Annotated in this window: 47 protein-coding genes, 3 pseudogenes and 1 riboswitch (2 of these 51 cut by a window edge); of the genes and pseudogenes, 24 read left to right on the top strand and 26 right to left on the bottom strand. The window is 69.2% G+C overall.

What is annotated here, in order from left to right; all coding sequences use genetic code 11:
• The 5 genes from ABZT18_RS00235 to ABZT18_RS00255 all read right to left on the bottom strand — a co-directional run.
• Positions 1-380, bottom strand: the 5' end (the start) of a protein-coding gene (locus ABZT18_RS00235; protein WP_354993538.1) for a radical SAM protein. The gene continues 1,753 nt to the left of window position 1, outside the view; the window shows 380 of its 2,133 coding nt (coding positions 1-380); it begins with the start codon at positions 378-380; its stop codon lies beyond the left edge, outside the window.
• Between the two features lie 10 nt (positions 381-390).
• Positions 391-1,788, bottom strand: coding sequence for a TfuA-like protein (locus ABZT18_RS00240; protein WP_354993537.1), 1,398 nt, complete (start codon positions 1,786-1,788; stop codon positions 391-393).
• Positions 1,781-2,947 (bottom strand): YcaO-like family protein, encoded by a 1,167-nt coding sequence (locus tag ABZT18_RS00245; protein ID WP_354993536.1) that lies wholly within the window; start codon positions 2,945-2,947, stop codon positions 1,781-1,783. The genes ABZT18_RS00240 and ABZT18_RS00245 overlap by 8 nt, the downstream gene beginning before the upstream one ends.
• Positions 2,948-2,974: 27 nt before the next feature.
• The gene (locus tag ABZT18_RS00250; RefSeq protein WP_354993535.1) at positions 2,975-3,349 is read right to left on the bottom strand and encodes a hypothetical protein; all 375 of its coding nucleotides are present in this window, start codon (positions 3,347-3,349) and stop codon (positions 2,975-2,977) included.
• Positions 3,350-3,497: 148 nt separating this feature from the next.
• Positions 3,498-3,860, bottom strand: coding sequence for a hypothetical protein (locus ABZT18_RS00255; RefSeq protein WP_354993534.1), 363 nt, complete (start codon positions 3,858-3,860; stop codon positions 3,498-3,500).
• Between the two features lie 355 nt (positions 3,861-4,215).
• On the opposite strand from ABZT18_RS00255, the gene ABZT18_RS00260 reads away from it, so the two are divergent.
• Positions 4,216-4,962 carry a MerR family transcriptional regulator gene (locus tag ABZT18_RS00260; protein ID WP_354993533.1) on the top strand — a complete coding sequence of 249 codons (747 nt, stop codon included), beginning with the start codon at positions 4,216-4,218 and terminating at the stop codon, positions 4,960-4,962.
• 8 nt (positions 4,963-4,970) lie between these two features.
• On the opposite strand, the gene ABZT18_RS00265 is transcribed toward ABZT18_RS00260, so the two are convergent.
• The 7 genes from ABZT18_RS00265 to ABZT18_RS00295 all read right to left on the bottom strand — a co-directional run bounded on the left by ABZT18_RS00265 (position 4,971) and on the right by ABZT18_RS00295 (position 19,033).
• Positions 4,971-8,003 carry an ATP-binding cassette domain-containing protein gene (locus ABZT18_RS00265; protein WP_354993532.1) on the bottom strand — a complete coding sequence of 1,011 codons (3,033 nt, stop codon included), beginning with the start codon at positions 8,001-8,003 and terminating at the stop codon, positions 4,971-4,973.
• Between the two features lie 24 nt (positions 8,004-8,027).
• On the bottom strand, positions 8,028-10,211 hold the full coding sequence (locus tag ABZT18_RS00270) for an NHLP family bacteriocin export ABC transporter peptidase/permease/ATPase subunit (protein WP_354993531.1): 2,184 nt from the start codon (positions 10,209-10,211) through the stop codon (positions 8,028-8,030).
• Entirely contained in the window at positions 10,208-11,017 is an 810-nt protein-coding gene (locus ABZT18_RS00275) for a hypothetical protein (RefSeq protein ID WP_354993530.1), read from the bottom strand. The genes ABZT18_RS00270 and ABZT18_RS00275 overlap by 4 nt, the downstream gene beginning before the upstream one ends.
• Positions 11,014-12,477 (bottom strand): SagB family peptide dehydrogenase, encoded by a 1,464-nt coding sequence (locus ABZT18_RS00280; protein ID WP_354993529.1) that lies wholly within the window; start codon positions 12,475-12,477, stop codon positions 11,014-11,016. Before ABZT18_RS00280 ends, ABZT18_RS00275 begins: the two co-directional genes overlap by 4 nt.
• Before the next feature lie 81 nt (positions 12,478-12,558).
• A complete protein-coding gene (locus ABZT18_RS00285; protein WP_354993528.1) occupies positions 12,559-14,835 on the bottom strand; it encodes a TOMM precursor leader peptide-binding protein in 2,277 nt (758 codons plus the stop codon).
• Positions 14,836-14,985: 150 nt separating this feature from the next.
• Positions 14,986-16,011: a hypothetical protein gene (locus tag ABZT18_RS00290; RefSeq protein WP_354993527.1), complete on the bottom strand. Its 1,026-nt coding sequence runs from the start codon at positions 16,009-16,011 to the stop codon at positions 14,986-14,988.
• A gap of 151 nt (positions 16,012-16,162) precedes the next feature.
• Positions 16,163-19,033: an AAA family ATPase gene (locus tag ABZT18_RS00295; RefSeq protein WP_354993526.1), complete on the bottom strand. Its 2,871-nt coding sequence runs from the start codon at positions 19,031-19,033 to the stop codon at positions 16,163-16,165.
• 599 nt (positions 19,034-19,632) lie between these two features.
• On the opposite strand from ABZT18_RS00295, the gene ABZT18_RS00300 reads away from it, so the two are divergent.
• The 3 genes from ABZT18_RS00300 to ABZT18_RS00310 all read left to right on the top strand — a co-directional run bounded on the left by ABZT18_RS00300 (position 19,633) and on the right by ABZT18_RS00310 (position 22,782).
• Positions 19,633-20,307: a cytidylate kinase family protein gene (locus ABZT18_RS00300; protein WP_354993611.1), complete on the top strand. Its 675-nt coding sequence runs from the start codon at positions 19,633-19,635 to the stop codon at positions 20,305-20,307.
• 54 nt (positions 20,308-20,361) lie between these two features.
• Positions 20,362-20,859, top strand: coding sequence for a polyketide cyclase (locus ABZT18_RS00305; RefSeq protein ID WP_354993525.1), 498 nt, complete (start codon positions 20,362-20,364; stop codon positions 20,857-20,859).
• A 75-nt stretch (positions 20,860-20,934) separates the two neighbouring features.
• Positions 20,935-22,782 (top strand): glycoside hydrolase family 15 protein, encoded by a 1,848-nt coding sequence (locus tag ABZT18_RS00310; protein WP_354993524.1) that lies wholly within the window; start codon positions 20,935-20,937, stop codon positions 22,780-22,782.
• Between the two features lie 86 nt (positions 22,783-22,868).
• Here the strand turns inward: ABZT18_RS00310 and ABZT18_RS00315 are convergent, their stop codons facing one another.
• The 4 genes from ABZT18_RS00315 to ABZT18_RS00330 form a co-directional block, all read right to left on the bottom strand.
• Positions 22,869-24,527 carry a thiamine pyrophosphate-binding protein gene (locus ABZT18_RS00315; RefSeq protein ID WP_355250032.1) on the bottom strand — a complete coding sequence of 553 codons (1,659 nt, stop codon included), beginning with the start codon at positions 24,525-24,527 and terminating at the stop codon, positions 22,869-22,871.
• Between the two features lie 13 nt (positions 24,528-24,540).
• A complete protein-coding gene (locus tag ABZT18_RS00320) occupies positions 24,541-25,302 on the bottom strand; it encodes a cyclase family protein (protein WP_355250035.1) in 762 nt (253 codons plus the stop codon).
• Positions 25,303-25,536: 234 nt separating this feature from the next.
• On the bottom strand, positions 25,537-26,823 hold the full coding sequence (locus ABZT18_RS00325) for a glycoside hydrolase family 16 protein (protein WP_354993521.1): 1,287 nt from the start codon (positions 26,821-26,823) through the stop codon (positions 25,537-25,539).
• A 63-nt stretch (positions 26,824-26,886) separates the two neighbouring features.
• Entirely contained in the window at positions 26,887-28,011 is a 1,125-nt protein-coding gene (locus ABZT18_RS00330) for an ROK family transcriptional regulator (protein ID WP_355250038.1), read from the bottom strand.
• An 87-nt stretch (positions 28,012-28,098) separates the two neighbouring features.
• On the opposite strand from ABZT18_RS00330, the gene ABZT18_RS00335 reads away from it, so the two are divergent.
• Genes ABZT18_RS00335 through ABZT18_RS00350 form a run of 4 tightly spaced genes read left to right on the top strand, consistent with a single transcriptional unit; the run spans position 28,099 to position 32,425 of the window.
• On the top strand, positions 28,099-29,415 hold the full coding sequence (locus ABZT18_RS00335) for an extracellular solute-binding protein (protein ID WP_354993519.1): 1,317 nt from the start codon (positions 28,099-28,101) through the stop codon (positions 29,413-29,415).
• On the top strand, positions 29,408-30,349 hold the full coding sequence (locus ABZT18_RS00340; protein WP_354993518.1) for a sugar ABC transporter permease: 942 nt from the start codon (positions 29,408-29,410) through the stop codon (positions 30,347-30,349). The genes ABZT18_RS00335 and ABZT18_RS00340 overlap by 8 nt, the downstream gene beginning before the upstream one ends.
• On the top strand, positions 30,346-31,152 hold the full coding sequence (locus ABZT18_RS00345; RefSeq protein ID WP_354993517.1) for a carbohydrate ABC transporter permease: 807 nt from the start codon (positions 30,346-30,348) through the stop codon (positions 31,150-31,152). Before ABZT18_RS00340 ends, ABZT18_RS00345 begins: the two co-directional genes overlap by 4 nt.
• A complete protein-coding gene (locus tag ABZT18_RS00350; protein WP_355250040.1) occupies positions 31,055-32,425 on the top strand; it encodes a Gfo/Idh/MocA family oxidoreductase in 1,371 nt (456 codons plus the stop codon). Before ABZT18_RS00345 ends, ABZT18_RS00350 begins: the two co-directional genes overlap by 98 nt.
• A 198-nt stretch (positions 32,426-32,623) precedes the next feature.
• Here ABZT18_RS00350 and ABZT18_RS00355 read toward each other — a convergent pair whose 3' ends face one another.
• The gene (locus ABZT18_RS00355) at positions 32,624-32,797 is read right to left on the bottom strand and encodes a hypothetical protein (protein WP_354993515.1); all 174 of its coding nucleotides are present in this window, start codon (positions 32,795-32,797) and stop codon (positions 32,624-32,626) included.
• Positions 32,798-32,919: 122 nt separating this feature from the next.
• Entirely contained in the window at positions 32,920-33,420 is a 501-nt protein-coding gene (locus ABZT18_RS00360; protein ID WP_354993514.1) for a hypothetical protein, read from the bottom strand.
• A gap of 362 nt (positions 33,421-33,782) precedes the next feature.
• Here ABZT18_RS00360 and ABZT18_RS00365 point away from each other — a divergent pair, with 362 nt between their 5' ends.
• The 3 genes from ABZT18_RS00365 to ABZT18_RS00375 all read left to right on the top strand — a co-directional run bounded on the left by ABZT18_RS00365 (position 33,783) and on the right by ABZT18_RS00375 (position 37,420).
• Positions 33,783-35,048 (top strand): PHB depolymerase family esterase, encoded by a 1,266-nt coding sequence (locus ABZT18_RS00365; RefSeq protein WP_354993513.1) that lies wholly within the window; start codon positions 33,783-33,785, stop codon positions 35,046-35,048.
• Positions 35,049-35,089: 41 nt separating this feature from the next.
• Positions 35,090-35,290, top strand: a riboswitch (cobalamin riboswitch).
• Between the two features lie 29 nt (positions 35,291-35,319).
• Positions 35,320-35,949 (top strand): 5,6-dimethylbenzimidazole synthase, encoded by a 630-nt coding sequence (bluB, locus tag ABZT18_RS00370; protein WP_354993512.1) that lies wholly within the window; start codon positions 35,320-35,322, stop codon positions 35,947-35,949.
• 130 nt (positions 35,950-36,079) lie between these two features.
• A complete protein-coding gene (locus ABZT18_RS00375; protein ID WP_354993511.1) occupies positions 36,080-37,420 on the top strand; it encodes a glycosyl hydrolase family 18 protein in 1,341 nt (446 codons plus the stop codon).
• 170 nt (positions 37,421-37,590) lie between these two features.
• On the opposite strand, the gene ABZT18_RS00380 is transcribed toward ABZT18_RS00375, so the two are convergent.
• A complete protein-coding gene (locus ABZT18_RS00380) occupies positions 37,591-38,973 on the bottom strand; it encodes an FAD-binding oxidoreductase (RefSeq protein WP_354993510.1) in 1,383 nt (460 codons plus the stop codon).
• 276 nt (positions 38,974-39,249) lie between these two features.
• The gene (locus tag ABZT18_RS00385; protein WP_354993509.1) at positions 39,250-39,477 is read right to left on the bottom strand and encodes a hypothetical protein; all 228 of its coding nucleotides are present in this window, start codon (positions 39,475-39,477) and stop codon (positions 39,250-39,252) included.
• Between ABZT18_RS00385 and ABZT18_RS00390 the strand changes: the two genes are divergently transcribed.
• The 5 genes from ABZT18_RS00390 (at position 39,470) to ABZT18_RS00410 (ending at position 44,959) form a co-directional block, all read left to right on the top strand.
• Positions 39,470-39,895, top strand: a complete 426-nt coding sequence (locus ABZT18_RS00390; protein ID WP_354993508.1) for a nuclear transport factor 2 family protein — start codon at positions 39,470-39,472, stop codon at positions 39,893-39,895. The genes ABZT18_RS00385 and ABZT18_RS00390 overlap by 8 nt on opposite strands.
• Positions 39,892-42,150, top strand: coding sequence for an ATP-binding protein (locus ABZT18_RS00395; protein WP_354993507.1), 2,259 nt, complete (start codon positions 39,892-39,894; stop codon positions 42,148-42,150). Before ABZT18_RS00390 ends, ABZT18_RS00395 begins: the two co-directional genes overlap by 4 nt.
• Positions 42,151-42,188: 38 nt before the next feature.
• The gene (locus ABZT18_RS00400; RefSeq protein WP_354993506.1) at positions 42,189-42,614 is read left to right on the top strand and encodes an OsmC family protein; all 426 of its coding nucleotides are present in this window, start codon (positions 42,189-42,191) and stop codon (positions 42,612-42,614) included.
• A 95-nt stretch (positions 42,615-42,709) separates the two neighbouring features.
• Positions 42,710-44,329, top strand: a complete 1,620-nt coding sequence (locus tag ABZT18_RS00405) for an HD domain-containing phosphohydrolase (protein ID WP_355250043.1) — start codon at positions 42,710-42,712, stop codon at positions 44,327-44,329.
• A 135-nt stretch (positions 44,330-44,464) separates the two neighbouring features.
• Entirely contained in the window at positions 44,465-44,959 is a 495-nt protein-coding gene (locus ABZT18_RS00410; RefSeq protein WP_355250046.1) for a hypothetical protein, read from the top strand.
• 43 nt (positions 44,960-45,002) lie between these two features.
• Here ABZT18_RS00410 and ABZT18_RS00415 read toward each other — a convergent pair whose 3' ends face one another.
• Positions 45,003-45,611: a DinB family protein gene (locus ABZT18_RS00415; RefSeq protein WP_354993503.1), complete on the bottom strand. Its 609-nt coding sequence runs from the start codon at positions 45,609-45,611 to the stop codon at positions 45,003-45,005.
• Between the two features lie 60 nt (positions 45,612-45,671).
• On the opposite strand from ABZT18_RS00415, the pseudogene ABZT18_RS00420 reads away from it, so the two are divergent.
• Positions 45,672-45,881: pseudogene (locus ABZT18_RS00420) on the top strand (tyrosine-type recombinase/integrase); the annotation flags it as partial.
• Positions 45,882-46,115: 234 nt separating this feature from the next.
• On the opposite strand, the gene ABZT18_RS00425 reads toward ABZT18_RS00420, so the two are convergent.
• Both ABZT18_RS00425 and ABZT18_RS00430 read right to left on the bottom strand, forming a co-directional pair.
• Entirely contained in the window at positions 46,116-46,289 is a 174-nt protein-coding gene (locus ABZT18_RS00425; protein WP_181518580.1) for a hypothetical protein, read from the bottom strand.
• On the bottom strand, positions 46,286-46,504 hold the full coding sequence (locus tag ABZT18_RS00430) for a flavin reductase (protein WP_354993502.1): 219 nt from the start codon (positions 46,502-46,504) through the stop codon (positions 46,286-46,288). The genes ABZT18_RS00425 and ABZT18_RS00430 overlap by 4 nt, the downstream gene beginning before the upstream one ends.
• Before the next feature lie 442 nt (positions 46,505-46,946).
• Here ABZT18_RS00430 and ABZT18_RS00435 point away from each other — a divergent pair, with 442 nt between their 5' ends.
• On the top strand, positions 46,947-47,162 hold the full coding sequence (locus tag ABZT18_RS00435; RefSeq protein ID WP_233578732.1) for a GntR family transcriptional regulator: 216 nt from the start codon (positions 46,947-46,949) through the stop codon (positions 47,160-47,162).
• Between the two features lie 1,849 nt (positions 47,163-49,011).
• On the opposite strand, the gene ABZT18_RS00440 is transcribed toward ABZT18_RS00435, so the two are convergent.
• Positions 49,012-49,542 (bottom strand): hypothetical protein, encoded by a 531-nt coding sequence (locus tag ABZT18_RS00440; RefSeq protein ID WP_354993501.1) that lies wholly within the window; start codon positions 49,540-49,542, stop codon positions 49,012-49,014.
• Positions 49,543-50,216: 674 nt separating this feature from the next.
• Here ABZT18_RS00440 and ABZT18_RS00445 point away from each other — a divergent pair.
• The 4 genes and pseudogenes from ABZT18_RS00445 to ABZT18_RS00460 all read left to right on the top strand — a co-directional run bounded on the left by ABZT18_RS00445 (position 50,217) and on the right by ABZT18_RS00460 (position 52,695).
• Positions 50,217-50,552 (top strand): leucine zipper domain-containing protein, encoded by a 336-nt coding sequence (locus ABZT18_RS00445; protein ID WP_355250049.1) that lies wholly within the window; start codon positions 50,217-50,219, stop codon positions 50,550-50,552.
• Positions 50,536-51,282: pseudogene (locus tag ABZT18_RS00450) on the top strand (replication initiator); the annotation flags it as partial. The gene ABZT18_RS00445 and the pseudogene ABZT18_RS00450, both read left to right, overlap by 17 nt.
• On the top strand, positions 51,279-51,476 hold the full coding sequence (locus tag ABZT18_RS00455; RefSeq protein WP_272616589.1) for an excisionase family DNA-binding protein: 198 nt from the start codon (positions 51,279-51,281) through the stop codon (positions 51,474-51,476). The pseudogene ABZT18_RS00450 and the gene ABZT18_RS00455, both read left to right, overlap by 4 nt.
• Positions 51,476-52,695, top strand: a pseudogene (locus ABZT18_RS00460) (site-specific integrase). Before ABZT18_RS00455 ends, ABZT18_RS00460 begins: the two are co-directional and overlap by 1 nt.
• A 931-nt stretch (positions 52,696-53,626) precedes the next feature.
• On the opposite strand, the gene ABZT18_RS00465 reads toward ABZT18_RS00460, so the two are convergent.
• Positions 53,627-54,988, bottom strand: coding sequence for a hypothetical protein (locus ABZT18_RS00465; RefSeq protein ID WP_355250052.1), 1,362 nt, complete (start codon positions 54,986-54,988; stop codon positions 53,627-53,629).
• Between the two features lie 139 nt (positions 54,989-55,127).
• Entirely contained in the window at positions 55,128-55,475 is a 348-nt protein-coding gene (locus ABZT18_RS00470; protein ID WP_355250055.1) for a GntR family transcriptional regulator, read from the bottom strand.
• A gap of 551 nt (positions 55,476-56,026) precedes the next feature.
• Here ABZT18_RS00470 and ABZT18_RS00475 point away from each other — a divergent pair.
• Positions 56,027-56,260 carry a hypothetical protein gene (locus ABZT18_RS00475; RefSeq protein ID WP_355250058.1) on the top strand — a complete coding sequence of 78 codons (234 nt, stop codon included), beginning with the start codon at positions 56,027-56,029 and terminating at the stop codon, positions 56,258-56,260.
• A gap of 59 nt (positions 56,261-56,319) precedes the next feature.
• Positions 56,320-57,671, top strand: partial view of a replication initiator gene (locus ABZT18_RS00480; RefSeq protein WP_355250061.1) — the 5' portion only. 82 nt of this gene lie beyond the right edge of the window; only the first 1,352 of its 1,434 coding nucleotides appear in the window; the start codon lies at positions 56,320-56,322; its stop codon lies beyond the right edge, outside the window.

A 57,671-nucleotide genomic window follows, 5' to 3' on the forward strand; every position in this document is an offset into this window, starting at 1 on the left:
TCCATCCAGGAAATCACGCCCTCGACGGCGTCCTGGTAGTGCCGGTAGTCGTAGAACAGGGTCGGATCCTGCAGCACCCCGATCGACCGTCGCAGCCGCTCCGGATCGGGGTCGGGCAGGCCGAGCTGATTCGCCCGGGCCATCAGCGCGTCCGGACCGCTGAGGTCGTCGATCGAGAGCCGGGACAACTCCCGCCGCAGCCAGTCGTACGCCGACGGCGTGTACGAGTGGTGGAACGCCTCGATGTTGGCGTCGATGATCTCCGCCGGCCGGTGCCCCTGCGCCCGGGCGTACGAATCGAGGTAGTTCAGGGAGTGGTATCCCGAGGTGGGATCGGTCAGCGGGGGGTAGATCAGTGCCGCCTTCACCGTGCCGCTCATCGACTCCTCCTCAGCCGACCCGGGCCGCTGAATCGGCCAGGGTGTCCTCCTGCGCGCGCTCGGCCACCGCCGGCAGTCGCGGGGCGCCGAACGCCTTGACGTACGCCACCAACGGTTCGGCGGCGTATCGGAACGCCGCCAGGTCGACGAAGCCCCGGTCCCACGCCGCCGCTTCCAGCCCGTCGGGGGCACAGCCCCACAGCCTCGCGAAGCACTGGTCGACGACCTCGGTGCGGAAGTGCAGCCGACCACCCGGGCGGCGGTGACCCGTCGTACGCGGGACGAGCGTCTCGTTCAGCGACGCCGCGGTCGCCGCGACCTGCCGCGCCGCGGCGAGCAACGCGGGGGTACGCAGCGGCGCCGCGACCATCCACAGCGCCAGGCTGCGGTACGGCGTGGTGCCGAACGCCCGCACCAACACCCGCAGCACCGCCTCGCGATCGCCGAGGCCCCGTTCCCGGTCGGCCAGCCAGTCCGACCTGCTCGGCAGCGCAGCGGTCAGCCCCCGCAGGCGGGCCGCCTCGCGGGCACGCTCCTCGACCATCGGGTCGTCGATGTCGACCTCGGCCAGCCCGGCCAGCACCCCCCGCCGGTGCCAGGTCGGCGTCTCGGGGTGCAGCAGCATCAGCACCGCGGCGGCCTCCCGGTCGCTGGCCCAGTGCCCGCCGACCGATTCCCCGGCGAACCGCGATCGCCAGCTGTCGAGGAAGCGGGTGTGCAGGTTGTCGATCGGCTGGTCGCCGGCGTGCGCCGGGCACAGCTCGGGCGCGTTGTCCGCCGCCATCGACAGCAGCATCCGTGCGTCGGTGCCCTTGGCGTCGCAGGGGTCCCGCCGGTGCCAGGTCAGAAACCGGTCCACCACGGCCGCCGCCTCGGGTGGCGCGCTGCGCTCCAGCGCGCGGTACGACCGCCGCCGGAAGGGCAGGTCCCGGCCGATGTCCAGCAGCAGCACGGCCTCGGCGTCGCTGAGCACGCCGGCCGCGACGGCACGGCGCAGCGCGACCCGGATGTTCACCAGCGGGACGCTCAACGCGCGGTGGCCGTCCTCGGCGGGCCCGTGCACGACCGCCACCTCGTCGTCGCCCGTGACGACGCCGTCGCGGTAGAGCTGGAACACCTCGCCCACGCCACGCATGCCGAACGGCCACAACTCGGCCGCGCGCAGGGCGCCCATGCTGGCGGCGCCGGCCACGGTCACTCCACGGTCGAGCAGGTAGAGGATCTCCCGGTGGCGGACCGGCGGGTGTTGCAGAAAGAATCCGTCGATGACGAGGACCCGGTCACCGGGGGCGACGTCCAGGCGGAGCAGGTCGCCGTGCGCGACGGGCGGCAGCACCACCGCGTCGGGCAGCAGCCGACCGACCTCGTCGACCGGCAGGCTCGGACCGATGAAGACGACGTCAGTCACGTGGCACTCCCGGTCGGGTACTCAGGGCCCGCTCGTCGAACATTCGCAGGCCGGGGGCGAACACCTTGCTCACCGGGATGCCGATGTCGTCGTGCGTCAGGTCGACGCTGAACGGCTCGACGCCGGTGACCCGCTGCACCCGCGACGCCAGCTCGCGCAGCACCTGGGTCACGTCCCCCACAGGCGGGGTGTCCCGGCGGACCGGCCGGACGGGTCGGTCGACGGTGGGGGGCGGCACCGGCGGTGCGCCGACGTCGTGGTACGCGGTGGCGTCGATGTCGTCCCGGGCTCCGGAGACCATGACCAGCCGCGATTGCGCCGCCTCCGCCATGGCCCGACCGACGGCGATCTCCGGGTCCACATGGCAGCCGAAGCCGCCGAAGGTGACCGGCAGGTCCGGGGACCAGATCGAGGCGGCGTAGCAGGGTACGTCGACAGCGTTGGTGATGTCGCAGATCTCCACCCAGCAGCCGGCCCGCAGCAGCGCCTCGTGCACCGTGCGGGTCATCGCGTTGGTGGCGGTGCCCGGGTCGGCATAGGTGCGCTCGGCCAACGGGGAGGTGCAGTACGGGGCGATGCAGTCGCGTTCGATGACCTCCAGCAGGGCGTGCAGGCTGGCCTCGGCGAAGGTGTTCCCGGTGGCCAGCCCGTTGCTGCTGGGGGTGAACAGGGCGCGGTCCCAGCCACGCCGGATGGTGAAGTCGAGTTCGATGGTGGCGCGGGGCACCAGGCAACGCACACCGGTGACCAGCCCACGGCCGGCCACCCAGTCGAGCTCGACGGCAGGGGTCAGGGGCGAGCGTTCCGCCAGGTGCAGCCACCGGACGTCGTACGGCAGGTCGAGCGCCTCGGCCGGGGACCGGACGACGGTCCCCGGCCGGAGGTTCTCCGCATGCCAGGACTCGATGCTCTCCATTACCGCGCTGACCCGGGCCTGCGTCGCCGTGGCGCCGGTGCCGACGCTCACCGCCATGGTGGCTCCGACCGGCCGGTAGGCGACGTGCACCGGTAGGCCGATCTCGTCGAGGCGGGTGATGTCGGCGACCCGGGTGATCCGGAAACGGTCGAGCATGCCACCGATCCGTTCCCAGGTCTGCTCCACGGTGGCCGTCCGGTAGGTGCCGGCTCGGAACGCGATGGTCTCGGTCGTGTCAGTCATCGAGGCTCCCGGCGGGGGGTGGGAAACTCAGAGGATGAGGACGGCGATGATGTTGACGTTGTTGTCGGCCACCGGGGCCACGCCACCGGCGACCGTCTCCAACTCGGCCTCGGTCAGCTCGTTGAGGTCGACCAGCGGCACCTCGGGCACGTGCAGCACGTGCAGGCCGGGCGTGCCGGACCAGTCGGCGACGACCTGATCCTTGGTGTAGAGCGTGGCGGGCTGGGCGCGGTCGACCTCGACCCTGGCGCCGGGGGCGACCGGCAGGCCGGCCGCCGTCGCGTAGCCGGTCGGATCGGCGAGGAGGCGCTGGAGTTCCTCGTCGCTGCGCCACACTGCGGTGACCAGTTCCGAGTACTTGGTCACGAACCTCGCGCCATATTCCTGTTCGTCGTTGCTCATCGTTCGGTCCTTTCCTCGGGGTCGCTGCAAGATGGCCGGTAGATCGCTGTGGCGAGAACGCTACGAAGATCGAGGCTCGACAATCAATGATTTCGTCTGACTGTCATCAGAATCTGCCGCGCGGGCCGGTGGGCGGCAGACATCGGTGTCAGGTGCAGCAGCACGGGCAGCAGCAGGCACAGCTGGGGTCCAGGCCGGCGACGACGCTGTCCAGCTCGTCCTCGGCCAGCTCCGACTGGGCCACCGGAAGCAGCGACGGCACGAAGAGCGCGAAGGTGCCCGTGGTCTCCGCCAGCTGCCAGGACTCGATCTGCACCTCGATGTCCGGATCGGTGTCGGCGACGTCCCGGACCACCCGGACCTGCACATTCTCGGACAGTTGAAGCCCGTAGCCGGCGAGGAACCCCCGCGGGTCCCGGTCGAGCGCCTGCTCCTTGACCGGGTCGGCCCAGACGTCGGCGACCAACCGGCTGTACGCGGCCACGAAGACCGCTCGATCGACAGGTGTCACGCCCTGCTCCCTTCGATGGTCGGCCGCCTGCGGCGGCGACAGGCAGCGCGGGAGGTTCCGGCCGCCGGTTTCGCTTCATCGTGGGCCACTGGCGTATCCGGTCCGCCCAAAGAGCGGGAATTTCATCGAATGTGGCCGCGAAAAGGTCACGCTGCGGCGAAAGCCGGGTAATTGGGGAATCAGCGACTGGCGGCGGAGAGCGATTCTAATGATTGCCACCACTGTGGACAAGTAGTAATTCCTCGCCTGTCACGCGCCCGGTGCCCGCACATACGCTGCGATCGGCGCACCGCCCACCGTCACCGCGGTTCGACGGGGTGCCGCGTTCCGTCACCGAGTGCTGCCGGAGGCCACCGTGACCATCGACGAGGTGACGACGACGCCCGGCGGCCCGGCCGGGTACAGCGTGGAGGAACTCGCCCGCAAGGTGGGGATGTCTCCGCGCAACATCCGTGCCCACCAGGCCCGACGGCTGCTGCCCCCGCCGGTGCGGCGCGGCCGGGCCGCGCTCTACGACGACTCCCACGTCCGCCGGCTGGACGCGATCCTCGCCCTGCAGCGGCAGGGCTTCAACCTGGTGTCCATCGAGGCGATGCTCGGGGTCCGGGCCAGTGACGAGGCGCCCGACGGACTGACCGCGATGCTGCAACGCCTGACCGCCGACCGTCCCGCGCTGGCCCACGCGCTGACCCGACACGGCGTGATCGGACGGACCACCGACGGCACCGTCCGCACCGTCCGGCCACGCCCACTGCGCGCCGCCCTGGACCTGCACCGGGTACGGGTGGGCACGGTGCCGGCACTGCAGACCCTCAGCGAGGTCCTGGACAGCCTCCGGCCGGTGGCCGACGAGCTGGTCGCCGCCGTCACCGCCCGGTTGCTGGCCCTCGCTCCGGAGTTGGTGCGCAGCGGCGCCCGGTCGTCCTGGGCCGACCTCGACCGGGAAACCCTGCTGCTGACCCAGGGCGTGGTCAACGTGCTCACCGAGGCGTTCCGGCTCGCCGTGGAGAACCAGTCGGAGGCACACGTCGCGGAGTTGCTGGAGAACCACCTCGACACCGACGTGTGCCTGGAAGACAGCACGGTCATCGACAACGGCTGACCGAACCGTCAGCTTGTCGCGCGCTGCCCGTCCGGCTGCCGGCTCTCCACCACGGCGTCGGATGGTTCCGGTTCGGCCAGCAGTTGCCGCCGCGCCAACCGGTGGAAAAGCCCTTCGGGGTGTTCCATCAGCTCGTCGAAGCTGCCCCGCTGGATGATCCGCCCCGCTTCGAGGACCACGATGGTGTCCGCCGCACGGACCGTGGACAGTCGATGGGCGATGACCACCCGGGTCGCTGCCAGGGCCGCGGTGCTCTGGCTGACCACCTCCTGGGTCCGGTTGTCCAGAGCGCTCGTCGCCTCGTCGAGGTAGATGATCCGCGGTCGGGGAGCCAGCGCGCGGGCGATCAGCACCCTCTGCCGCTGCCCGACGGAGAGCGTCCCGCCGCCGAACGGCACCATCGTGCTCATCCCCATCGGCAGCGTCTCCAGGTCGTCGGCGAGACCGGCCATCCGCGCCGCCTCCCAGACCTGGTCCAGTGGGAAGCTGCCGGCGCCGCAGATGTTGTCCCGTACCGAGCCGGCGAAGAGCTGGCCATCCTGCAGGACCACCCCGCACTGCCGGCGGACCGCGTGCACGTCGAGTTCGGAGAGGTCCTGGCCGTCGTAGAGCACTGCGCCCTGCTGCTGGCGTTCGAACCCGAGCAGTAAGCGGAGCAGTGTGGACTTTCCGCAGCCGCTCGGGCCGACGATGGCGACGAACTCACCCGGACGGACGTGCAGGTCGATGTCGACGAGCACCGGCGGTTCGTCCGGCTGGTAGGCGAAGGTGAGCCGGTGCAGCGCGACCTCGCCGCGTAACTCCCCCGGGTCCACCCGGTCCGGCCGCGCCTCGGGGTCGGCGCGCAGGATCTCCCGCAGGCTGCCCAGCCGGGGCACTGCCGCGATCACTTCGACCCCGGCCGACACCAACACCAGCAGCGCGCCGAGCAGCATCGCGAAGCCGACGTTGAGGACGAAGAAGTCGGCCGGCGCGACCCGGCCGGCGAGCGGCCCCATCAGCACGGCGAACAGGACCAGTTGACCGGCGACCGGCAGCACGGTGCCGAAGGCGACCAGGCCCGCCTGACTCTGTCGGACCCGTTGCAGCGCCGCCCGAGCCACTGCGGCCACCTCCGACCAGCGCGCGTGGGCCCGGGATTCGGCGGCCGCCAACTTGATCTTGACGATGCCGCCGAGCAGCTGGTTGGTCATCGCCGCCGCCCGGTGCTCGGCCGGCAGCGCGGACCGTTGCTGACGAACGATCAGTACGGCGAACGCGCCGAAGGTCAGCATGGTGACGGCGACGATCCCCGCCCCCCACAGCCCGAGCACGGGCTCGACCACCAGGAGCATGCCGAGGGTCACCGCGACGGTCGCGGCCGCCGAGACGAGCTGCGGCAGCAGCGCGCTCAGCGCCTCACCGACGAACGAGATCCCCAACATCGAGTTGGCGATCTCACCGCTGCTGCGACCGGCGAAGAACCGGGCCGGCAGCCGCATGAGCCGGTCCCAGATCGCCAGCTGCGCGCCGGACTGCATCCGGCCGTCCAACCGCAGCAGACGCAGGTTCTGCACCACACCGACCAGCCCCGCGACCACGGCGGCGCTGAGCATCAGCGCGAGGAAGCCGAACAGGCCGTTCACCTCGCCCTGCCGGGCGAGCTGGCCGAGCACCTCGCCGGTGGCCAGCGGTACGCCCAGGCCCAGCAGCGCCACGCAGGCGGCGGCGAACAGCAGGCCCCGCACGTCGCGCCGCGCACCGACCAGCCCGGCCCGCAGCAGGTGGCGCATCCGAGCGGTCGGCGGCAGCGGCGCCTGCACCTCGGTCGCCTCCGCGGCGAACGTCGCGGCCACCGTCGCGTCGACCGGACCGTACGCCCGGGTGTCCGGGTCGACGTGGTGGTAGCGGCCTCGGCGGAACACCAGCGGCACCGCGACGGCGCGCTCCGGGTCGTCGCCCGCCCGCCACCCCACCAGCGGCCCCAGGTCCCGCCGCCACCAACGGTCCGGCAGCCGCACCTCACGCAGGAACAGGCTGGACGCTCGGGTCACCGCGTGCACCGCCGCCCGGTCGTTCAGCGGCGCGCGGCTACGGTCGGCCGGCTCGTTGATCGGGCTGCCCATCCCCTCGGTGACCACCCGGACCACCGAGGCCGCCCGCCCGTACCGGTCGAAGCCGGCCTCCCCGTCCGGAATCGGAACCGCGCCGCCCGCGCCGATCACCCCGATCGACCGGCGGGCCGCCGCGGCGAGCACCGCGGCGTCGGCCTGCCGGCGCCGCTCCACGGCACTCAGCAAGGCCGCGTCGGCCTCCTCGATCCGGGTCTCCACCATCCGCAGCAGCCGGGCCACATGCTGGTCGACCGCCGACCGGAGCTGACCGCTGACCAGCAGGTCCCAGCTGCCGTGGCTCTCCACCGCGCACGGCGACTCGGCCACCACCCAGTCCCGCTCGGCGACCAGTAGCAACTCCCGCTCCCCCGACATCTCCGCCGGGCCACCGTCGTTGCGTCGCAGCTGTCCGCCGGCGCTGCGAAGCCACCAGGCACCGCCGGTGGAGGTGAGGGCGCTGCCCTGCGCCAGCGAAATGATCTCGCGTCCACGCAGGGTCGACGCCTCCCGGGGCGCCTGCCCGCGGCGCAGCGCGTCGGCGATGGTGACCAGCACCAGGTCCACCGCCGCGACCAACTCCATCGCGGCGGTCCGCGCCCGAAGCGACACCCCCTCGTCCGCCACGCGGCCGAGCCGGACGTGTCGCTCCAGCAGGGACAGGTGACGCCGGGACAGTCCGCACAACTCCGTGCCGGGCAGCGGCACCAGGATCAACTGCCACGCACCGATCGCGGTGGACGTCGGCACCAGGCCACCCGCGGGCAGCCGGGCCACATGGTGACGACGCGAGGGGCTCATCCCGGCCCGGCGCACCGCGAACAGGTCGGCCTCGCCGCCGGTCACCAGCCAGCCGGCCACCGGGCCGTCCAGGCGACAGACCTGGCGTACGCCCTCCGCGCAGAAGCCGATCAGGCCGCCGGCCGGGGAATCCTCCACCGCGCCACTCATCAGCGTCTCCTCGGATCGTCGTGGTCAGTGGTCCCGGACCAGGCGCGCGTACACCCCGTCCCGGGCGACCAGTTGCTCGTGGGTGCCGCGCTCCACCTCCCGACCGCCGTCCAGCACGACGATCAGGTCGCAGTCGCGGACCGTGGACAGGCGGTGAGCCACGATCAGGCAGGTCGCCCCCCGCCGACGCAGGTGCAGGTCGATCCGGCGTTCGGTTTCGGCGTCCAGCGCGCTGGTGGCTTCGTCCAGCACCAGCACCCGGGGGTTGCGGATAAGTGCTCGGGCGATCTCGAGCCGCTGCCGCTGTCCACCGGAAAAGTTGCGGGCGTTCTCCCGTACCGGGCTACCCAGGCCGCCCGGACGGGCCGCGACCTCGTCGTAGAGGCACGCATCGGTCAGCGCGGTGACGATGTCCTCGTCCGCGACCGTCAGGTCCCACATGGTGACGTTGTCCCGGACCGTCCCCTCGAACAGCCGCTGGTCCTGGTCCACCATGGCGACGGTGGCCGCCCAGAGGCCGTCGTCGGCCGCCGGCCGCTCAAGGCCGTCCACGGTGACCCGGCCCGTCCATGGACGGTAGAGCCCGGCGACCAGCCGGCCCACCGTCGACTTGCCACTGCCCGACCGCCCGACGAGCGCCACCCGGGCACCCGGCGGCAGGTCCAGGCTGAAGTTCTCCAGCAGTGGACGGCCCAGCGGGTTGTAGCCGAAGGTGACCTCCTCGATGCGCAGGTGCCCCTCCATCGGTGTCAACAGGCGGGCGGGTCGGTCCTCGGTCGACGGCAGTGGGTACCGCTCCACGTCGCGCAGCCGGTTCAGGTCGGCGCTCATGTCCTGCAGCCGCGAGCCCAGCGCGGTCAGATTGCCCAACGGTCGGTTCATCGCGACGGCCAGGCTCTGCATGCCGACCAGCACGCCGACGCTCATCGCCTCCGCCATGACCTGCCGGCTGCCCAACCCCAGCAGCACCGCGGTGGTCCCCGAGGCGAGGAACGCCGGCAGGACGGAGAGCACCGCCGTGGGCACCCCCAGCCGCTGCTGCCGGGTGGCGACGGTGGCGTGGCGCGCCGCGAACCGGGCCACGGCGCGTTCCTCCTCGCCGCCGGCCTTCACCGTCTCGATCATCTGGACCGTGGTGTAGACGGTTGTCACCAGCTTGCTGCGATCCGCCTGGAGGCCGGCGACGGCGATCGACCGGGTCGAGGCGACGTAGCGGAGCACGCTGACGTTCAGCCCGGCGAGGACCACCGCGCACAGTCCGAGCAGCAGGTCGTACTGGCAGAGCAGTGCCCCGTACGCCAGCACAAGGCCGGTGTCCACCACGGTGGTGGCCGCCCGGCGGGTGAGCACCTCGGCGACCACCTCGTTGCCGCGGACCCGCTGGCTGAGGTCGGCAGCCTGCCGCTGGTCGAAGAAGGTCGGCGGCAGCCGCAGCAGATGTCGGAAGAACCTGGCGGCGCTGCTGAGGGCGAGCGCCGTCTCCGCGCGTACGGTCAGGCGTTGCTGGAGCAGGCTGGCCAGGAACGTCAGCACGGTGGCCACCGCCACCGCCACCACCAGGCCGGCGAACGCGGCCCGATCCTCCTGTAGCAGCACCCGGTCGACGAAGACCTGGGCCATCACCGGGATGGTCAGACCGACCACGGCGATCAGCAGGCCGAGCAGCAGCATCTGCGCGATCGCCGAGCCCGGGCCGCGCCACCGCTCGGCCAGCGCCCGGACCAGCCGGTAGCGGGTACCGCCCGGCCGGAACTCCGGGCCGGGCTCCATGGTGAGCACGATGCCGGTGAAGGCGCCGTCGAACTCCTCCCAGCTGACCGCGCGGGGACCGGTGGCCGGATCGTTGATGAAGACCTTGCGACCGAGCCCTTCCAGCACCACGAAGTGCTCGAACCGCCAGAACAGCACCGCCGGCAGCGCCACGGTGGCCAGGCCGCCCAGGTCCATCTGGAATCCCTTGGCCACCATTCCGTACCGGCGGGCGCCCTTGAGCACGGTGGCCGCGGTGGAGCCGTCCCGGCTCACTCCGCACACCCGGCGCAACTCCTCCAGGGGCACGTGTCGACCATGGTGGGCGAGCAGGATGCCGAGCGCGGCGGCACCGCACTCCACCGCCTCCATCTGGATCAGGGTGGGCGTGCGGACTCGCCGCCGCCGGATCCTGGGAAGTTCCGGCGCGCCGCTGGCGGCGGTCGTCGACGCGCTCATCGCCGCAGCAACCAGTCGATCGGGTGTTCCCGGTCCACCGTGAACCAGGCGGTGACCTCGCTGGCCGAGTTGAGCTGGAACGGCGGCGGGGACTTGGTCCAGCGCAGGCCGCCCGGGGCGGCCGGGTCGGGCACCAGGGCGACCGTCACGCGGACCACGCTGCCGCGGGCGAGCAGCCGCCGGACGTCCGGCCCGGTGCCCAGGAAGGCGCGCAGCGAGGCCTCGGTCTCCGGGAACGCGCCGACCGTGGTCACCTGGCCGGCCAGGGTGCCGAACACGTTGCGCGGCGCGGCTGCGGCGGCCACCTCGACGGACACGCCGGGTTGCAGCAGCGGCGCGGCGACGGCGGGGGCGTAGACGACGGCCTGCAACGCGTCCCCGGCGGTGTCGAGCCGTTCCAGGTCGGCCAGGTGCGTGCCCGGGGTGACGATCTCGCCCTCCGAGACCAGCCAGGCGACGACGTACGCGTCACCCGGCGCAGTCTCCACCCGCACCTTGCCGTCCGCCGTACGCAGGCTGTAGAGGGGAGTGCCCTTCGGCACCCGCTGGTGCGGTGACGCCCACACCTTGGTGACCTGACCGCTCTCGAGCGCGTCGAGGGCGGAGATCCCGTTGGAGTGGATCAGAACCCCGGCCGCCTCGACGGTCCGGGGTACCACCGTGCGCACCGACCAGACACCCGCGGCGACCACGACGATGACCAGCGCGGTGGTGGCCAGCCAGTTCGGCACCGTGGTCAGTCGGACCGCCCGGTCCAGTTGCTCGGGCGCCTCCAACTGGCGCAGCGCCTGCCGCCGGAACTTCATGGCCGGCCCTCCGCTCCGGCCGAGCCGGCGGCGCGGCGCGAGCCGAGCAGGAAGTCGGCCACGCTCGGCTCGACCAGCGGGTCGAGCCCGGACAACTCGGCGAAGGCCTGGGAGTCCCCGGCGCCGAGGGCGCACGGTGCCAGCCCCATGGCGGTGGCGACGAGATACATCTGCTGGGTCAGCACACCCGCGTCCTTGAGAATCATGGCGTAGCTCATCCCTTCGTACTTCCACATCAGCCGCTGGACCCGGGCGGTGACCACCAGGACCATCTGCGGCGACCGAGGCATGGCGCCGGCCGCCCGGGCGTACGCCAGCAGCCGGTCGGCGGCCGGTCCCCAGCCGGCGACCGGTTCCAACCGGTGCCCGACCGCGTCGTAGTGGTAGAGCCCTGGATCAAGCCCGGCGCAGCGCGCGACCAGTGGATAGATCTCCAGCTCGTAGACCCCGCCGCCGCCCGGGTAGGGCCGGTGGCCGACCTCCTGCCCGCCGGCCTCGCCGACGGCGATGGTGTGCTGCGACCGGTGCAGGAATTCCGCCAGCCGCTCCAGGGGCAGCGGCGCGGCGTCGTCGTGTTCGCGCACGCTGCGCCGGTCCGAGACGACCTGACTGAACGCGGGATCCGCCTTCGCGATCGTCGCCAGGTCCGGCAGCGGCAACTCGACCGCCCGGCCCCCGTCGAACGGGCGGCGCAGCGGTTGCGGGGCGAAGCGCTCCCGCATCCGGTAGGTGCCGCCCACCGGCAGCGCGTGTCGGCCGGCCCGGGAGCGGTGGTGCAGCCACAGTTCCTCCGGCGACCAGTAGGCCAACGGCGCGTCGTCGCACTCCGCCTCGAACTCGGCGTCGGTGACCAGGATCCGGGCGGTGGCCAACTCGTCGAGCACCCGGCCGGCGGCCTCCGGCGGCACACCGAGCGTGCGGGCCACCGTGTCGGGACCGATGCCCGGCACGGCGGCGGCCAGCACCGCGCCGAGGGCGGCGTCGGCGCAGCCGACGGCGAGGGTGCTCAGCGGCGATGCGGCCACCAGCATGCCCCGTTCGTGCTGAAGGATGGCGAAGCGGGAGAGCCGGTAGCGAACCCCGGGTGTGTGCAGGCGGCTCTCCGGCAGACTGCCCCGACCCAGGCCGGTGGGCACCAGGTCGAGCAGCGCCCGGTCGTCGACCTGGACACGGCGCTCCAGCCAGGAGTGGGCGAGCAGCCGACGCAGCAGCAACTGCGCGGGCAGCACGCGACTCTCCCCCTCCAGGCCGCTGATCAGCCGGCCGACCTCGACGTCGCTGACCCAGTCGGCGGCGAGCCGCAGCAGCAGCGCCCGCCGGCCCATGCCCGGTTGCTCCAGGGTGAGTTGGAAGCGGGTCTGCCGCAGGGTCAGCGAGCCGTCCTCACCGAGCCGCAGTTCCGCGTCACGGCGCAGCCGGTACGACTCCTGAATCGGCGGACCGCCGACGGAGCCGCTCACGACGACCGCCAGCCGACCGGGTCCACCACGGTGGTCATCCCCACATCCCTCCCACGTCCCCGGTAGGCCCGGGAGCGCCGGCTAGAAGAAGACGTTCAGCGGATTGGCCGACGTCTCGTCGACGGCCAGCGGGCCCCGGCCGAGGCGGGCCGGCACGTCCCACAGCCGGCCGGGACCGAGCCGGCGCCAGAAGTGCCGCAGGCCCGGCACGACGACTTTCACCACCGCCAGGTCGACATCCGGGCGGGACTGGTCGACGACGATCACCTCCAGGCCGGCCCGCTCCGCCCGGCGTACGCAACGACGCACGTCATCCCCGACATCGCCGGTGGTCAGCGCCGGGTGGTCCGCTGCGGTGCGCGGCGGCCGGGTGGGGTCCGGGGACAGCCAGGGCTGGTCGGCCACGCGCACGGTGCCGAACCAGCGTGCGGTGTCCGGATCGTCGACGCCGTACCGGTTGCGTGCGGAGGTGGGTCCGGGAACGGCGGGCAGGAACTGGTTCACCTCGGTGAGCGCCCGGGTCAGCGCGACCCGCGCGTCCAGGTGCGCGCCGAAGCCGACCAGGACGTCCTCCGGCCCTCGGTCGACCCGCCGGGACACCGCGGCGAACGTGGGTACGCCGAGGTCGGCGGTCAGGTCGAGAGCCCACAGCTCACGGCCCAGCGCGGTGGCGTGATGGTCGACGCATGCGGCGGTCCACGGGTCGGCGAACGAGGCGAGGTCCACCCCGGGCATCCGGGAGCGGTGGTACCACCACAGGGCCACGCTGTCGCGCTCCACGAGTTCGCAGAAGCCCTGCAGGATCGCCTCGGACAGGTTGCCGCCGGCCGCGCAGCCGTTCGAGTCGGCCGAGCACACTCCCAGCCCGGTCAGCTCCGGATGCCCGTACCAGCAGTACGCGGCGGGCAACTCGCGCGGTGTCTGCCGGGTCAGCGACCAACCCGTGGTCCAGTCCAGCTCCACCTCGTCGGGCAGCGGGCGGGGAATGCGGTGCAGGTGGCCCAGGTCGCCGTTGAGCCGGGACCGGTCGGCGTACTGACGTTCCGAGAACAGCAGCAACTCCCGCAGGTGTACCGCCCGGTCCGGACCGAGCTGCCGGTAGCTCGCCCGGTGCACGGGGCGGTCGCCGCGCCACACCCCGCAGTAGCGCTCCACCGCCTCCCCGATCGCACTCATCCGGGCCTGCAGGTCGGTCCGGCCCTTGCCGCCGCTCTGCCCGCGCAGGTTGCGGCGCAACCCGGCGAGCTGGCGGGGTTGGGCGAAGTTGTGCCCGGCCGAGTAGGTGTGGGTGACGCCGTTGTCGGTCGCCTCCAGCGAGGTCAGCCGGCTCACCACGCCCAGATACCGGCTGACGTGGTGAACGAGCGCGGCGTACGCCTCGGCGGGTTCCCGGGTGCGGGAGTCCCCGGCCCGACTGGGCTGGGCGCCGCTCGGTGGCAAATCGATCCGTGGCTCGGCCTTGCGGACGAGGTCCGGGTCGCCGCAGGCGGGGCACTGCGGCTGGCGTACCAACTGGTGGCTCTCCGTGCTCAGGTCCCGGGTGTCCAGGGCGACCATCCGGCCGGTGAGGCGGGGTGACGTGCCCCGTACGGCCAGCACGGCGAGTTCGGCGGCGAGCAGCCCGGCGGCCATGGTGGCCAGTCCGGGCAGGACCGCCCGGCCGGGCTGCGGCAGCGGATCCGCCAGGTCCTGCCCGTCGAGAAAGGCGTTCACCTGCTCGTTCTCCTGCCAGCGTTGCCGCAGGCAGACCCAGCAGCCGGTGCTGCCCGGCACCAGGTGCGGGCCGAGGAAGACGACGTTGCCGTGTGGCCGGGCCAGGGTCCACGCGCGACCGGCAGCCAGCTGGCGGTCGTTGATCAAGGCCAGCCGAGGGTCGAGCATCGACGACGGCAGCACCAGCACCTGGGCGGTGCCCGGGTCGGGGTCCGTTGCCTCCGGCCCGACCACTGTCGCGGCGAGCCCGAGGGCGCGCAGCGCGTCGGCGGTCTCGGCCACCCGGGGCGCCCCGAGGTCCACGATGGTGACCCTTCCCCCGGCCATCCACCGCTGCCCGGCCTCGGGCGGGACACCCCGGGCGTCCCAGCCGGCGGCCTCGGCTGGCGAGGTGTGCGCCGGCCCGGACACCAGCAGGCCGTGGTCGCGCAGCCGGGCGAGGGCGGCGCCGACGGCGGCGACCGGGTGCCGGGTGGCCAGCCGGGCCACCACGTCGGCCAGCGGCGCGGCGCCGTCGAGCTGGTCGGCCAGGTCCGCGGCGACCGGGTCGTCGATGAGCAGGCTGCGGGTCTCCCCCAGCACCACGAGCGGGCCGTCGGGCAGCCGCACCGGCACGTAGTCCGATCGGAAGCGCGGACGCCACATGGTTCCTCCTCCCGAGCCTGGTGCCGGACCGCGGCACCACCGGCCCCGCCCTGATCACGACTGCTGCCATCGTCGCGGTCCGGGGCGTCCGATCCGATTGATGCCACCGGTTTCTGCCGTCGGGGGCGCCGTGGACGATCGGTGACCGGGTCAGCTGACGGTGACGGTCAGCGCGGTGTCGTTGAGCCCCAGCACCGATGTGCCGGCGGTCTGCGCCGGTACGAGCAGCAGGAAGGTCTCCACCCGGGTGACCCGGATCGACTTTCCACTGATCGCCGTGCGATGACCGGTGGCAATCAGGTCCGGGCTCTGCGGCACCATCTGGACGGTGGCCGGGCCGCCGGGCGCCGGACGCAGCGTGTCGGTGGCATGGAGCGTCAAGAAGGTCAGCGTGCCGGTCGGCACCGCGACCGCGCAGTCGGACCACTCCGCCCGGTCCATCGTCCGCTGCGCCGCCGCGCCGACACCGGCGAGCTGCTGCCCGTAGACCTCCCAACCGCCGGCGAACTGGCCATCGAGCAGCGGGCTCGACGCGACGAGGGTCTGATTGCCCGTCGTGGACCCGATGCTGCGGGCGAACACCTCGGCGGCGAGTGCCCGACGGCTGGTCTCGTCCAGGGCGGTGCCGCCCGCCGTGGCCGGCCGGCCGTCGAGGCTCCGGGCGACCACCAGCGACGGTTGCGTGACCTGGACGTTGTGGCTGAGCTTCCACTGGCCGTCGGCACCGAGCAGGAACTGGCTGACGTCGGTGGGAGCCAGCTCCGAGCCGGTCAGCCTGAGGGTGGCCGTGGCGAGGAAGCAGGCCGGGTCGCCGGGCGGCACCGCGAAGGCCGGGTTGATGTGCTGGAAGGACGGTTGCGCACGCTGGTTGTAGGCGGCCCGGCGTACTGCGGCGATGCTCAGGTCCAGCGAGGGCGAAACCTCCTGGACCCGCAGCGCCTCGACGTCACCGGCCACCGAGGCGGCCGAGTCAGCCTGGTCGAAGGCGGTGAGCACCAGCGCGGCCCGGTCCCGACCGAAAGTGGCCGAACCCTGGGGCGCCGGGGTGGCCGCGTCCACCGGCTCGCCACCACAGCCGGTGAGCACGAGCAGCGCCACCGCGGCGGCGGCGAACGGCATCGCCGGCACGCCGGCGGCGGGGGTACGCGGGCTCCTGACGGATCTTTCGCCCAGCATCTCGTCCTCCATCCGCCACCGGTCCACGGGAATCGGGCCCGATGCAGTCGAGTATGTGAGCGGTTGTCGTGCCAGACCGGTGGCGGCGCGGCCTCGTGCTGCCCGGCCTGTCGGCGTTGCACCAAACGACGTCATCCGCCCTGGAACGCGGTCACCGATCGGTGTCATCGAGCCGAGCGACCCAGGCGACCAGACCCGACCGGGAAGCGACGCCCGCCTTGCGGTAGATGCGGGTCAGGTGCGCCTCCACCGTGCGGGGGCTGATGTTCAGCTGCCGCCCGATCAGTCGGCTGGTGGCCCCGGTCGTCGCCAACCGCGCGATGTGCCATTCCCGGTCGGTCAGGGCGGCGACCTCGCGCGGGCCGACCGGACGGGCCAGTCGCAGGCTGACTCGTTCCGTCCCGCACCACCCGGCCAGCTCCAGCGCCCGGCGGCGGGCACGCGCCGCCGGGACGGCCTGGTCCGCGGCTTCGGCCGCCCGGGCCAGGGAGGCCAACGCAAGGCTGCGCCGTAGGACCATCCCACCGGCGCGGAACAGGTCGGCCGCCGTCTCCAGGTGCAGCAGCGCCGCCGGGACCTCGCCACGGGCGAGCAACACCTCGCCGTACGCCGACTCGGCGAAGCCCCGCTGCCCGGGGAGACCGACCTGATCCGCCTCGGCCATTGCCAGCCGCGCCTGCCGCTCGGCGTCGACCACCTCGCCCGCGGCGAGCGCGGCAGCGCAGAGCAGCTCGTACCACATGGGCCGGAGGGTGGTCTGGAAGCGGCTCAGCCGGCTGTCGCCGCCGGCTGAGCGCACCAGCTCGGTACAGGTCGCCGGATCTCCGGACAGCAGAGCCGCAGTCGCCAGCGCCGTCGCGGCGGTACGACCGCACCAGGTGGCGAGGTCGGGGGCGATTCCCACGGCGCTGCGGGCCAGCGCCACCGCCCGGTCGTCGTCCCGAAGGCCACCACGCCACGCCGTCGCCTCCGCCTCGAACGCCAGGGCGAAGCTCAGCAGGTGGCGGCTGCCGATGCGCCGGGCGACGATGCCCGCCTCGGTGGCCAATCCGATGGCGGTGGTCAGCTGGCCGCCGTAGTAGGCCACCTGACTGCGACCGAGCAGCAGCTCGCACAATCCGTCGTCGCGGTGCGAGGCGCGGACGAGCGTGAGCCCTCGGTCGAGGTGCCGCACCGCGTCGGCCTGCCGTTCGAGGTACAGCTCACTCAGGCCGAGCGCGGTGAGGCAGTCGGGGTGGTCCCGCACGTCCCGGTCCGGCAGTGAGTCGACGATCCGGACGCCGGCATCGAGCAGGCCCCGGGCGTCGTCGAGTGCGCCGTCGTGCGCGGCGGCCAGACTGCGGACGGCGAGCAGGCCGGCCCGGTCCGCGCCGAAGCCGCCGAGATCTCCGGTGAGCCCGTCGGGCACGGGGCGGCCGGCCAGGATGCCGGCGACGCCGATCTCGGTGGCGAGTCGGTAGCCGGGGGTGGGCCCGGCACCGACTGGCAGGGCGGCCAACTCGCGCCGGCTGATAGCCGCCGCCTCCGCGTAGTTACCGAGCAGGCGTTCCACCCGCGCCCAGAGAGCTACCGCTTGGGCCCGTCGTCCCTCCGGGTCGGCGGGGAACAGCGGCACGATCTCCTGGAGCAGGGCCCTGCTCTCGGCCAGGTCGCCCGCCTCCCCGGTGATCTGGGCCAGCGCGAGTGACACGTCCTGGCGACGCTGCGTCGAACCGGCCGTCGGCCGCAGCGCACGCAGCGCCAGCCGCAACCAGCGGATGGCCAGGTCCGGTGTCTCGCGCCGGATCTCCTGCGCGGCTCGGCAGAGCACGTCGACGCAGCGGTCGGCCCAACGGCCGTTCGGCAGGGCGAGCAGGCGCTCCGCGTAGCGGGCTCGATCCGCAGGTGGCGCGCCCAGATCGACCAGCGCGTTAAGGGCCCGCGCACACGCCTCCACCTGCCACTCCGGGTCGGTGTCCTGGGCGACCGCCATCCGCAGCACCGGGTGCCGGAAGGCGAACCGTCCAGTGCCGGGGACGCGGCGGATCAGGTCAAGCCGGGCCAACCGCCAGGCCGCCTCGACTGCCAGTGACGTCGGGACCTGCGCAACCTCGGCGAGCAGGTCCGCGCGGAAGGGCGCATCGAGGATCGCCCCGGCCCGCAGGCAGGCCAGCTCGACGGACGGCAGACCCGTCCACTCGCGGCGCAGGACGGTCACCGCCGCATCGGACAGCCGGGCGCCCTGTGGTTCACGGGTCGGGTCGGCGCTGTGCGAGGTGGGGTCGCCCGGCAGCGCCGCCAGGTAACCGGGGTTGCCGCCGGTCAGGTCGTACCGGGCGCGCAGCTCCACCTGGTCGACGTGGGGGTGCAGAAGCGCGACCTCAGTGAGGCTGAGAGGGCGGAGCTCGATCCGATCGTGTGACGTCGGTGCCGCATCGGCGGGTTCGTCGGGGTCCGGTGGACCGAACGGCATCGGGGTCGCCATCTGCCGCGGGCGGTAGACGAGCACGAGCAGCAGCGGGGCGGGCACCGGATACCGCAGTAGGTGGGCGATCAGACCGGTGGACGAGTCATCCGCCCAGTGCAGATCGTCGAGGATCAGCACCAGACCATCCCGGGCTGCCAGACCGATCAGCCGCCGGGCCAACTGGTAGGTCCGGAACCGCCGGGCATCCGACGCCCGCGCCGGCGCCGGTGGCACCGCGGCGGCGGACTCCGCCCAGGTCTCTCCGGTGGATTGCGCGGCACGCAGCCCGCGTCGGAGTGGCTGACCCCCCGTGAAGGCGTGCCGAAACACATGGAAGGGGACTCCTCGCTCGTCCGGCGCGCAGGTCCCGACGGCCCAGGGGACGGTGGGGACGCACAACTCCAGGGCCTCGCGGACGAACCGGGTCTTGCCAACGCCCGGCTCCCCGACCACCTCGCAAACCATCTGCCGGCCACGGCTCAGCAGGGCCGCCTGGGCTCTCCCGATACGCGCCAACTGTGGTCGCCGCCCGACGAATCGCGGGCTCGTCGACGCACTTTCCAGCCCAGGTGTCATCACGCAGACCAGACGCCTTCCGGCACACTCAAAGGGATTGGTCGCACTATACCGGAGCACCGTCCAATGTCGAATTGGCGATGTGACCAGCTCTTATTTCACCAGGCAGCATCGGGGCAGGTTCTTTTACCACATCGCATCACAACCGCATAAAGGGACCGGTCACCAGAAGGGCGGAACGATATCCCTGAAACCCAATAAATCACCCATGACCTACCGCGCCAAGACGGACGCCGGCGAGGTCGATGCCACGGGCGGGCTCCAGCCTGGCCACCTGGAGATTCATTGGAGGGTCGCGCCCACCCTGATATCACCACGATCATGACGGCCTATACCGAACCACCCGAAGCAGTCATATTTCTACCCTGCCTTCGACTTTGCCGCTCAGAACTCGTACGACAAGCCGCCCCCAAAGGTGTCGACGGCGACAAATGACCGGGAGTCGGTCTGGCGAAACAGCCCGTCTCACCGGCACGCTTGACACCGGCGAGAAAGTGCTTCGACGACAACTGCTGCAACGCACTCAATCCGGCAAACCCGTATGTCGTTTAAGGTCGCCCGACCGCGGCGACCTTCGCGAGAATAGGACGGGGCAGGACATGGACCAAGGCACCCGCGACGAGGTGCTCGACCGCCTCGCTGAGGCAGTCGCGTCCGTCACAGTCGCACACCCGACGCGGGTTGCCATCGACGGACCGCCCGCCGCCGGCAAGACCACCCTCGCCGACGAACTGGCCGACGTCTTGCGGACACAGGGCCGCAACGTCATCCGCGCGACGATCGACGATTTCCTCTTCCCCCGGGCACAGCGCTATCCGCGCGGCGAGTACTCGGCCGAAGGTTGCTACTTCGACACCCACGACTACGACGCGCTCAACCGGGTTCTGCTCGATCCGCTCGGTCCGGGCGGAGACCGACGCTTCCAACCCGCGGTCTACGACCGCACCACAGATGCGGTGCTGTCCCTGCCGGTCACAACTGCCCCCGCCGACGCCGTGCTGGTCTTCGACGGCGTCTTCCTCATGCGCCCGGAACTGGTTGACCGGTGGGACCTGCGCATCTTCGTGTCGACCGCGCTCGAAAAGACCGTCGATCGTGCCGTGATCCGCGAGCGCCGGGTGTCATCTCGGGTCGACGTCGAACGGCGCTGGCACGAGCGTTACATCCCCTCCCAACAGTTCTACTTCGCCACGGTCCGCCCGACCGATCACGTCGACATCATCGTGCACAACGACGAACCCCAGCAGCCGGTCTGGGAGACCCGAACACGCTGATCCGGATGTCGTGCGGCGGTGGAAGATGAATGCGTGATCGGTGACAGGTGGGGCGTGACGGACGGCGAGACATCCCGCTCCTATCCGTGCGATGACTTCGTCGTGTCACCCGCTCTCAAGGCTTGGCGGGGGGTACGCGTTGAGGCGCCCGCCGCAGCGGTGTGGCCATGGGTTGCCCAAGTGAGAATCGCGCCGTACGCGTACGACTGGATCGACAACCTCGGCCGCCGCTCACCTCCACAGCTGCTGGAGCTGCCCCCGCCTCAAGTCGGAGAAGCATTCACTACAGCGGGCGGGCGGAAGTTGGGCAGGATCGTCTCGGTCGACCTCGGACAACAGCTCACGGGCAGCATCATGGGTGCCTTCATGTCCTACGTGCTTGTGCCCCAGGAACACGACACCACGCGCTTGCTGCTCAAGGTCGTCATGCGGACCAGCCGCTGGACCGCCCTCGGGCTGTCGGTCGGCGACCTGGTCATGGCTCGACGGCAGTTACTCAACCTGAAGCAACTCGCCGAGCGCCACCACCGGGGCACGCGACAGGGTGGCTGAGCGCGAATCCCACCTAACTCGACAATTCTTCCCCTAGGTTCGATGCGCAGGAGGCAGCCGAAACCGGGGAGAGACGTGGACAGCTATCCGCCGATCGAGGATCACGGACTCATCGGCGACCTGCAGACTGCCGCGCTGGTGACGTGCGACGGGACGGTCGACTGGTTCTGTGCGCCGCGCTTCGACTCGCCGAGCATCTTCGCCGCGCTGCTCGACAAGGAGAAGGGCGGCTATTTCCGTATCGTGCCGCACGACGTGCGGTACGTCACCAAACAGCTCTACCTCCCCGGCACACCCATCCTGATCACCCGGTTCATCAGCGCGGACGGCGTGGCCGAGGTGATGGACTTCATGCCGGTCACCGGCGAGCGGGCCACCGACGCGCACCGCCTGGTCCGCCTCGTCACCATGGTCCGCGGCAGCATGCGCTTCAAGGTGGAGTGCCGGCCCCGGTTCGACTACGCCCGCGAAGAGCATCAACTGGAGCGCCACCGCAACGGCTACGTCTTCCGCAGCCGGTCGGCGACGATGACGTTCAACCCGGTCGACCCGGTGCGACAGTTGATCTCCGAGCGCGGCGACGTCCGCCTTGAGGGCGGCGACCTGGTCGCGTACGGCACCTTCAACGAGGGTGACATCGGCGGGGTGGTCCTGGAGACAGCAGGCACAGAGCCACGGATCATCTCGCAGGAAGAGGTCCAGGGGATGTTCGAGTGGACCCGGGACTACTGGCGTCGCTGGCTTGAACGCTCCCGCTACACCGGCCGCTGGCGGGAGATGGTCGAGCGCTCCGCCATCACGCTGAAACTCATGACGTACGCGCCGACCGGTGCGATGATCGCCGCGCCCACTGCCGCGCTGCCCGAGCTGGTCGGCGGCACCCGCAACTGGGATTACCGCTACACCTGGGTACGGGACACGTCGTTCTCGGTGCACGCGCTGCTCGGCCTCGGCTTCACCGAGGAGGTCAGCCGGTACATGAACTGGCTGGACGAGCGGATCCGCGAGGCGGGCGACCTCCAGGATCCGCTGAAGATCATGTACCGGGTGGACGGCTCCTCCGACCTGCACGAAGAGGTTCTCGACCACCTGGAGGGCTACCGCGGCTCGCGGCCGGTGCGGATCGGCAACGGCGCCGCCGACCAGGTCCAGCTCGACATCCACGGCGAGGCGCTCTACGCCATGCATCTCGCTGACGAGCAGGGCATCCGCGTCTCGCACCAGGTGTGGAAGAGCACCGTCCGGCTTGTCGACTGGGTCTGCGGCCACTGGGACCAGGCCGACGCCGGCATCTGGGAGAGCCGCCACCACCCCCGTAACTACACCTTCGGGCGGGTGATGTCCTGGGTCGCGCTGGACCGGGCCATCCGTCTCGCTCTTCGGACCGGCCGGCCCGGGGACATCCCCCGCTGGACCGAGCAACGCAACAGCATCTACAACCAGGTCATGGCCCGTGGATACGACCGGGGTCGCGGCACCTTCGTGCAGGCGTACGACGAGAGCGTGCTGGACGCGGCGTTGCTCTCCATGCCGGCATTCGGTTTCGTCACGCCGAGTGACCCACTGTGGCAGTCCACCCTGCACGCGATCGAGCGTGAGTTGGTCTCCGACAGCCTCGTCCACCGGTACGACCCGGTCCACTCCCCCGACGGTCTCCCTGGCCACGAGGGCACGTTCAACATGTGCACCTTCTGGTACGTCGAGGCTCTGGCACGGTCCGGCCGCCTCGACGACGCCCGGCTCACGTTCGAGAAGATGTTCACCTTCAGCAACCACCTAGGCCTCTATGCCGAGGAGATCGCCGCGACCGGGGAGCAGATCGGCAACTACCCCCAGGCGTTCAGCCACCTCTCGCTGATCAACTCAGCGCTGGCGCTCAACGATCTGCTCGACGCCGAGGCCGACGCCCGGCGCCGCCGCTAGCTCCACCTCGTCGATCCAGGGCATATCGCTGCTAGTGGATCTCGAATCACGACGATATGCCCTAGATCGACGGTGCTGGCGCGGGCTCAGTGGCCGCGAAACGCCTCTTCCAGCCACCATGAGCCGCGCGCGCCGCAGACCTTGGCGTCGACCACCAGCGGCCGGGTACGGGGACCAGCGAGCCAGCGGCGTACCGGCCCGAGATCGTCGACGGTCCGGACGGTCAACCCGTCGCAGCCGTAACCACGGGCGATCGCGGCCAGGTCGGTCTCGGGGAAGGTGACCGTCTCCAACGGGTGCCCGTCCGGGCCGAAGTGGTGCACCTCGGCGCCGTACGCCGCGTCGTCGTAGATCACCACGAGCAGGGGTAGCGCCAGCCGGACGGCGGTGACCAGCTCGGTCGCGGACATGACGAAGCCACCGTCGCCGACCGCGGCGACGGTGAGCCGGTCCGGCCGGGCGACCGCCGCGCCGAGCGCACTGGCCAGGCCGAGCCCGACCGACTGGAACGCCTGGGTGAAACAGAATCCGGCCACGTCCGGCACGTCGAGCCACATCGACGGGTAGCCCATGAAGTTGCCGGAGTCGACCACCACCGTCCGGTCGGGCGGCAGCAGGTCGTCCAGGACAGCCGAGAGCGTCCTCGGGTCGATCGTCGCCGGGGCGCCGGGGCGCGCCGACCCACTCTCGTCCCGATACGGGACAGTCCGCCACCGGCCGTGGTCGCGAATCCGTTGTGCCAGCTCCGGCGTACGCCAGCCGCCGGTCCCGGCCTCCACGGGCCCCGCGGGGCCGGCCCCCAGCCGACCGAGCACCGCCTCGGCGACCGCCGCCACCTCGCCGGCCACCGTCAGGTCAACCGGGCGGTTCACCCCGAACGCGGCCGGGTCGTGGTCTACCTGGACGACGACGGCGGAGGGCGGGATCAGTTCGCCGTGCCGGGTGGTCCACATGTTCAGCGTGCTGCCCCACGCGACGACCAGGTCCGCCTCGCCGATCAGCTCGGCGGCGAGCGGGGTGGCGAAGCCCCCGGCCACGTCGATGTTCCACGGGTTCCCGGCGAACAGTCCCTTCGCCGCGGCCGAGACCGCGAGCAGCGCGCCGCACGCGTCGGCGAGCCGGGTCAGCGGTTCCCGGGCCGCGCGGGCGCCCCGACCCGCGATGAAGACCGGTCGACGTGCGGCCTGGAGCGCGGCCAGCAACGGCTCGACCTGCGGGGCGGTGGCCGGGGGCGGCGCGACCGCGGGGACCGGGCCGGACCACGGTTCGGTCTCTGTCTGCTGCACCTCCAACGGGAGGCCCAGCACTACCGTCGCGCCCCGGGCGGCGGCCCGGTACGCCGCGCCCGCGTCCTCGGCCGCGTGCGTCGCGCGTACCCGATGGAAGTCGGCCCCGACCGAGGCGGCGAGCGCCGGCAGGTCGATGAAGAAGTTCGACCGCGGCGCGGTCGCCTCCGGGGCCAGGACCACCATCGGGGTACGGCTCTTCGCGGCCTCGGTGAGGCCGGTCAGCGCGTTGGTGACGCCCGGACCCTGGTGCACCGAGAGCAGGCCCACCGTCCCGGAGGTGCGGGCGTACCCGTCCGCCATGCTCGCCGCACCGCCCTCGTGGGCCGCCGCCACGAACCGGGCGCCGGCCGCCACAAGCGCGTTCGTGACATGGAAGTTGCCGCTGCCGACCACCCCGAAGACGTACCGTGCGCCGTGTCCGTACAGAACCCGCCCGACCACCTCGGCTACCCGCATCGGTGGCCCGGTCCTACCGTTCGACAAGCGCCAGGACCCGGCACGGGCTGCCGGACCCGGAGACGATCGGCAGTGGTCCGGCGATCACCACCGCGCCGGTCGCCGGCAACTGCGCCAGGTTACGTAGCTGGGTCAGGCCGTACTTGTCCTGGCCGAGTAGGAACGAGTGGCACGGGAACGGCGGGTCGAACGAATGCGCGGCGCCCGCGTCGGTGCCGACCGTCTCCACCCCGACGCCCTGAATCGGCGACTCCTCGGCCAGCCAGCGGGCGCACTCGACGGAAATGCCCGGGGTACGCCCGGCGTTGGCGTACCGCTCCGGGTCGTCGCCGTACGCGTCCCAGCCGGTGCGGTAGAGCAGCCAGCCACCGGTGGGCAGGGCACCGTGTTCCGCCTCCCAGGCCTTGATGTGCGCGACCTCAAGCAGGAAGTCAGGGTCGTCAGCGGCCTCGGCGGAGTGGTCGATCACCACCGCCGGGGCGATCAACTGGCTCACCGGAACCTGCGACACGTCCGCGCCCTGTTGACCGGAGACCCAGTGCACCGGGGCGTCGAAGTGGGTGCCGGTGTGCTCGCCGGTGGAGAAATTGTTCCAATACCAGGCCGGACCGCGATCGTCGTACCGGCTGATCTCGCTGAGCCGGAACGGCCAGGTCTGGCCGAACTGCTCGGGCAGACCCAGGATCGGAGTCTGGTCCGACAGCGGAGCGGTGAGGTCGACAACCTGGATCCGGCCGCTGGAAAGAGCGGCGACAAACTCCTGCAGCACCGTCATGCGGCGACGGTACACCGCGCCTCTGCTCCACGATGGACCCTCGAACAGGGGGTGTCAGCGGCGCTACCCGGGCCCTCGGCTCGTCGACCGCGGTGCTGAGGCCGTGACGGAGGCGGACCGCCACGTTCGGAGTTCACTACAGGAGCCAATGGTCGGCCCAACGCGGTCCTCGCCACTCACCAGCGCGGCGGGGACCGCGTCGTTCCGACTGATGGATAGGTGGGTTGCGGTTCGTCAGGAGACGGGTTCGAGAACCCACTGACTGGTCCACCAGCCGGCGGGCGCGGCGCCGTACTGGATGCTGCCGGTCATGTTTTCGGTATGGGCGTAGGTGCCCTTCCAGCGGTTTTTCAGGCGCAGGTGACCGTCGACGGACTCCTGAGTCCACTGCGCCGACCAGTAGGTGCCAGGCACCGCCCCGGTCTCCACGTTGCCGGTCTGGTTCTCCACGTGCAGGTAGTTGCCGGTGGCACGGTTCTTGAGCCGGACGTAACCGTCGACGTTCTCGACGGCCCACTGGGCGGACTGGTCGGCGGCAGAAGCGGCAACATACTTGCCGGTGCCGCTTCCGTCGTCCTTGGCGTACTGGCCGGTCTGCCGGTTCTTCAGCCGCTGATAGGACAACGGGTAGCCGCCGTCCTTCTTGTAGACGCGGAGGTAGTCGACGCTCCAGGTTTTGGGCCAGACGTCGTTGTGCTGACCGGAGCCGGCGTCGGTGTAGATACCCATGATCAGCCCCATCGGCATGTTGGGGGCGTCGTTGATCGTCCGGTAGAGCTGGCCGTCGTAGTAGAACTTGATTTCGGTGGGCGTCCACTCCATGCCGTAGGTGTGGAACTCGGTGGTCGGCGACCCGCTGGGAACGGGGGCGATCGACGCATACGAGTTGGACAGGAAGTTGGGGTCGCCCCAGCTGTGGGCGGCGATCCGCCACTTGTTCGGCTCGGAGAAGAACGTCTCGACCATGTCGACCTCGGGGTTGCGCGAGGCGCTGGAGGTGTCCCCGGTGCCGACCAGCCAGAGAGCCTGGTGGCCGCCTCCGCCGACGTTCGACTTCTTGGCGCGCAGCTCGACGTAGCCGTACTGGAAGCTGTAGCCGTTGAAGTCGGGTTCGTGGTGGTTCAACGGCATCGAGCCATTGAACTTGTGCCAGTAGTCCTTGTTGTAGGTCTGGATCGAGGAGATCTTGACCGTGCCGTCGTACTGGGGATTCCATGCCGGGGTGTCGGCGTCGATCCGTTGGGTGAGCACGCCGTCGGCGATGGTGTAGCGCGCCTTGGCACCCAGCTCACGATTCGTCGGAGAGGTCCAGTGCGGCAGGTAATAGGGCAGCCAGCGGTTCGTGTTGAGAGTGCTGACGTCGAACTCTTCAGCGAAGTCGAGGGTGTAGCCCGGCTTGGCGAGCGGGCTGGGAGGGGTGTCGACGGCCTGGGCCGGTGGTGCGGTGATGACGCCGGCGAGGGTGACGCCGAGGATCATCGAGCTGGCTGCGGCAAGAACTCTTCGAAGGCGATGCGCCATGTGGCACTCCCGGGGTAACGAAAGAAAACTTCTTTCGGAATATGCCGGTGGGCCTTGCCGCTGTCAAGAGCCGTCTGTGAAGAGCTCCGCGCGGACGGCGTCCCGGGCGGTCTCGACGGCTCCGATCGCCACCGCATCGTCTCCCAGCGCGGAGATCGCCAGGCCTGGCAACTCGTACAGGATCTCGGCGAGGTGGCGCCGCACCGGCTCCATGACCGTCTCGCCGGCGCGGGCGATGCCGCCACCCACTACGACCAACTGCGGGTCCATGGCGAGAACCATGGCACCGACTCCTTCGGCGAGTGCCCGCGCATAGCCGTCGACGGCCTCGACCGCACGCTTGTCCCCCCGCCTGGCCTGCGCGAAGACCCACTCACGTGAATTCATGCCGGGAGCGACCCCAGCGTCGGAGAGCAGCTTTCGGGGCGCCGCCTCCCAGCCCAGGCCCGGGTGCCGGCCAATCTCGCCGGCAGCCCCACGGCCGCCGCCGAACGGCCTGCCGTCCACCAGGACACCGACGCCGAGGCGGTGCCCGGCATGCACATACAGGACGTGATCGACTCCCTGTGCGGCACCGACCCGGTGCTCGGCGAGGACCGCGAGGTTGGCGTCCTTGACGGCGCTCACCGGGCAGTCCAGGCGGGCGGTGAGCTCCTTGGCCAGTGCGGTGCCGGTCCAGCCCGGGATGGCCACGCTCAGCCGGACGACACCGTCGGCGATGATGCCCGGGGAACCGGCACAGGCCGCCCACAGCCGAGGTGAGTCGGCCGGCATCGTCCGTCGTAGCAGGTTGACCGCGGCATCGATACGGCCGGCCGGGTCCAGGTCCGGGTCGATCGCGGCCCGAGCGGCCGCCACCTGCGCGCCGGCAAGGTCGGTGATCCGCACCGACACCGCATGCGCCCCGATGTCGAGGCCGGCCAAAATGCCCGCGTCCGCCGCGAAGCGGTACCGCTGCGCGGGCCGTCCTCCAGTTCGAGCGGTGTCGAATCCGTCCAGGGCCAGCAGTCGAGACTCCACCAGCGAGGTCAGGATGCCCTGGACGGTGGGGCGGGACAGCCCGGTCTCCCGGGCGACACCGCTGATGGTCAGCGAAGGCCCCTCGTAGAGGAGCCGCAGCACACGACGCGTGTTCAGATGCCGTAGGGAGCTCTGGTCCCCGCCTGGAAGAGCATCACCTACGGTCATTCGCTACCCCTTGACGTGCGTCGTCGCTACGCGCACTATATCGAACGCAAGTTTCCTTCGAAACCGCTCCTGCCCCAGGGAGACCTTATGAAATCCATGACATCCGTGAAATGTGCGCTCAGCGCGACCGCCGTGGTCCTCGCGCTCGGCGCGTGCGCACCCGGCAGCTCATCCGACGGGGAGCCGGCCGCCGACGGGAACGCGACCGTCCAAACCGGCGTTCCGGCCGGACAGGTGAAACTCGACCTGATCGCCACCCCCGAGTCGGGTGCCGCCATGAAGGAAATCATCCCGGCATTCCAGGCGAAGTACCCCAACGTCAAGATCAATTACGTCGATACCACGTACGACGACTACAACAAGTCCCTCAACCTTGCGTTGTCCAGCGACACCTCGCCCGACATCGTGCTGCTCAACGCGGTAGGTACCACCGTCAAGGACCAGTTGGTCCTCAATCTTCAGCCGTATGCCAAGGCATACGGCTGGGAGTCGGCGTATCCGGCCGGACAGCTCAACCAGTGGCGGGTTGCCGAGGACGGCACCACCCTCGGTTCAGGCGACCTGTACGCGGCACCCGCATCCTTCTCCCAGGTCGGGCTCTACTACAACAAGGCCAAGTTGAAGAAGCTCGGCATCGCCGCCGCTCCGGCCACACTCGAGGAGTTGGAGGCCGCCCTAACCAAGGCCAAGGCCGGCGGTGAGACCCCGCTCCAGCTCGGCAACAAGGAGGGCCACGCCGCCTTCCCGATTCAGCTCATTGGTCAGTCCACGGACGGCCCGGCCGCGTACGCCAAATGGGTCTTCGGTGAGCGCGGAGCGACCTTCGACACCAGCGGGAACGCCAAGGGCGCCCAGAGCATCACCGACTGGGGTACGAAGGGCTACTACTCCAAGGACGCCAACGGCATCGACCTCCAGGGCGCGGTGGACAAGTTCACCAAGGGGGACGGCGTCTTCTTCGTAGACGGTTCCTGGGACTCGAAGAAGATCGGCGACGCGCTGCGGGGCGACGCCGGCTTCGTGCCCTTCCCCGGCCCCAAGGCCACCGCCATCGGCACCTCGGTCGCGTACGGGATCTCGCGGAAATCGAAGAACGCGCAGGCCGCCGCCGCCTTCCTCGACTTCCTGCGCGGTCCGGAGGCTGCCAAGGCCTCCTTCGCCCAGGGCTTCCTGCCCTCCGACACCTCGACCGTGACCGCCGAGCCCGGCACGATCTCCGCCGACCTGATCGCCGCGTGGAACAAGGTCAATGCCGGTGACGGGCTCATCGGATTCAACAACAACGCCACCGCGACCATGAACGACACCCTGGTCGCCGAGACTCAGAAACTGATCGCCGGCAAGGTCGAGCCCGCCACGTTCATCCGGGCCGTCCAGTCCGACTGGGCCAAGACACATGGCTGACAGCCTCTCGAACCGCCTGGCCGTCCGGGGTCGCACCGTCGTCGCATCCGCGACGCCGGTGCGGGCCCGGCGGTCGCGAGCACGACTCGTACCGCTGCTCTACACCGCGCCCGCGCTGCTGTTCTACGCGGCCTTCGTGATCACGCCATGGGTACGTAGCCTGTGGATCTCGTTCTGGGACTGGAACGGGATCGGGGTCGCCACCTGGGCCGGGCTCGACAATTACCGGGAGATCCTCGCCGATCCGGCGCTGCGGCTCTCCCTGATCCACGCCTTCGGGCTGATCCTCTTCTACTCGGTCATCCCGATCTGTCTCGGCTTGGTGCTCGCGTCGCTCGTCGCGAACGTGCCCTGGAAGGGCATGCCGTTCGTCCGGACCGTGATATTCCTGCCGCAGATCCTTCCGCTGGTCGCGGTCGGCGGCGTGTGGAAGCTGTTCTTCGACGACGACGGACCGTTCAACGCGCTGCTGCGCGCGGTCGGCCTGTCCGACTTCACCCGGGCCTGGCTGGGTGACTTCACCTGGGCTTACCCGGCGGTCGGAATTGTCGGGACCTGGGTCTCGACCGGGCTCTGTTTCCTGCTGCTGTATTCCGCAATCGGCAAGATCGATCCGGCACTGTACGAAGCCGCCCGGCTTGACGGCGCCGGTCCGGTCCACGAGTTCTGGCACGTGACCGTGCCGGGTCTGCGCCGGGAGTTGTCAGTGGCGGCGACCGTGACCGTGATCGCCGCCCTGGCCAGCTTCGACGTCGTCTACGTGATGACCGGCGGCGGCCCCGGCGAGTCGACCATGGTGCCCGGTGTCGCCATCTACCGGCTGACCTTCACCGCGGGACAGGTCGGCACCGCCTGTGCGCTCGCCACCGTTCTGTCCTTGTTGACCTGCGCGGTCATGTACACCTTGAACCGCCTCACCCGGGAGAAGCCATGATCCGATCGCTGACCCGGTTGTCGCTGCTGGCTGCCACAGCCTCGGTGCTCGTCCCCTTCTACGCGATCCTCGCCGCGTCGCTGCAACCACAGAACAATCTCAGCCCTGGCCTTGCGTGGCCGTCGGATCCGCAGTGGCACAACTACGTCGACGCCTGGTCGACCGGCGGGTTCGCGGACCTCATGCGGTCCAGTCTGATCATTGCGCTCGGCGTCGTACCCCTCGCACTGGTGCTCGCGACACTCGCCGGATACGGGCTGGCGACGATGCGGCTCGCCGTCCGGGGGCCGATCTTCGCGTTGCTCATGCTGGGTCTGGCCCTGCCGTACGAGTCGATCGTCATCCCGCTCTACTACGACCTCAAGTCGATCGGTCTCCTCAACACCTACTGGGCGGTCATCCTGCCGCTCATCGGGGCATTCATGCCGTTCGGGGTGTTTTGGATGCGCAGTCACTTCGAATCGATGCCCCCGGAACTCACCGAGGCCGCCGAGATCGATGGCGCGTCCGGCAGGCAGATCCTGCGACGGATCCTGCTGCCCACCGCACGGCCGGCTCTGACCACTCTCGGCCTTCTCTACTTCATGTGGGCGTGGAACCAGTTCCTGCTCGCGCTGATCCTCATCCAGGACCCGGCGATGCGCACGGCGCCATCCGGGCTCGGAAAATTCATCCAGGCCTATGGCCGCAACATCCCGTTACTCAGTGCCGGAACGATCATCGTCATCCTGCCCGTGGTCATCCTCTACCTCTTCTTCCAGCGCCATTTCGTCAAAGGCATCCTTTCCGGCGCCATCAAATAGGAGACAACTGATGTCCGTCACCCTGGCGATCGTCGGTGCCGGAGCGCGAGGCGCTGCCTACGCGCGGCTCGCCGTCGCCACCACCAAAGCCACGATCGCCGCTGTCGCCGATCCCGACCCCGCCCGCCGCATCACGCTGGCCGATGAGTTCGACGTGCCCGCAGAGCACCGGTTCGCCTCGTGGGAGGAACTCGCTGCACATCCTCGGCTCGCCGACGCGGTGATCGTCGCGACTCCCGACCGCGCGCATGACGAGCCCGTGGTGGCATTCGCCATGCTCGGCTACGCGATCCTGCTGGAGAAGCCGATGGCGCCGCTCCCCGAGCAGGCGGAGCGGATCGTCGCCGCAGCAGTCGACAACGACGTTCTCCTCGCCGTCTGTCACGTGCTCCGATACACGCCCTATTCCCGGACACTCAAGCGGCTCATCGACTCCGGGCGGATCGGCACGATCGTCAGCATCGACCACTTGGAGCCTGTCGGCTGGTGGCACCACGCCCACAGCTACGTCCGCGGCCAGTGGGCGGTGGAGGCCGAGTCCTCCTCGATGCTGCTCGCCAAGTCGTGCCACGACATCGACTGGCTCGGCCATCTCATCGGCCGACCGGTCCGACGGGTCTCCTCCTTCGGCGGCCTCGCCCACTTCCGGCCGGAGAACCGTCCGGCCGGAGCGACCGAGCGCTGCGTCGACTGCCCGGTCGAACGATCGTGTGCCTACTCAGCGATCCGGATCTACGAACGCTTTTTGGGCGACCCCGTCCACGAGGCATGGCCGCTGGGCGTGCTCACCGACGATGTCAGCGTGGGGGGCGTCCGCAAAGCTCTTGAAGACGGCCCGTACGGCGTCTGCGTCTACACAGGCCGCAACGACGTCGTCGACCACCAGGTCGTCAACCTCGAATATGAGGGCGGCATCACCGTCGCTTTCACGATGACAGCCTTCACCGCGCTCGACTTCCGCAAGACCCGAATCTTCGGCACGCACGGCAGCATCGAGGGCGACGGCCGCACCCTGCGCGTCCACGACTTCCTCACCGACACCCTCGAGACCATCGACCTGGATCCCGACGGCGACGCCTCGGCCGCCGACGGACACGGCGGCGCCGACGGAGCACTCATCGAGGCGTTCATCGCGGCGGTTGCCACCGGGGACCGCGCACTGGTCACCTCCGGACCCGAGGAGAGCATCTCCTCACACCGAGTCGTCTGGGCGGCAGAGCAGTCCCGCGCCACTGGCAGCGTCGTCGAGCTCAGTCCTGCCACGCCGATGTAGGCAAACGCGGGCCAACCGCCGGACGGAACCCCGGGGCGATCGACTTGTGGTCGCCCCGGGAGGATGCCCCCCTCCGTTGGGGCCCGATCTCGACCTGCCCGCAGGGACAGCAGTACCTGCTGATCCTCCACCGTCAGCTGATCGTGGCTGGCGTCGGACGTGGCCACGTGTCCGCACTTCGCTCCTGCACTGCCGGCGTCACACCAGGCGCTGGTTGCGGACCTTCGGGCACACGTTCCTGAGGTGGCCTTGCTTGTGCTGGCGGACCTGCTCGTCCCAGACCTCCTGGTCGTAATCGGGGCCTGGCGGGATCCATTTGTGGGAGCCGTCGCTGTAGTGGTACTTCTCGTCGCCCAGTTTCAGGGTGCTCATCGTGTCCAGCTGAGCGAGCCCAGCGACAGCAGGTACCGGACTCCCTGAACCAACTCTCAGCCCGTCGGTCCTACTAGAGCTCTTACAGCCACCGCGGCTGGTCAGCGGCAGATCCGGATGCCTCACCGAGACGGGTCGGCTGATCCCCTCGAAACGCTTCTCGCTGATCGGCGGCCGTAGCAAACGGTTGTCCCAACCAGCAACACAGCTCCGGTGAAGAAGTAGGTGTTAATTCCGATGCCGGTCCAGAACTCGCCCGTGGAGATGTCTGCGTCCCCCATGAAGCCGCCGCGACGGATACCGGTGACCATCAGCAAATTCTCGGCCATCCCTGGAACACCCCGGATGACGAGCAGCATGCTGCCGGACAACAGTGGCGCCAGCAGTAACCACCGGGGGAAATGTAGAGCCAGCGGACGGACTGTGGCTAGAACGACGGCTGCCCCGACGGCCGACATCGAGATGAGCACAACGTTGAAGATCACGTAAGCCCTCATATCCCAGGGTCCATCACCGGTCGGATCGTCACCGGGGAAGAAAACCAGGATCACATGCGACACCACAAAGAAGATCAACCATGCGAAGGCGCCGTACGCCCAGCGACGACCTCTGAAAACGGGCATACAAGCACCATCGCCAAGTCAGCACCATGATGCCTCCCTCCCTGGTTGGGTTTCACTCCCCCAGCGGAGTGAGGCACTGGTGGAGCCCGGGACTGCCGGAGCGTCGACGACAAGGTGTGGTGGGCGTCGCGAAGGACCCGCCCGCGCGGGTACGCCTGATGCTGGCGACGTCACCGTTGATGGGTAGCCAGTAGGACGGAATGAACGCGGCGACTGCGATCAGGCAGGGCATCCTCCCGATAGCTCCAACGACCTCGGGCGCCCTGATCACCCGTGGCGGCATCGGTTGCCAGCGGATCTCTACGGCGCTAGGTTGACATTTCATCGATCAACGTCTACCTCGCAAGGTACCGGGGGTCCGCATGTCCACGTCTGTCAATCGCCGCACCGTCCTGGCCGGTGGCGCCGGTGCCGCCATCGGCCTAGCGCTGCCCGGCCCCGTCGCTCACGCCGGTGGCCACCACCCCACCAGCGTGAGCTTCACCCTCGACGCGAGAACGCTCGACGGCGGTGAGCAGGTCACCTCGGTCACTCTCGACACCGGCCGGCTCGGGCCGATCGACCCCGCCGGGCTCACCCCCGGCACGTTCACCGTGCATGCCAAGGCCACCAGCCCGATCCCGATCGCTCCCGGCGATCTGATCTTCAGCGAGTACGACCTGGACCGCACGGTGACCGCGGCCCGGCTCGACCGGCACGGAAACATCGTGCTGGAGCTGAGCTACGCCGAAGGTCAACTCGGCGGTGGCACCCTCGGCTACATCGCGAGCAGGGGCCGCAACGTCCGGCTGGACCTCGTCTACACCATCAGGCAGAACACCCCGCTCGTCCGGCGCCACGGCTCGCCGGTCACCATCACTCGCTTCGTTCAGGGGCGGCTGTCGAACCCCGAGGTGGACGCCTTCAGCCACCACGTCTCGGGCTCGGGCCTGAAGTACCGGTTGTACTCCCCGGAGCGTTCGCCCCGCCGCGGTCGCCTGCCGCTGGTCCTCTGGCTGCACGGCGGCGGCGAGGGTGCCTCGCTGCCCGACGATTACTACGACAACGAGACCACGCTGCGCGCCAACCGCGGCGCGCTGGGCTTCGCCACCCCGGAGGCTCAACGGATCTTCTCCGGCGCGTACGTCGTCGCTCCGCAGAGCACCTCCTACTGGATGGAGGACGGCCCCCGGTTCGCCCCGCTGATCCGCGAGATCGTCGAGGACCTCGTACGCCGCAAGCGTGTCGACCCCGACCGGATCTACGTGGCCGGTTGCAGCAACGGCGGCTACATGTCCCTGGAGATGACCGTCGCCTATCCCAACCTGTTCGCCGCGTCGGTGCCGATCTGCGGCGTCGTCGAGCCGCTCGGCGGAGAGGGCCCGCCGCTGATCACCGACGCGGAGCTGGCGCGGATCGACACCCCGACCTGGCTGGTCACCTCGCGCGACGACGACACCGTGCCACCCGAGACCAACACGATCCACGCCCATGACCTCATCCCGGGATCACTGATCACCCTGTACGACCACGTTGTCTGGAACGGCCACCAGTTCCCCGGTCACTGGTCCTGGATCTACGTGGCCCGCAACGACCCGAGCCGCAACGGCACCCACATCTGGCAGTGGATGGCCCGCCGTCGTCGGTGATCCACCGCTCAGGGTCATCGTCCGGGCCACTATGGTGCTCGGTGGCACAAACGTTGCGAGGTGCCCCGCGCGAGTGGGGAGAATCGGGAAGCCGGTGTGAGTCCGGCACGGGCCCGCCGCGGTGACCGGGGAGCTGCCACCTACGCGTACCAGACGCAGCCACTGGCCCTGAGGGGCTGGGAAGGCGGGTGACCAGCGTAGATCCGGGAGTCCGAAGACCGGCCTCGCGTCATCGGCCCCGTCAGGGGCACGAGCGCAGCGGGAGCCTGCCTTGAACACCGGACTCTACGAGACCATCCACCGCCGCCGGGACGTACGTGCCCAGTTCACCGGGGCGCCGATCCCTGACGAGACGTTGCACCGGATCCTCACGGCGGCGCACGCCGCGCCGAGCGTCGGTCTCTCCCAGCCCTGGGACTTCATCCTGGTCCGCGATCCTGAGCTGCGGCAGGAGTTCCACCGGCACGTGGAGCGGGAACGGGACACCTTCGCGGCCGCACTCGACTGCGCGGCGGCGGAACGCTTCGCCCGGATCAAGATCGATGGCGTACGCGAGTCGACGTTGTCGGTCGTGGTTACGTACGACCCGGAGCGGGGTGGTCCGGCCGTGCTCGGTCGACACGCGATCGCCGACGCCGGCCTCTACTCGGTCTGTCTGGCGATCCAGAACCTGTGGCTGGCCGCGACCGCGGAGCAGCTCGGAGTCGGTTGGGTCTCGTTCTACCGGGAGCCGTTCCTGCGCGACCTGCTCGGCATTCCGGCCACCGTCCGCCCAGTGGCGTGGCTCTGCCTCGGCCCGGTCACCCATCTGGAGCAGACGCCGGACCTGGAGCAGCACGGCTGGCGCCAGCGACGCCCGGTGTCGTCGGTGATCCACCACGATCGCTGGACGACCGGGTGACCGGGTGGTTGGGCTACCGACCTCCGCACTCCCCCAACTTCGCGGGATCTGTAAACAACCCTTGATATTAAACTTCACGGACGTCAATATGTGTGGAGGTCGCGGGTCGCCGAAGCCTGGGGAGTGAGCCATGAGAAGCCGTCGGATTTTCGCAGTGGTGGCCGGGGCGGCGATGACCGTCACGGCCGCCGTCGCCTTCGTCCCCAGCAGCATGGCGGCCGTGTCCTCGGCCAACGTCGTCCCGATGGTCGCCTGCACCGCCCCGGCCTGGGCCGAGGGCCCCACCTACCAGGCGGGCGCCCAGGTCACCTATGGCGGCCGGCTCTACCAGGCTCTGGTCACCCACACCGCGCACCCCGGCGCCGGCTGGAACCCCGCCGCGACCCCGTCGCTCTGGCGTGACCTCGGCGCGTGCTCGGGAAGCACTCCGCCGCCCACCACGCCACCACCGACGACCCCGCCGCCCACCACGCCGCCACCGACCACACCTCCCCCCACCACGCCGCCACCAACCGGTGGGACCTGCGCGGTGAAGTCGCGGCCCGCCGGCAAGGTGTTGCAGGGCTACTGGGAGAACTGGGACGGGGCCTCCAACGGCGTACACCCCGGACTCGGCTGGATCCCGATCACCGACAGCCGGCTCAACCAGCACGGCTACAACGTGATCAACGCGGCGTTCCCGGTGATCCGCTCGGACGGCACGGTCCTCTGGGAGAACGGCATGGACGCCGGCGTCAAGGTGGCCACCCCGGCCGAGATGTGCCAGGCCAAAGCGGCCGGCGCCACCATCCTGATGTCGATCGGCGGGGCCGCGGCAGGCATCGACCTGAGCTCCAGCGCGGTCGCCGACCGGTTCATCGCGACGATCGTGCCGATCCTCACGACCTACCACTTCGACGGCATCGACATCGACATCGAGACCGGCCTGACCGGCAGCGGCAACATCAACACTCTGTCCACGTCGCAGGCCAACCTGATCCGGATCATCGACGGAGTGCTGGCCCGGATGCCGTCGAACTTCGGCCTGACCATGGCACCGGAAACGGCCTACGTCACCGGCGGCAGCGTGGTCTACGGCTCGATCTGGGGCTCCTACCTGCCAATCATCAAGAAGTACGTCGACAACGGCCGGCTCTGGTGGCTGAACATGCAGTACTACAACGGCAGCATGTACGGCTGCGCCGGCGACTCGTACCCGGCGGGCACCGTGCAGGGCTTCACCGTTCAGACACAGTGCCTGAACAACGGCCTCACCATCCAGGGCACCACCATCCGCGTGCCGTACGACAAGCAGGTCCCGGGCCTGCCCGCGCAGAACGGGGCGGGCGGTGGCTACATGTCGACGTCGTTGGTCACGCAGGCCTGGAACTCCGTGCCCGGTCTCAAGGGCCTGATGACCTGGTCGGCGAACTGGGACGGGTCGAAGGCGTGGACCTTCGGCGACAACGCGAAGCGCCTGCAGGGCCGCTGACGGGCCCACGCCAACCGGCACCGCGCGTCGCACTCATCGCGGCTACTTGTTTCATTGACCTGCGACCGTGGCCCGGCCAGCTTCGGTCGAGGCGCCCGGGCTGTCGCTCTCAACTCGGCTGCATCTGATCCACAGTCAGCGCCGCAATCAGACCGGTAAGACCAACGAGGTCACTCCGCTTCCGCCCGCTGCGGCGAACAACGGCGCGGGGTCAGGGTTTCCGCCCCGGGGCAGGGCGGGATGTTGTGGTTCATCCGGAACATGTTGGCAGGGTCCCAGCGGGCCTTGATCCGTGTCAGCCGGTCGTAGAGGTCAGCGCCGTACACGGTGCGGACCGCTGCCGGGGTGGTGGCCTCATCGGCGGACAGGAAATTGGGCACGGTTCGCTCGTCGGCCCACGGCTGCATCGCCTCGATGACCTTCGCCAGGTGGGCGCCCAGCGACGCGGCCTGCTCCGCAGGTCCTACACCGAAGCCGAACAGCACGAACGGAAGGCCACGGGATGACACGGCGTTGGGCACCTCGGCCTGGTGGTCGAGCGCGCCTCCGAGGGCGCGGAGTTCCACGCTGGCCAGGGGGCAGTCCGCGTTGGGGCCGACCACATCGAGCAGGGCGTCAACCGCCTCCGGCGGCAAGGCGCGCAGCCCGGTCGTCCGGTCGACGTACGGCAGCGGGTCCACCGGGTCCGAGTGGATCCTGCCGACCTGTGCGTACGGCATGTCGGTTACCTCGTCGAGCAGCACCGGGGCGGCGGCGCGCATCTTCGCCACCAAGGATTCCCCCTCCGTGCTTTGCCCAAGGTAAGCCACCCGCACTGCCACGACGAACGCTCCGCGAATCGGCTCCGGCAGGTCGGGCACCGGTGGCAGACGCTGAACCGCGACCGATGTCGTCATCTCAATGGGGAGGCCGACGGCCCAATCCCGCCAGGTGTGCAGCACGTCGGCCGCGTGTTCGCCGGCGAAGTAGATCGCACCGCCGTAGAGCCTACGTACCTCGAAGAGATCGGCCTCCACAGCGGTGACTACACCGAAGTTGCCCTTGCCGCCCCGCACGGCGAAGAACAGGTCCGGTTCGCAGTGAGCGGTGACGCGACGAACCTGTCCGTCGGCGGTGACGATCTCGACGGCACGTACGGTATCGGCGCCGTACCCTCGGGTGCGCCCGAGGGTGGGGCTCAGTCCGCCGCCCAGCAGGTAGCCGACTGCCCCGACGGTCATAGAGGAGCCGTTCACCGGGGCGAGGCCATGCGCCGCGGCCGTGTCCACGACGTCCTGCCATCGGGTTCCACCTTCGATCCGTGCCATGCGCCGGACCACATCCACGGTGGCGCCGGTCATCCGTCGCAGGGTGATGAGAACCGCGCCGGCGGCTGGTTGCCGGACCTGATGCCCGGTCGCCGAGACCGCCACCGGCATTCCGTGGTTGCCGGCGAAGCGGACTGCGGCCTGAACGTCGGCGACGCAGGAGGCACCCACCACCAGCGCCGGGCGCAATGGGTTGAGCAGGTTGTAGGTCGCACACTCGGCGACAAATCCAGCGTCTTCGGGCATGAGCACGGGCCCCCGCGCCACAGCGGCCAAGGCGGAGACTTCTTCCCGGGTAAGCGTGACAGCGAGCGAAGGCCGCGCGGCGTTGCGCCGACCCGGGTTCGTGCGCGTGGGCCCAACGGCAGTTGCCAGGGCCGGGTCGATCTCGGGTGCGGTCACGGCGATCCAACTTCCTTACTGGGGATTTCCGCCGACCAGCTAGGCATCAGCGTCGGCAACAGCACACAAGGTGCCTCAGCCTCCTGCTCGGGCTCCAGCCCGATCCCCGATCAGCGCTGATCACCGGTGATCGCCCCCAGTTGCCAGCGAAACAGTTGCCTGCCAGCGCAGGCGGCACGTCCCGGCCGTGTCCGCAAGCAGCAGCGTGCCGTCGGACGGCGGCGAAAGGTCGTCCGTGGCGGCGTTCTTCGTCACATCCCGTATAGGGAACTCAACCGATGCGGGCGCCGACCGGGACAGCCGAAGATCTTTCCGACGCATCCATACGGAAGGAATCACCATGAACATCAACGATCAGCGTGACCCCCTCGGCCCGTCCGCTCTGATTGTCGCGCTGTACGGCAGACTGGCCGGCGGTGACGTGGCGGGTCTGCTGGAGGGCCTCGACCGCGACATCGAGTGGGTCGTGCCGGACGGGCTGCACTACGGGGGCGTCTATCGCGGCCGGGAGTCGGTGCTGGCGAATGTGTTTGCCCGGTTCGAAACCGAGTGGGTCGGCTTCGCGGTGCAACCCGACGAGATCTTCGAGGCCGGCGAGGTCGTGATCGCCCTGGGCCACTACCGGGCCGCCAGCCGGGTGACCGGCCGGCCGATGACGTCGCGGTTCGCCCACGTCTGGCGGTTGCGCGACGGGGTGCCGGTGCGCTTCGAGACGATCCTGGACACCCATGCCATGGTACGGACCACGGCCGTCGAGCACTCATGAACCGCCTTCGCGTCGTGCCGGACGTTCCTCCCTCGCTGCAGGCCCGGTTGGCGGATCGCCTCCGCGCGTCCCGTGCTCGAGGTTTTGTCGGTCGCGACACGTACCGGGCCGAATTCCAGGCCGCCCTGGCCGGCGAGCCCGGCGCATACGCGGTGTGTTTCCTGCACGGGCCCGGTGGCATCGGCAAGTCGTCGCTGCTACAGCGGTTCAAGGACACAGCCGAGGAAGCCGCTCGCACTGTTATCGACATCGACGGCCGGGCAGTGGAGCCGTCGCCTACTCAATCGTTCGCGGTGGCGGAGGCGGCGTACGTCGATGACCGGGCAGTGGTGTTTATTGACGCCTTCGACGAGTGCAAGGGTCTGGAAGAGTGGTTGCGGGACCGCTTCCTTCCGCAGGTCAGGACCGGCGTCGTGGTGGTGGTTGTCGGCCGGAAGCCTCCGGCTGCGAGCTGGACTTCCGATATGGCGTGGGCGGGCACACTGCGAGTGGTGCGGCTTGATGTTCTCAGCCTCGAGGAGTCTGCCGAGTTGCTCGATACCCGCGGGGTGAAGCCGGAAGTGCGGCACAGTGCCGCAGCCTTTGCCGGCGGGAACCCGTTGGCGCTGAGCCTTGTGGCGGACGCCGCCGCCCGTACCGGCGCCTCCCGCGCGGACTGGAGACCCACGCCGGACGTCATCGCGCCGTTGGTCAGTCAGTTGGTGGGAGACGTGCCGACCGAAAGCCATCGGGTTGCCTTGACCGTGCTGGCCCAGTCGCGGGTGACTACCGAAGGGCTGCTGCAGACGGTGCTGGGCACGTCGGACGCGGCCGAGGTCTTCGACTGGCTGATAAGGCAGCCGTATGTCGAACTGAGTCGGCGCGGGGTATATCCGCACGACACCGTCCGTAGAGTGTTGGAAGCCGACCTGCAATGGCGAAATCGTCAGCGCTACGCCGAAATCTACGATCGGATCTGGCCGTACCTGCTCGAAGCAGGCCGGGTTGCCGGCGACCCTGACGTGCTGCCCGCGATGCGGGATCTCGCTCATCTCTTGTTGAACGAGATAGAGGACCGCTACTTCCGCGAGGCCCGCCATGAGATGCGGGTGCACGAGGCGCCCATGGACCTGGCGGACCGCGACGAGATTCTCGCCATGGCCGCTGTGACCGAGGGGGCGGAGTCCGCCGCCATTCTCGAATTCTGGCTGCGGCGACAGCCCGAATGCGTCCGCCTCTATCATTCCGCGGAATGCGGTGATCTTGTCGGATTCATGGCGTGGGTCCAGCTTCGCGCCGGTGACCGGGAGGCGCTCGAACGAGACCCGGTGGCAGCTGCTGCCTGGGCCCATGCTGCCGAGGCTGGCGGGCTGCGTGCCGACGAACACATCGGAATCCAGCGGTATCTCGTTCATCCCGCTGCGTACCACCTCGTCTCGACGCCGATGCACCTTATGCAACTACGTACCATGGCGCACTGGGTACGAGCGGAGGGCATGGCGTGGTCGCACATCGTGGTATCCAACCCCGATTACTGGCGTCCACTCATGGACCACCTACAACATCGGCCGGTCCCGCAGCGGCCTCGGCTCGGCGGCGTGGAGTATGCGTTGTTCGGCCGCAACTGGGAGCATGTCCCCCTGGAATGCTGGTTCGCAGGTCGTCACAGCACGTCACCAACCCCGTCGCCTGTCGATGCGGCAATCAAACTGTCGCGGGCCGAATTCGACACCGCTGTGCGGCAGGCGCTCGGCAGCTGGCGAAGTGTCTCGGAACTGGCTGCCAACCCGCTCGTCCGGACCAGACTGATCCGACACTTACCCGGTCACCCGGGCGGCGAGGCGGAAGTCGCCGCGGCATTGCGCGGTGTACTCGATGAGGCCGTCAAAACACTGCGCCAGGACCCGCGCACGGTCAAGATCTATCGGGCCGTTGCCGCCACCTACCTCGATGGGTTGCCGACCCAGCAGGCTGCCGCCCGCCGGTTGAATCTGCCGTTCTCGACCTATCGCCGGCACCTGACTCGTGGTCTCGCCCTTACCTGCGAGATCCTGTGGCAGCAGGAGTTGAAGCCACGCCGAAAGCCGGGGCCGGAAGGCGGGCCGTCCCGGCTCTTCAGGACAGGTGAACCGGGGATGGCGGTGACGGACGCGTGGCGCGACGGCAACGGGTGCGCGCACCGGCACCATCGGCGACCCGACGGAGCGAGAACCGCATCGGACACCGCAGAGCACCAATTGGCATGGCAGATGAGCAAGGGCCGGTCTGACTATTGACTGTCCGACCGTTCATTACGAAATTGGAGCTACTGCCCATGCCTGTTCGCAATTCATCGGCTCAGTGGAAGGGCGACCTCGCCCACGGATCCGGCACCATGACGTTGGCGTCGAAGGCCTACTCCGGCCCGTACTCGTTCACCTCCCGGTTCGAGGAGGGCACCGGAACGAACCCCGAGGAACTCATCGCCGCCGCGCACGCGGGATGCTTCTCCATGGCGTTCTCGCACCTTCTGGCCGAAGCCGGCTACACGCCGACGTCAGTGGAAACCACGGCGTCGGTGCACATCGACCCGGCCGACGGGGGTTTTGCGATCAGCCGGATCGCGCTGTCGGCCAAGGCCACCGTCCCGGGCATCGACAACGCGCAGTTCGAGAAGATCGCTGAGACGGCGAAGGTCAACTGCTCGGTGTCACAGGCCCTCGCCGCCGTCGACATCACTCTCTCCGCGAAGCTGGTCTAGGCGGATGCGCCGGGGACCGCGGCGGTCGTCCCGCCGTGGTCTCCCGGCCTGGCCAGGTGGCGCCTGGGTGCGGCGCACCCAGGTTCGGCGCGGCCTTGTTGCCGCCGATCCAAACGCTGAGGCTGGTCCCTGACAACCCTCATCTCGGAGGTACCGTGCTACCAATGCAGACGATCCGGGTCGCCGAGGTGCTGGCGACGGTTTCGCTCACCACGGACGTCGCGGCCGGCATGTCGTTCGAGAAGGGGCTACAGACCTGTGCCGTTGCGACCCGCCTCGCCCGATTGGCAGGCGGCGACGACCGGCACGTCCGGGTGGTCTTCGAGACCGCGTTGCTCCGCTCGATCGGGTGTACGTCGTACGCGCCCGAGTTGGCCGCCCTCTTCGGTGACGATGTCGCCTTGCAAGCCGTGCTCAAACACCTCGACGTTGCCGATGACGCCCTGCTGGACGGGCTGACCAGAGATTTCGGGAACTGGGCCGGACCCGATCCGGCGCGACTGGCCCGCACCTTCCTCGAGATGTTTCCCACTGTCGGCGTGCAGGCCATGCGGCACGGTTGTGAGACCAGCCGGGACCTTGGACCACGGCTGGGCGTGCTGCCCGAATCGGTCGCGGCGCTGGAGGACGTGTACGAACGCTGGGACGGCCGGGGAATTCCGGAGGGCCGCAGCGGCGCGGACCTCTCGCCGGCTGCCCGTACCGTGCATGTGGCCGAGCAGGCAGTCCTCGCCTATGCCGTCGGAGGAGTTGGCGGCGCGGTCGCCGAGGTGCGCCGTCGCTCCGGCGGCCACCTGGATCCCGCATTGGCCGATGTCTTCCTGGCCACGCCGGAGGCGGCGCTTGCGCCATCGGACACGACGGACGCTGTCGTCCCGGTGTTGGAAGCCGAACCGCTGCCGCACGCCACCGTGCCGTTCGGGTCGGTGCCACAACTGTCGGCGGTGCTGGCGCGCATCGTCGACATGAAAAGCCCGTGGCTGCTGGGACACAGCGAACATGTCGCCGACCTGGCAGAGGGTGCCGGGCGGGTCGCCGGGCTCGACGAGAAGGCCCTGACAGAGTTGCGCAGCGCGGCGCTGCTGCATGACCTCGGCCGCGTAGTCGTTCCGGCCGGCATCTGGGACCGGCCGACGACCCTCACCGCTGCCGAGACCGAACGTGTGCGCACGCACACGTACTGGACCCATCGGATCCTGCAGCGGGTGCCGGCGCTGGCCACGCTCGCACCGATCGCCTCCGCTCACCACGAACGTGCTGACGGCGGCGGCTACCATCGCGGTGACCCGGTCCGCGAACTGCCCCTGACCGCCCGCATCGTGGCGGCTGCCGACATGCTCGCCGCGCTCACCGAGCCGCGTGCGCACCGTCCCGCGTACTCGCTTCCGGATGCCGCGAAGATCCTCGTGCGCGACGCCGATGAAGGTGGCACTGACAAGGAAGCGTGTGCTCTGGTCCTCGCCGCGGCGGGCATGTCGGCGCCGCGACGGCCGCTGCCGGACGGACTGACGGACCGGGAAGTGCAGGTGCTTCGGCTCGCGGCACGCGGACTGACGAGCCGGCAGGCCGGCGCGGAACTGTCGATCTCCCCGCGCACCGTCGACCACCATCTGACGCACATCTACGACAAAACGGGACGGCGGACCCGCGCGGGTATCGCCCTGTACGCGATGGAACACTCGCTACTGCCCAGAACGGACTCCGGTAACAGCTGACGGGTTCGCTCTGCCCTTGGATGCCTCGTACCCGGGTATTGGCTTCGCGGATCACCTCGGACCGACCGACTGACCCTCCGGCGGCACCCTATGAAGACAGTCGTGCACTCTGAGTCTGGCCTCCAGCGGGCCACCTTGACGGATCAGGAACTGGCGGAGACGTCGTGGGACTACTGCCGAATTCACGCACTCGCCGTCACCGACGACGAAGGTCCACCCGAGGACCTGACCCCGGAGGAGTTCCAGGAGCAGGATGACCTCGACCCCACCGCGCCGTCAGCCCTGCAGCTGCATCTCGACCTCGACTACATCGTGCGCCGGGTCGAGTCGGGACCCACGCGGGACGTTCAATTCTGGGTAGCGCCGGCGACGCTGATTTTCAGCAGCGTCTGGGACATCGTCGGCAGCCTGCACTCCGTGTGCCTGCCGCTGGAGCTCAAGAACCTGCGTCGGGAGCCCGCCTCGCGCCGGGGGGAGCCCTGCTGGCACCTGGAGGGGCGCGACATGGACTTACGGTTCCAGGCGTCGCGCTACACCCTGTACGTGCGCAGACCCCCGCGCCACGGCCAACGGGTGCTCCGGATGGCCGAACGGGGTGGCATCAGCTTCGATCCACACCCGTTTGCCTGATCGATCGCTGTCACCCCAGGCGCAGCAGCTCTACGACGCGGCACTATGCACCATGCGTGTCGGACAGGCCGGCATGACGCGAGCCACCCGCCCCTTCCAGCGCAGCCCGCTCGATCTTCGCCCGGTACGCCTCGCGGGCCGCCGTGTCGATCTGCTCCTCGTACTCAGGCCTCAATCCGGTGCGGCCATCGAGTTGCTCACGCAGGATGTCGGCGTGTCCGGCATGCCGGGTGGTCTCCTGAAGGACGTGGATCATGATGGCGAACAGCTTGACGTCCGACCGCGACCACCACGGCACGTGGCCGGGCGCGTCGAGGGGAAGCGCTTGAATCGTCGCGTCCGCATGCCCCCAGGCACGCTGGTAGAAGTCGATGATCTGTTCGCGGGTCTCGCCCGGGGTCACCCACAGGTCGCTGCCGTCCGCGTCCTGCCATCGCCCCAGCGCATCCGGGGACGGGCGGCCGAAGACCTCACCGAAATACCAGGCCTCCAACGTCGCCATGTGCTTCACCAGGCCGAGGAGGTTGGTCCCCGTCGCTGTCAGAGGACGCCGGATGTCGTACTCGGACAGGCCGTCGAGCTTCCAGACCAGTGCCTCCCGGATCCCCTTGAGCCGGCCATGCAGGCAGTCCTTCGCGAAATCATCGATCATGGGACACGAGCTTGCCATCCGACAGCGAGCGGAGCACTTCGGGCGCTGTGGCACACCCATCGATGCGACAAGGCAGGAGTCAAGCTGATCACCGTCCACGACGCGAGGCGGACCTGCGCCACGCTCCTGGCCGACCTTGAGGTCCACCCGCGAGTTGCCATGCAGATCCTCCGGCACGCCCGCTTCTCGATGACGATGGAGATCTACAACCAGGTCTCGTCGAGAGCGACCAGGGACGCACTCAAGCGCCTCGGCGAATCACTAACGCAATCGCCCGGCTGCTGTACACAAGCAAAAAGGCCACCTCCCGAATCCGGGAAGCGGCCTCTGACTTGCGGAAACTGAGAGTGGGCGATGCTGGTATCGAACCAGCGACCTCTTCGGTGTGAACTCTCGGCAGGCCGGTCGGATCGGGCTCGATGCGAGGTCAGGCGACCTGTTGGCGCGCCTCTCGGCTCTGTTCGGCTGACACAGTTGCTGTACTTCGTTGCTGTACTGCTGGCGTCAGATCAGCCGTTGGATGCGGACCTTTGGGCGCTCGTTCCTGAGGTGGCCGTGCTTGTGCTGGCGGACCTGCTCGTCCCAGACCTCCTGGTCGTAGTCCGGGTCTGGCGGGATCCACTTGTGGGAGCCGTCGCTGTAGTGGAATTTCTCGTCACCGGGTCGCAGGATGCTCATCGGGTCCAGCCGAGGAAGCGGTAATGCAGGTGGCCGGCGGGAACGTGGGCCAGGTCCTGGGCGGCGTCGACGAGTTGGGCGGCCAGGTAGAGGGCCAGTGACACAGGGGCACGGTCGTACTCGGCTCGCAGCTCTCGGCGCCGGGTCGGGCATGGCCACTCCCCCGCGCAGCCGCCGCACGTCCAGGCCGTCTTGATCGGGTGGTGAGTGGTCACTGCGGGCCGTCCTGGCTGGGCCAGTGGCCGCGGTTGATCGGGATGCGGTGGCGGCTTCGACATGGCAGATCGCCTCCGCAGCGGCAGATGCGCCGCCAATGCCGCCAAGACCAGACGGGCCGGTGACGGCGAGCGAGAGTCAGCGCCACCGCCAGCACGTACTCGTCGTACGACACTCGCTTCACCGGCTCGCCGCTCCCGCTCGCGCCATGCTCTGCCGTGCTGCCCAAGCCGAAGGGAGCACCGCCACCTCCTTGTGCCGCAGCAATCTGGAGGCGTGGATGCCCGAACGCGGGGGACGCGCCGAACATCCACGCCGGCGAGGACGGCCCACAGCGCCAACCGAGGGAATCGGCCTCCTCGGCAACCTCCCATAGGTACCATTGGGTAGTCAAGGGCTGACGTAGGTGGTCTACTCGTGTTGCCAACCGAGGAGAACCACGTGCCACCGCGTTACCGCTACGAGCAGATTGCCGACGACCTCGCCGAGCGCATCGCGTCAGGCGAGTTCCAGCCCGGCTCCAAGCTGCCCAGTCGGCGAGAGTTGATCGAGCACTACGGGGTCACCGAGCCGGTGATCGACCGTGCCATGCAGGTATTACGGATCAAAGGGATGACCGAGACCCTGCCCGGCGTGGGAGTTTTCGTCGCCGAATAGCCGGGGCTATGGACTGCCGAGTCCGGACCTTCGAACCATCGACCGACCGGGCACCAATCACGGCGAGTCGTGAACCCGACTATTGCAGTCTGTAGCTATGGCATCACGCTTAGCCTCCTGAACGTGGCGAGCCGGAGAATAACCAGAACGGACAGGCTGGTCATCGGTGGCCTCATCGCCGGAATCGCGGCAGCGTTCTTTGCCCAGGATCAAGCGCGGTACGGGTGGTTCACAGTCCTCGCCGCACTGCTGCCGTACATCGCGTTCGTTGCGCCGCTCCAGTGTCGAGAGCCGGTCCGCAAGGACGGCAGTCCTTGTCGAAACGCAGGCTGGGGTGTGCTCGTTGGATGCCACACACATCGCCTTGCCAAGATGAGACGAGTCTTCAGCAGGACGACCGTGGCTGCCCCTCGCCAACCATCACGAGCCCGACGCATCCACTCAAGCCCCGCCCCTTCAACAGCAGAGCCGCCCGGCCTGGGGTTGGCGCGAAAAGTTTACGAGGGCATGACGCTCGCGATGACCATCCTTGGAACGATCGCGGGCTGGATTGCCCTCTTCAAACCGGAGGGCGGCTAGAACCAGGGAACGCAGGGCCACACCTTACTTGGCGTTGTATTGATCGAGGGTGAGGGCGTAGTCGATCAACACGGACAACATGCCGCCTGAGCTGCCCGTTCATTGGCGGCTGGTGGTCATCATTCGTCGCTCCTAGTCCACCTCTGACGGCCTGGCAACGGCATGATCTTGGGCTCTCTCGGGCTCCTGACCCCTCGCTTGTAAGCTCTGGGCGCATCGTTCGCCATCGTCTGTCCACGTCCGTAACCTCGGGCGGCTGTCCGCGCTCGACAGCCGGCGGCTACTCTTGTCCCGCCCGGTTGCTGTCAGCGCTGCTGCCGTCGGTTTAGGAGGGCGAGCGATTGCTGCGCAACTCCGGGCGTTATCACGGCAGATGCACGACGGCATCCAAGGGGCGCTCAATCATTCGCGCACCCCGAGCAGGGCACCTGAGCTGCTGACCGATCATTGCGCGTACGGGTTACCGTAGTCCCTCGTGGAATTATGTGTGGGTCTTGGGGACATCGCCACCTGGGTCGGAGCCGTCGGGACTCTCGCGACGGGCGCCGTCGCGGTTGCCGCGTGGCGCGCAGGGCGCAAGGCAGCGACGGCGGCTTGGGAAGTTGTGACTATCGAGCGGCGTCGGGACGACGAGCGTCAGTTGGAGGCCGATAGGGCGCAGGCGAATCTAATCAGCGCATGGCAGGTTCCCGTACTTAGCGACTCTCGCGACCCCCACTCCGCGCTCCAGTGGGGCTTCGCCATCCGGAACCTGAGTCAGCAGCCCGTCTACCAGTTCCGCTCAACGTATGTCCCCATGCGAGACGGGGCCGGTCAAATGAATGTGATACACGAACTAGTGCCGCCTGGCGACTGGCGGCTGAGCGGGCGCGAGCTCTACCCGTACCGCGAGATCGCAGTATCAAATTCCGCATACGACGACCTACCTGATGCTCCGCATTTCGTAGAGATTGAGTTTACGGATACCTCCGGCCGCCGATGGAGTCGCGACCGCCAGGGCGTCCTGACGCGTGTCGAACGGCCAACTCGGCGATGAAGTTGCCGTCGTCGGCATGCCCAGGCGGCCAGCTGCCGCGACTGGTCCCGGGTACCTACGGCAGCTCTGCCAACTGCGGGGCCATGACCTCTTTGGTGTGACCGAACGATCACAAGCAGGTGAGCTGCGAAAGCGGCGCGGGTGAGCTGCTGACACGGTCCGCTATCGTCCACGTGCGTCCGGCGTTGCTCGCATCCGTCGTCACCCAGCTAGGGCGGACCGCCCCTTCAGCGCTCATCCCAGGACAGCAAGCCCACCGAAGGCGGCCGTATTGTCCACTTCGACGCCAATTACCAGTTTCATGTGAGACTGAGTTGGCGCTGCCAGGAGCCGGTCGGTTCGCACAGTGAATCCCGTTATCAAACTGTCGTCATCGAGCAAACAATGTAACGGCTTTTGATCATCGCCTGGTGCCCACCCCGACGGAATGTCCTGCGGTTGAGTCGGGCGGGTAAGTGCGTCAAAAAGGGTCTTTAAGCGGTTGTCGATGTCACCCCTCGGCTTTACCACACCTCCGGGGGCTTCTGGGCGAAGCATCAAGATCTCCAGATGCGCCCGGAAGTGCCAGCGTGGATGAACCACCGAGCAGAAGTCGTATCCGCCAACCGTGGATACGTTCGGACCACCCATGTCGTAGAACTGCGCCAAGGGCTTATGCTGCCAAAGCTCCCTTAGCTGCGGGTGCAGCGTCAGACGGATGTCATGTTTCTGGCTCGGCCTACCGTTCGACGCGAGCGGACCTTCATATGTGAGCATGAACTTCACACAGCGGAACCATACGTGGTTCCTGCCATCCCGTCTGCCGCCGACCCGCCGTTATGGGAGCGGGCCACCGCTCGGCCCGCCACGTCAAGACGGCCTTGACGGTTCGTACGGACGCTGGCGGGCCGGGCGGTGGTCTGCTCGGTTCACCCGGGTCGACGGCTGGCGGGATGGCCCTGCGCAACCACCCACGGACCGCAACCTGCCGACGGAGCCCCGGCCATCCTGGAGTCGTTGCGCCCCCGCCGGAGGCGCAGTGACCGCGACTGGTCCGCCGCCACGACCCGCCGCACGGACCCGGCGTGCCTCCCCTGCGCCGCGCTGCTCAGGCGCGGCGCGTCCGGCTGCCGGCACCGAACCTCCACCACTCTCGGCGCTACCGTCTACGGCGGCCCCCGGGCTTCCCGCCCTCCGCGCCAGCCGCCGGGCGTGTTGCGTGGCCGGAGTCGGAGCGCCAGCGGAGCGACGGACGCGCGCCCAGGCGGCGGCGCGTGCGGCCCGTTCAGGGCCGCCTTGATAGACGTACAGAAAGTCCTCCCACACGGCAGGCAGCCGCCGTGTCCTCCGTCGACTGATGCGCGACACACGTCCGCCAGGTGATCTGCGACGGTGGTCGGTTTCGGCACTCTGGGCTCGACGTCTCCGCGGGGCGTCGGGACTCGGGGAGGCCGGGATTGGTGCTGGTTGTCTTGTCGGTTGTCGAGCAACGCTTGGATGCGGTTCGCGCGGTGCTGGCCGGGTCGGATGTGATGGAGGTGGCCGCCAGCTTCGGGGTGCACCGGTCGACGGTGCATCGGTGGGTGGGCCGGTATCTGATTGAGCAGCTGGCCGGGTTGGCCGACCGGTCGCACCGCCCGCATTCGTGTCCGGGTCAGGTGGCGGAGGCGGTCGAGGTCGCGGTGGCCGAGATGCGTCGGGAGCATCCTCGGTGGGGTTCGCGGCGGATCCGGTTGGAGATGCTGCGTAAGACCGGCCCGTGGGCGGTCGAGGAGTTTCGACGGCCTCGACCCTGACCCGGACGCTCTCGTTTCGCCACCGGCCGGCATCACCGTCGACGACCTGGACGGCGCCGTCCACGCCGCCGCGCGGCAGATCGTCGTCACCACACCTCCGCATCCCGACCGGCCGCAGGGCTGGGTGGTGGCCTGGGGTAAGCAGGTCGACGTACGACGGATCAACGCCGCCGACGGCGAGTTGACCGACGGCAAGGTGGCGGCCTACCTGGCCAAGTACGCCACCAAGGCCACCGAATCCACCGGTCGCTCCTTCACCCGGCTCACCCCGGCCACGGTTGACGACTACGCCGATCCGGAAGGCGACCATCTCGCCCGCCTCATCGACGCCTGCTGGCACCTCGGACGGCCCATGCGCACCGACACCGCCAGCGGCGCCACAACGGCCGACGACCGTCAAGGCAGCCTTGACACCGAACCGAACGCCTACGCCAGGCTGCGCCGCTGGGCGCACATGCTCGGCTTCGGCGGCCACTTCCTCACCAAGGCCCGCCGCTACTCCGTCACCTTCGGCCTGCTCCGCGACACCCGCGCCACCTACCGCCGCGAAGAGGACGACGACACCCCCGGCACCGTCACCGTCGGCACCCTCACCTACGCCGGCTCCGGATGGCTCACCGAGGGCGACGCACTCCTGGTCAACACCGCCGCTGCGCAGCGCCGGCAGGCCAGACGCATCGGTCGGGAAGAACTCGCCCACGAAGCCTGGCTCACCGGGGCCGCCGCATGAGCCGTGATCTCACCCCGCGCTGGTACTCCCCCGCCGAGGTCGCCGTCCTGCTCGGCTTCGGCATCTCCAAGGTGAAGATGAAGATCGCTACCGGCGAGCTGCGCTCTATCAAGGACGGCAAGTACCGCCGCGTCCTTCCGGAGTGGGTCGACGACTACATCCGCGAACAGGTCGAGCGCCAGGAGGCTGCCTGATGCCCGGACGCGCACGAGCCAACGGCGAAGGCTCCATTTTCCCCTACCGCAACGGCTTCGCCGCCTACGTCTGGGTCACCAAGCCGGACGCAGGCGCACCCGGAAGTACATCTACGGCAAGACCCGCGAAGCAGTGCACGACAAGTGGATCAAGTTGCACCAGCAGGCCAAGACCGGGCCGGTGGCGACCAGCGCTCCGACGGTCGACAGCTTCCTCACCTACTGGTTGACCGAGATCATCGAGCCGAACCGCGCACCGTTGACCTACGCCACCTATGAGACGTTCGTCCGCCGCTACATCTCCCCCGGCCTCGGCGGCAAGCGACTGGACCGGCTCCAGTCGCGGGACGTGCAGACGTGGATCAACCAGGTGGCCCGCACCTGCCAGTGCTGCGCCCAGGGCAAAGACGCCGCCCGGTCGGAGCACAAACGGCGGTGCTGCGCCGTCGGCCGCTGCTGCCAGGCCGTCCCGTCGACGCGAACGGTCAGCGACATCCGGGCCGCGCTACGGGCTGCCCTCACCCACGCCCAGGCCGAAGACCTCATCATCAAGAACCCGGCCGTCGCGGTAACCCTCGCCACCGTCCGCCGCCGTCGAGGCAAGTCGTGGTCAAGCGATGAGGCACGCAAGTTCCTCGAATCGGCCCGCGCAGACGAAGACCCGCTCTACGCGGCCTACACCCTGGTCCTCGTCACCGGACTGCGCAAGGGCGAGGCCCTCGGACTCACTTGGGCAGACGTCGACCTCGACACCGGGGAGCTGACCATTGGTCGCCAGCTCCAACGCGTGCGCGGCCAACTCCTGCACCGCGACACTAAAACCCAGGCGTCCGACGCCACCCTCCCCCTGCCCGACGTTTGCCTGACCGCCCTCAAGCTCAGACAGGAACAACGCAACGAGACTGAAGCAACCGCCGGCAAGGCGTGGCACGAGACCGACCTTGTGTTCACCACCCGCTATGGCACGCCCATCGAGCCGCGCAACTTCCAACGCTCCTGGCAGAACAGATGCGCCAAGGCGGGGGTCACGCCGATCACCGTCCACGACGCCAGACGCACCTGCGCGACGCTCCTAGCCGACCTCGACGTCCACCCGCGAGTCGCCATGCAGATCCTCCGGCACGCCCGCTTCTCCGTGACGATGGAGATCTACACGCAGGTCTCGTCGAAGGCAACGAGAGAAGCCCTCAAGCGGCTCGGCGATTCCCTCGGTCATTAAGCACCACTGCTGTACGACAGCAGAAAGGCCACCTCCCAAGACTGGGATGTGGCCTTTGACCTGCGTGGGCGATGCTGGTATCGAACCAGCGACCTCTTCGGTGTGAAGGAACGACCATGGCTGCCTCACCTGGTCGGCAAGAGTGCTTGATCTGGGTTGCAGGTCCGTGTTCGTCCGTCGTCGTCCGTCCAAGTTCGGACCGGTCGTCACTCAGTTAGTCACCACTCGCTCCGGCTCTCTGGTCAGAGCGGCTGGTCGAGATCCAGGGGTGGACCGAAGGCGGCATCTAGGTCTACGGGCGGGCCAAGCGCGACATCAAGGTCTACCGGCGGTCCGAATGCTGCATCTAGGTCTAGCTCGGGACCAAGCTCGGCGTTCACGTCGGCGGGCATTTCTGAGTCATTCCACATGCATCTATGGTTACACAACGTGAGGCGACTGATCCACTCGGGTGAGTTGATCGCGAAACCAACCCTCGCGCCTCTCCCCCTGGCTGCGCTTCCTAGCCATCCCGTCGGCCTTCGTCCGCACACCGTGGAGTGGGTAGGGCCTGCCCGGTCAAGGTGGAGCACACCACTGTCTGAACGACCTTGACCGGGCAGGCCCTACCTGCTCGGCTCCGCCCGGACGAAGGTTGCCGGGATGGCGACACCATCCCAGAGCGCCAGAGCACCCCGCCGGAGGCACCCGCCTGTGCATCGATCACCATCACAGCCCCGGATCTGCCAACCACTCATGGCGGACCGGGGCTTCTTCGCATCCTCTTCGCGCCGCCGGCGGGGCTGCAACCGTTCGGGGTGCGCCCCGTGCGCTTGCGCTAAGGGGCGCGGGGTCCCCGATCGGCGGCCCCCGTTGGGGTCGGCCCCTGGTCGGCGGCGCGCGCGGCCTGCGAAGCGGGCCGCCTTGAACCCGTATAGAAAGTTCTCACCGATTAGGCGGCTAGACCAAGCAACTCCTGCGCGCGAGCGTTGAACTGCTGAACTTCCGGCACTCCGCTATAGGGCTTCATCCGGTGTTGGAGGTCCCTCACCGTTGCGATGCATCGCGTCGAGTTGACCGACGCGGCGAGGTTCACCACCTGGATGCCCTTTGCTGCTGCTGACTCGATGTCGTTCCGAGTTAGGTCGCCAACGGCGAGCACTGCATGGCTCAACGCTCCGCGTCGTGCCCGGCCCTGCTGCCGTGCACCCTCGGCCGACTCCTTCGCGAACCGCTCCAACTCGCTGACCTGGCTAAGGTCACGGAAGCAATGCGCAACCTCTCCCAACAGGTACGGCGCATCAATGAACTTGGCCCATTCGGGCTCGTCTGCATGAACGACCCTGTTGAAGGTCGATTCAGCACGCGTGATTGCCCGGCCTGCCGCCGACTCGTCGCCGAGCGCAGCCAGCGCTCGCGCCTCCAGCACGTGAAGATCGGCCATGCACGCAAACGACTCGTTCTCGGCGAGCCCGTGTCGACCGGCACGCGCCAGCATGAGGGCTTCGTGGGGATGTCCGAGCAAGTTTGCCTGGTCCGACAGCCCTGCGAGCACGTGCGCTCCAAGCGGTGCGGAGCCGGATGCCTGGGCCAGGTGCAGCGCTTGAATCAGGTAGCGCTGGGCAAGTCCGTGCTCGCCATCGTCGTACGCCATCCACCCGATGAGGTAGGCCAGTTCGGCTGATGCTTCGTAGAGTGCCCGCTCTACCGCCGGCTGGTGATCACGCTTTAGGAGAGGCACGACATAGCTGCTCATGTACTCGATCAACGCCGTGCGGGCATGGCCACCGCCGCGCATCACGTCCATCTCCTGAAACAGCGCGAACATGTCGCGCATGCCGGCAACCTGCCTCATTCCTACCTGGCGCGGGCCACGCTCGGTGCTCATCTCGTCCAACGTCGAGAGCAACCAGTCGCGGCTCGGCGCACCCAGGGCGGCGAGCACGAACGGTGCTTTGATGACATGCCGGCGTTTCATGTCCGCCCTTCCGAGGTCGATGATCGTTTCCGCTGTTTGGAGGGGGCTACCTCCGTACGCCAACCCGCGTGCAGCTAGCGTTTCCACGTCAGGCATCCCGAAGTCGCTCGGTGCCACCCGTCGACCAAGCCGCTCCGACAGAGACCGCGCGATGAAGGTCGGGACCGGCGGTCGAGGGCGCTCGCCCTTCTTGACCCACCGATTTACGGCCGTGTAGTCGTACCGGAGCGCCTGCCCCTCGCTCGCGGCCAGTTCGTTGACCCGTCGTGCGAGTCCTGCCCAAGACCAGCCGGCCTGAACGATCAGAGCGGCAAGGACGTCGTTCGGCTCGTTCATGGTGGCCCTCCCTCCTGGAAGGGTACTGACCGGATCTACGAGCGGAACCCCTCACGCGGTCACGCAAACTTCACATGGGTCTTCACACGGTGCCGATATCGCAGCTAGCGCGGTTCCCTTGTGTCATGCCGATCGAAGGTCACCGACTCCGCTTCTTCTCAAGCGCGGCAACACGGCGTTCTAGCTCACGCAGCTCGGTGCGCAGGGAAAGGACGTCAGTCGGCCGGTCGGTCTCCGCCGGTGGCTCGGGAAGAACGTCAACCACGAACACGCCTCGCCCTTGGGACGACACAAGCAGTCCTTCGTCACGGAGCACGCCCAAGGCGTTCTGGACGGTCATCGGAGCTACCCCGTACTCGTCGGCAAGAGCGCGCCCGGACGGCAGTCGGCCCCCCGGTCGGAGTGCTCCGGACCGAATGGCACGGCGCAGATCGTCTGCAATCTGGACATACGGCGGGCGGCGATCGTCGGCGTCGACTCTGGGCACACAGTCAGCCTATCGAAGTCAGCCAGGGCGTTCTAGGTCGCCCAAGAAAAGTCCAGCACATACCTAGACCCATCTAGGTCACCCTAGTAAGGTGCCTAGTAGTGACCCCGGCGGGCTCCTACACCCGCCGAGGTCGGCGCATCGGTTCCCCTGCGAAAGGACCACACGATGCTCATTCAGACTACCCGCGTCCCTGCCCAAACGACCTCGGGTCTGCACCCCGTGGCGCGTGCCGCCTTCCTGCTCACCTCCGAGCTTCCGGGCCTGCTCGCCGCTTCGACCCCTACTGAGGTTCCTGGACCGCCGCCCGCTGCCAACCCTGTCTCCTACCCCAAATCCGCCATCTGCGCCGACGCCACCGATCCAACCTGTACCTGCCCGGCTTGCACGGCCATCTGCGCCGATGCCACGGACCCAACCTGCACCTGCCCGGCTTGCACCTCGACCACCACGGTCGACGGTTGGAGGTCAGGCATCGGCGTGTACTACGCCGAGCTGCTCCAGCGCCCGTTCCCGTCGCGGTCGTACCTGGCCGACGTTCGGCGATCGGCGTGAGTCCGCTGCGGCTGGCCCGCCTCTCACGAGGATGGGAACCGACCCAGCTCATCGGCCGGATGAAGATCCTGGCCGAGCGGGACGGCATGACCCTGCCCAAGGTGTACCTGCTCGTGCGGCTGGTCTTCCTGTGGGAGAACCACCGCGCCCAGGTGCCCGGCTACTACGCCGCACTGCTCACCCGCATCTACGGTGAGCTACCCACGACCACCACGCGGGTCACCGCGTGACGGTCACCATCAACCCTGTGACCCCGGGCGGCATCCGTCGCCCGGGACCACAGCCCTTCGTGACGGGTCGCCGCGCTGTTGACGCCGCCGACTTCGGCCGGCTCCGCGCCCAGGACCCGAACTACTTCGCCTGGCTGCACCACGTCCGCCCCGCCGCCGGCTGCACCCGACCCGTGCGGCTGACCGGCGAGTGCGCCACCATCAACCCCGCCACCGGGGAACTCCTCGCCCTGGCCTCGACCGAGGACATGCCCGACGGGCAGATCTACAAGCCGTGCGGCAACCGCCGCGCCGCCGTCTGCCCGTCCTGCGCCGAGGTCTACCGCCGCGACGCCTTCCACCTCATCCGCGCCGGCCTCATCGGCGGCAAAGGCATCCCCACCGCCGTGACCGGCCACCCTGCGGTGTTCGTGACCCTGACCGCTCCATCGTTCGGCGCGGTCCACACCCGCCGCACCAGCAAGACCGGCCAAGCGATCCCGTGCCGCCCGCGTCGGCAGGAAACCCTGTGCCCGCACGGGGTGGACCTGCGCTGCCAGCGACTGCACGCCGCCGACGAGAAGACCCTCGGGACGCCGCTGTGCCTCGACTGCTACGACCACCACGCCCAGGTCGTCTTTAACCACGCCGCCGGGGAGCTGTGGCGGCGCACCACCATCGGCATCCGCCGCGAGCTGGCCAAGACCGCCCGTGCGTTCGGGCTCACCGCGGGCTCCTTCCGGCTGTCCTACGGCAAAGTCGCCGAGATGCAACGACGCGGCGTCGTGCACTACCACGTCATCATCCGCCTCGACGGCAACGACCCCGACTGCCCCGGCGCGATCGTCGCCCCACCGGCACCGCTCGGGCTGCTGGACCTGGTCGCCGCCGTCGAACACGCCGCCGCCTCCACCACATTCACCACCGACCCCCACCCGCACCAGCCCGCCGGGTGGCCCATCGGGTGGGGCGACGAAGGCAAAGGCCGCTACGCCGACATCCGACCCGTCCGACTGGCCGGCGACGGTGAAATCACCGACGCCATGGTCGCCGCGTACCTCGCCAAGTACGCCACCAAGAGCACCGAAGCCACCGGCCACGCCTCCGGCCGCCTCAACACCGACACCATCGACCTGTACGCCAACCCCGACGGCACCCACCCAGAGCGGCTCATTGACGCCGCGTGGACCCTCGGCGGCTCCTCGGGTTGGTCGGGACTGCGGCGGTGGGCGCACATGCTCGGCTTCGGCGGCCACTTCCTCACCAAAAGCCGCCGCTACTCCGTCACCTTCCGCATCCTGCGCGACGCCCGCGTCATCTGGCGCCGCACCGTCGACCACGACCAGGCCGCCGCCGAGCACGACGCGGAAACCACCGTGCTCATCAACACCCTCGCCTACACCGGCTGCGGGTGGCTCACCACCGGCGACGC

Origin of the sequence: Micromonospora sp. NPDC005291 (genome assembly GCF_040607415.1) — a bacterium.
Taxonomy (GTDB): Bacteria; Actinomycetota; Actinomycetes; order Mycobacteriales; family Micromonosporaceae; genus Micromonospora.

Coding starts and splice junctions, on each gene's coding strand:
- ABZT18_RS00245 (WP_354993536.1), bottom strand. CDS start 2,947: ATGACTGACACGACCGAGACCATCGCGTTCCGAGCCGGCACCTACCGG.
- ABZT18_RS00250 (WP_354993535.1), bottom strand. CDS start 3,349: ATGAGCAACGACGAACAGGAATATGGCGCGAGGTTCGTGACCAAGTAC.
- ABZT18_RS00265 (WP_354993532.1), bottom strand. CDS start 8,003: ATGAGTGGCGCGGTGGAGGATTCCCCGGCCGGCGGCCTGATCGGCTTC.
- ABZT18_RS00270 (WP_354993531.1), bottom strand. CDS start 10,211: ATGAGCGCGTCGACGACCGCCGCCAGCGGCGCGCCGGAACTTCCCAGG.
- ABZT18_RS00275 (WP_354993530.1), bottom strand. CDS start 11,017: ATGAAGTTCCGGCGGCAGGCGCTGCGCCAGTTGGAGGCGCCCGAGCAA.
- ABZT18_RS00285 (WP_354993528.1), bottom strand. CDS start 14,835: ATGTGGCGTCCGCGCTTCCGATCGGACTACGTGCCGGTGCGGCTGCCC.
- ABZT18_RS00290 (WP_354993527.1), bottom strand. CDS start 16,011: ATGCTGGGCGAAAGATCCGTCAGGAGCCCGCGTACCCCCGCCGCCGGC.
- ABZT18_RS00295 (WP_354993526.1), bottom strand. CDS start 19,033: ATGACACCTGGGCTGGAAAGTGCGTCGACGAGCCCGCGATTCGTCGGG.
- ABZT18_RS00300 (WP_354993611.1), top strand. CDS start 19,633: ATGGACCAAGGCACCCGCGACGAGGTGCTCGACCGCCTCGCTGAGGCA.
- ABZT18_RS00315 (WP_355250032.1), bottom strand. CDS start 24,527: ATGCGGGTAGCCGAGGTGGTCGGGCGGGTTCTGTACGGACACGGCGCA.
- ABZT18_RS00320 (WP_355250035.1), bottom strand. CDS start 25,302: ATGACGGTGCTGCAGGAGTTTGTCGCCGCTCTTTCCAGCGGCCGGATC.
- ABZT18_RS00325 (WP_354993521.1), bottom strand. CDS start 26,823: ATGGCGCATCGCCTTCGAAGAGTTCTTGCCGCAGCCAGCTCGATGATC.
- ABZT18_RS00330 (WP_355250038.1), bottom strand. CDS start 28,011: ATGACCGTAGGTGATGCTCTTCCAGGCGGGGACCAGAGCTCCCTACGG.
- ABZT18_RS00335 (WP_354993519.1), top strand. CDS start 28,099: ATGAAATCCATGACATCCGTGAAATGTGCGCTCAGCGCGACCGCCGTG.
- ABZT18_RS00340 (WP_354993518.1), top strand. CDS start 29,408: ATGGCTGACAGCCTCTCGAACCGCCTGGCCGTCCGGGGTCGCACCGTC.
- ABZT18_RS00345 (WP_354993517.1), top strand. CDS start 30,346: ATGATCCGATCGCTGACCCGGTTGTCGCTGCTGGCTGCCACAGCCTCG.
- ABZT18_RS00355 (WP_354993515.1), bottom strand. CDS start 32,797: ATGAGCACCCTGAAACTGGGCGACGAGAAGTACCACTACAGCGACGGC.
- ABZT18_RS00360 (WP_354993514.1), bottom strand. CDS start 33,420: ATGCCCGTTTTCAGAGGTCGTCGCTGGGCGTACGGCGCCTTCGCATGG.
- ABZT18_RS00365 (WP_354993513.1), top strand. CDS start 33,783: ATGTCCACGTCTGTCAATCGCCGCACCGTCCTGGCCGGTGGCGCCGGT.
- ABZT18_RS00375 (WP_354993511.1), top strand. CDS start 36,080: ATGAGAAGCCGTCGGATTTTCGCAGTGGTGGCCGGGGCGGCGATGACC.
- ABZT18_RS00380 (WP_354993510.1), bottom strand. CDS start 38,973: ATGCCCGAAGACGCTGGATTTGTCGCCGAGTGTGCGACCTACAACCTG.
- ABZT18_RS00390 (WP_354993508.1), top strand. CDS start 39,470: ATGAACATCAACGATCAGCGTGACCCCCTCGGCCCGTCCGCTCTGATT.
- ABZT18_RS00385 (WP_354993509.1), bottom strand. CDS start 39,477: ATGTTCATGGTGATTCCTTCCGTATGGATGCGTCGGAAAGATCTTCGG.
- ABZT18_RS00395 (WP_354993507.1), top strand. CDS start 39,892: ATGAACCGCCTTCGCGTCGTGCCGGACGTTCCTCCCTCGCTGCAGGCC.
- ABZT18_RS00400 (WP_354993506.1), top strand. CDS start 42,189: ATGCCTGTTCGCAATTCATCGGCTCAGTGGAAGGGCGACCTCGCCCAC.
- ABZT18_RS00415 (WP_354993503.1), bottom strand. CDS start 45,611: ATGATCGATGATTTCGCGAAGGACTGCCTGCATGGCCGGCTCAAGGGG.
- ABZT18_RS00425 (WP_181518580.1), bottom strand. CDS start 46,289: ATGAGCATCCTGCGACCCGGTGACGAGAAATTCCACTACAGCGACGGC.
- ABZT18_RS00455 (WP_272616589.1), top strand. CDS start 51,279: ATGAGCCGTGATCTCACCCCGCGCTGGTACTCCCCCGCCGAGGTCGCC.
- ABZT18_RS00465 (WP_355250052.1), bottom strand. CDS start 54,988: ATGAACGAGCCGAACGACGTCCTTGCCGCTCTGATCGTTCAGGCCGGC.